Here is a 53,138-nt window from a genome sequence, read left to right as displayed (position 1 = left end):
GGCGGCACCGAGAGGATGACATGAGACGGCGCCGGCTTGTTCCCCTTCTCGGTGGGGCTGCGCTGGCGCCGCTCGTCGCGTCACCCGCACGGGCGGAGCCGCCCGGCGGCTGCGCTGTCCCGAGCGCGCGGGACGATGGCTGGCCGGTTGCCGCCGCGACGGAAGACAAGCTCGTCGATCGCGCCGCGCTGTGCCGGATGACCGATGGGCTCGCGACATCGCCGACGGCCAACGTGCATGCCGTCCTGGTGGCGCGCGGCGGCCGGCTGGTGTTCGAACGGTATCTCAGCGGTCCCGACGAGATCCACGACCGCCACATCCGCAACGTCGTGTTCGATGCCGACACGCAGCACGACCTGAAGTCGGTGTCGAAGAGCGTCGCCTCGCTCGTGGTCGGGATCGCGATCGATCGCGGGCTGATCGACAGCGTCAACCAGCCGGTGTTCAGCTTCTTCCCCGAACTGTCGGACCTGCGTACGCCCGAGAAGGACAGCCTGAAGCTCTCCCACGTCCTCACCATGTCGATGGGCCTGGCCTGGATCGAGGCGACGCCGAGCACCGGCAATGACGACAACGACGAGGCGCGCATGCATCGCGCGGCCGATCCGTGTCGCTACGTGCTCGGCCTGCCGATGACGGCGCCGCCCGGACAGGAGTTCTTCTACAACACCGGCGCGCTCGCGCTGCTGTCGGCGATCGTCCGCAAGGCGACCGGACAACCGCTCGACGAACTGGCGCGCACGGCCCTGTTCGAGCCGCTGGGCATCACCGGCGTCGAGTGGAAGCGCATCAAGGGCGATACCGATGCCGGCGGCGGCCTGCGCCTGCGCCCGCGCGACATGGCGAAGATCGGCCAGCTCGTGCTGGCCGGCGGTCGCTGGAACGGTCGCCAGCTCGTGCCGAAGGACTGGATCGATGCCTCGATCACGCCGTGGATGAAGGCCACCAGCGGCTTCTCCTACGGCTATCTGTGGTGGCTCGGTACCACCAGGATCGAGCGGCGCGACGTGCCGTGGATCGCCGCCCTCGGTCGTGGCGGCCAGTCGATCCGCATCGTCCCGTCGCTCGACCTCGTCGTCGCCGTGACCGCCGGCTACTACCAGGACTACAGCCCGCAGGCGTTCCAGCTGCAGTTCGGCATTTTCAGGGACGTGCTGAAGGCGACGCCGCCGGCGGGGTGACGCGCATGCATACCCGAAAAAGAGCCGATGCCATTTGGATGATGCAGATTGATTGATCCAGCTCAAGGCCCGTCGCAGACGGACGGCGCCTTCTGTTCCCGGATAGCCGAACCAAGGAGTTTGTTTCGATGGCGAACGATCAGCCCGCGGCCGCTACGGCCTCTCCCGCACCGTCTCCCGCCGCCTTTCCCACCCCCTTCATCGATCCGAACTGGATGAAGACGGCGTCGGCTTTCCCGACGAAGCTCTACGCCAGCATCGCACAGGAGATGCTCGGCATGGCCGCCCGTCATCTCCAGGCCCAGTCCGATTATATCGGCAAGCTTGCCACGTGCGGCGACCCCGCCGAATTCTTCGCCTGCACCACTGATTTCGTGAAGAAGTCGGGCGAGACCTGGGTCGACAACAATCGCCGCATCGCCACCGCGCTGCAGGCGCATGGGCCTGCCTCGACGCAGGCCTAAAGCGCGATGACTTTTGCTTCGGCCGTCGCCCTGACGCTCGTAGCATGGCAGCGCATGCGTCCGGGCGACGGCTTGATTCCATGAAAAGTCATCGCGCTGTAGGCTCCCGGTCCGCCTCGCTCCCGTCGCTGACAACGAGGGTCGACGTCGACAAGCGCCGAAGTCGATAGGGGTAAGCGTACGATGCATCATATCCTGGTCGCCACGGACGGCTCCGAGGGAGCCGGCCGGGCGATGGACGTTGCCGCGGAGATGACCAAGGCGATGTCCGGCACCCTGTCCATCCTCACCGTCGGCGGCAACGCCTCCGACGAGGAGATGCAGCAACTGCGCGCCGCCGAGGGAGATCTCTGGGGCGCCCTCGACCAGGCGTCGCGGCAGATCCTGAGACGCGCCGAGGAGCGCACGCGTCAGCTCGGCGTGTCGCCGACCAGGTCCCTCGTGGCCTGGGGCGATCCGGCGACGGCCATCATCGACGCGGTGCGCCGCGAGGCCGTCGACGCCATCGTGATCGGCCGCCGAGGCCGCGGGCAGTTGGCCGGCCTGCTGCTGGGCAGCGTTTCCCAGAAGATCGTGACCCTCGCCCCCTGCGTCGTGGTCGTCGTCCCGTAGCGAGCGACGGGAAGCGCTTCGTCCTCCAGCTACCGTCCCGCCGATCCCGCCACCACCGGCGGCGGCACAGGTTCGCCTGCAGCCGATGCCTCGGCGGCCTCGATGCGACGCTCGATGCGACGATGGAACCGCAACGTCGCGATCGCCGAGCCGGCCCAGGCGAGGGCGACCACGGCCCCGGCGACGGCGCCCATCTGCGAGCCGAGCAGAAGGTCCGAGCCCGTCTTCACCCAGCCGCTGACGGCGTCGGCGCCGCGATAGACGACGGTGTCGATGAAGTTCTTGGCCTTGTACTTGTCGTCCACCGGCACGCGCGTGAACAGCATCTCGCGTCCCGGACGCACCAGGGCATATTCGCCGACGCGCCGCACGACCATCACGACGACGAACAGGCCGAACAGCGACGACACGCTCAGCAGCACGAAGCCCAGGACCGTGACAAGCGGCAGCGCCAGCAGCAGGAAGCGCAGGCCGAACGCGGCGGCGATGCGGCCGGTCAGGAACAGCTGGATCAGCAGCGTCGCGCACTGCACCACCGCATCCATGCCGGAAAAGAAGCGCGTCTGTTCCGCCCGGTCGGCGAACCGCCCGGCGACGAACCGCGCCTGCTCGAAATAGAGGAAGGTGCTGACGCTCGCGAGCAGGATCACGAACAGCGCGATGCTGAGCAGGAAGGGCGAGCGCAGGACATGGATGGCGCCGGCGAGCGGGCTGCCGCCGATCATCGTGTCGCGCTCCGATCCGTCCGCCTGCCGCGCCGTTCCGCTCGTCCCGACGCGACCCGAGAGATGGTCGGCGCACACGGTCGCGGGGACGAGCATCGCCGCGGCCAAGGCGAGCAGGCCGGCATTGCCGATGCGGGTGGCGAGGAAGACGCCGATCAGCGGTCCGGCCAGGCCACCGAGGCTCGCCCCCGCCGCCATGAGCGAGAAGACCCGCCGCGCCTGGGCGTCGGTGAACACATCGACGAGCACGCTCCAGGCCAGCGAGATCGCGACCAGGTTGAAGACCGACAGCCAGACGAAGAAGAATCGCGCCAGCCATGCGGCCTCGCCATAAGCACGGACGCAGGCGGCGAAGGTGACGAGAGTCGCGCCGGAGATCCCCAGCACCCAGCGCACGATGTGGCGCCGCCTGATCCTCGAGACCAGCCAGCCGAAGGCGGGGCTCACCGCGAGCGTCGCCAGGAAGGTGGCGGTGAACAGCCATTGCAGGTTGTTGACGCCGCCGGCGATGCCCATCGTCTCGCGCACCGGACGCAGCGAGAAGTAGCAGGTGAAGAGCGTGAAGAGCATGAGGAAGCCCGCCAGCACGGCAGGGGCCTCGCCCGGCTCGATGCCCATCCAGCGGCGCAGGGCGGTTTGACGGAGCGACATGTTCGATTGCCTTCGGTGACGATCGCGCGAACGGAACCGCCGCGCCCTGTCGGCGCGACGGCACGAGGCTGGGGCGTTTCCCGCTTTCAGGAACCGGTGAGTTGCAGGCTGAGCGCGCGCAGACGGGCGCGGGCTTCCCTGTCGTAGGCCTGCGAGCTGGCATGGGCCGGCTGCAGGCCGTCGTAATAGAGGCCGGTGCGCTCGGCCATGTCGGGGCCGACGGCGAGATGAAGGATCGCGGCCGCGCCTTCGTCGACGCTGCTCCAGGGCGAGATGCCGGACTCGCGCACCATGGCCGTGTCCATGTAGGTGGCCGGATGCAGGCAATTGGCGGTGACGCCGGTCCCGGCCAGTTCCTGCGCCAGATCGAAGGTGAACATGATGAGGGCCAGCTTGCTCTGGCCATAGGCGCGCTGGCCGCCATAGCCGCGGGTCAGCATCACGTCGTCGAATTCGATCTGGTTCTGCCCCGACGAGGCGACATTGACGATGCGCGCCGGGCGGCTGGTGCGTAGCAGCGGCGCCAGGCGCCGCGTCAGCAGGAATGGCGCGAGATAGTTGACGGCGAACCGCATCTCGTAGCCGTCCTTGCTGGTCTGGCGGCCTTCGCCCGGCCGGCCGGTGCCGATGCCGGCATTGTTGATCAGCACATCGAGCCGCGGGCAATCGCGAGCCAGCGCCTCGGCGAGCCCGCGCACTTCGGCCAGCGCGGCGAAGTCGGCCGGATAGAAGCGGCCCTCGCCGCCGGCCGTGCGGATGGCGGCCAGCACCTCCTCCGCGCGCTCGCGATTGCGTCCATGGACCAGCACCGTGGTTCCGGGTCCCGCCAGCCGTTCGGCGACGCGCCGTCCGGCGCCGTTGGTCGAGCCCGTGACCAGGATGGTGCGTGATCCTCCCTCGCCCGCCGGCTTGTCGGCGGGCGCGGCCAGCGCCGCGAGCGGCGGCAGCACCGCGCCCGCGGCAAGGGCCGACATCGTCGTCAGGACATGGCGACGGACCGGTCGCCGCGGATCGTCAGTCTCGTCCATGTTCGCGTCTCCCGAACGGCATGACAGGGGCGGCCGGCATCGTCGCTAGGCGGCGAACCGTAGCCCGCCGTCGCACACGATGGTGTCGCCCGACATGAAGCCGTTGGTCACGACGAAGGCGATGGTGCGCGCGATGTCGTCGGCACTGCCGACGCGGCCGACCGGCGTCTTGCCGGCATAGTCGGCGAAGACCGATGCCTTGGCCTCGGCGGGAAGGAAATCCCACCACGGCGTGTCGATGACGCCGGGCGATACGCCGTTGACGCGCAGCGGCTTCAGTTCCGCCGCCAGGATCGGCACCAGCGCCGCAACGGCGGCATTGGCCGCTCCTATGCCGGCGGTTCCCGGCAAGGCGGCATGCGCCGTCACCGCCGAGACGAAGGTGATGCTGCCCGCCGTGACGAGGAACGGCAGTGCCACCTGCGCGGTGGCGAAATGCGCAAAGACCTTCTCCTCGAAGCCCTGGCGCATCTCGGCGAGATCGACCGAGGCGAACGGTCCCCCGCCCTTGGTGGAGCCGAGCGCGAGCACGAGGTGATTGAACCGCTTGATCTTGTCGAAGGCGCTCCTGGCGCTCACCGGATCGGCGGCGTCGAGGACCACCGCGTTGGCGCGGCCGCCAAGCGTGGCGCTTGCCTGGTCCAGGCGCTCCGCCGAGCGCCCGGCGATCGTCACCGTATGGCCGGCATCGAGCAGCGCGCGGGCGGTGGCGAGACCGATGCCCGAGGAACCGCCGACGACGACAGTGTGCTGATTGGTCATGAGTCTATCCTTTCACTTGCACTTGCGGGAACGACGAGGAGGGATCGAGGCCGGCGAGCGCGAGGCTGAGCGCGCGGAGACGGGCGCGGGCGGCGGCATCGTAGGCCTGGACATGGGCGCGGGCCGGCCGCAGCCCGTCGAAGTAGAGGCCGGTGCGGCCGTCGAGATCGGGCGACGCGGCGAGCTGGAGGATGGCGTCGGCGCCCTCCTCCACGCTGCTCATCGGCGTGATGCCATCGCCGCGCACCATGGCGGTATCCATGAAGGTCGCGGGATGGACGGCGTTGACGGTGACGCCCGTGCCGTCGAGCTCCTTCGCCAGGTCGATGGTGAACATGATCTGGGCGAGCTTGCTGCGGCGGTAGGCGCGATGGCCGTCGTAGCGACGCGCCAGCATGACATCGTCGAAGTCGAGCGGTTCCTGACCGATCGAGGCGACGTTGACGATCCGGCCCTTCGCCGCAACGACCAGCGGCAGGAGAAGATGCGTCAGCAGAAAACCCGAGAGATAGTTGACGGCGAAGCGCAGCTCGTGGCCATCGACGCTGAGTTCGCGCCTGTCGTCGCGGCCGAAGCCGACGCCGGCACTGTTGATCAGGATATCGAGACGGCGATGGTCGCGGGCCACGGCGGCGGCGAGCGCCCGCACCGCGTCGAGCGATGCGAGATCGGCGAGATGGATCGACGCCCTGCCGCCGGCCGCCGCGATCGCCGCGCGCAGACTTTCCGCCCGCGCCGCGTCGCGGCCATGGATCAGCACCTCGGCGCCCGCCGCGCCCAGCCTCTCGGCCACGCGACGCCCGACCCCGTCGGTCGCGCCGGTGACCAGAACGGTCTTGCCCTTCACAGTCATGCTGCCCTTGCTCCTCGGCTGGTGTGCCGTGTCGGGGCGGACCTTCGCAGGAGCCAAGAAGGGCAAACAGAACTGGCGTTATTCTGGTACCGGTAATGCTATGCTGAGCGCCATGGATACCCGCCTCGTCCTCGACGACACGCGCCGCCGCGACCTCGCGGCCTTCCTGCGCAGCCGGCGCGAACGGCTGACGCCCAAGTCCGTCGGGCTGGCGCCCGGAGCCCGTCGACGCACGCCCGGCCTGAGACGCGAGGAAGTCGCGCTGCTCGCCGGTGTCGGCTCCACCTGGTACACGTGGCTCGAACAGGGGCGCGACGTGCGCCCGTCGGCCGAGGTCCTGTCGGCGCTCGCCAAGGCGCTGCAGCTCGACCCGGCCGAGCAGCGCCACCTGTTTCTCCTCAGCGACCGGCCGGCGCCGGAGCTGCGCCGGTCCGGGCCGGAGATCGTGCCCGACTCCATCCTGCGCATGCTCGACAGCATGGGCGGCCAGCCGGCCTACGTGCTGGGCCGCCGCTGGGACATCCTGGCCTGGAACCGCGCCGCCGTTGCCGTGTTCGGCGACTACAGCCGACTCGGCGGCGATGCGCGCAACACCATGCACATGATCTTCGTCGATGCCGACCATCGCCGGAAGATCGTCGACTGGGACCTGCTGGCGCCAGCCTCGCTCGCCATGTTTCGCGCCGACAGCGTGCGCCATGCCGGCGATCCGGACTTCGAACGGCTGATCGCCCTCCTCACCGCGCACAGCGCCGAATTCCGCGCCTGGTGGCCGAGGCATGAGGTGCAGCGCCCGCTCGGCGGCGTGAAGCGCATCGACCATCCCAAGGCGGGACGCATGGTGTTCGAGTACACCAGCCTCGCCATCGCCGACCAGCCCGACATGAAGCTGGTCGTCTACACGCCGCTCGAGGACGAGCGCTCGATCCGCAAACTCGACCGCCTGCTCAAGGCCCTCGGCCCGGTCTGAGTGCCATCGGCGGCGACACGATCAGGCGGGCATCGCGCGAGCCCGCCTGCAGCGAACGGTCGACCGCCTCCTCCTTGGCGCCGCTGCGCTGCCGCGGCGATCCGGTTCACGGCCTCGTCCGGTGTTTCTGCCTCGCCTTGCGCGTCGGCTCCGCCACCGTCTTCTTCTCCGCGCCGACCCTGGCCCGAGCCTAAGTGCTTGCCGCCTTCGGGCGGGTGAAGTATGAGCGGCGCAGCATCAAGAGTTGGGCCGACGCCCAGCGCCAACCTGCTTCCCGAGCAAGGTGGCTCTCTCCTGACGGAGAGGATGTGGCCGGACCAGGCAACGAAACGGGTCAAGCCGCAAGCGAATCGTCGGGCCTCTCTGTAACAGGGAGCGCGTTGATGAATAGCGATGAGCGAGGCGCGGCGAGCCTCGAGACCGTCCTTCTGCATCTGGATCGCCGCCGCGATGCCGACGGCGCCGTGCACGCGCCGGTTCATCCCAGCGTGCCCTACGGTCATCCGGACACCGAGGCGCTGATCGCCGTGTTCCAGCAGAGCCGGCCGGGCTTCACCTATGCGCGGCAGACCAATCCGACCAATGCTGCCCTCGAAGCGAAGGTGTCGCTGCTGGAAGGCGCACGGGACAGCGTCGTCTTCGCCACCGGCATGGGCGCGATCTCCGCGACCTTCTTCTCCTTGCTCGCGCAGGGCTCGCACGTCGTTTGCAGCCGCCATGTGTTCGGCAACACGTCGAGCCTGCTCAGAAGCTTCGAGCGCTTCGGCGTCGCAGTCGACTTCGTCGACGCCACGTCCGCCGGCACCGTCGAAGCCGCGCTTCGACCGGCGACGCGGCTGGTCTTCGTCGAGACGATCGCCAACCCCGGCACCGAGGTCGCGGATCTGGAAGGGATCGGCGCACTGTGCCGCGAGCGGGGCGTGCTCTTCGTCGTCGACAACAGCCTGACGACGCCCGCGCTTGTCCAGCCGGGCCGGTTCGGAGCCGGCCTCGTCGTCAATTCCCTCACCAAGGGGTTCGGCGGTCACGGCGCCGCGATGGGCGGTGCCATCAGCGACACGGGCTGTCACGACTGGGCGCACGACCCCGGCGTCGATCCGCTTTACCGTACCGGCGATCCGGCGAAGTTCGGCCTGACCCAGATAAGGCGGAAGGGGGTGCGCGACTGCGGCGCGTCGCTGCGGGCGGAGGACGCCCATCGACTGGCGGTTGGCGCGGAGACCCTTCATCTGCGGGTCGAACGCGCCTCGGCCAACGCCCTCGCGCTTGCCCGCTGGCTGGAGCGGCGGCCGGAAGTCGCTTCCGTTCGCTACCCTGGCCTGGAAAGCCACCCCCAACACGAGCGGGCGAGACGCCTGTTCGGCAACAGGTTCGGTCAGCTCCTGAGTTTCAGCTTCAGGCCCGATCATGCGTTCGCGCCCCGCCTCGACCGCCTGCGGCAGGTCGTTCTGGCGACGCACCTGTGGGACGCGCGCACTCTGGCCATTCCGGTGGCGCACACCATCTTCGCCGAACTTGGCGAGGTCGGCCGCAAGGCGGCCGGCATCGACGACGGGCTGATCCGTCTCTCGATCGGCCTGGAAAATCCGGAGGATCTGATCGCCGACTTCGCTCAGGCGTTCGACGCCGCCGCGGAGGCACTGGCGTGATCGGACCGATGGCTCACCCGCCGGCGATCAGGCGTTCACCGATGCCGTCTCCGTCCGACTCGATGAAGGAGGCGCGGAGACATCCGACCGGCTCGACCGGAGCATCACCAGACCATCATGGTCATGGGCTCTTCTTGGCTCCGAGCAGGGTATCGATCGGGACAGCCGCGTCGCCTGTGTGCTCAGTGGCCGGCCGCTTCGCGTTGAAGGCGGTGAGCGTAATCTGGAGCGCGGGCGACTGCCTGACCGAGGTTACAACGCTGTAGGCGTAGGTCGTGGTGGTCGCGGTCGCGGATCGCGCTTCAACGACGGCCGTGAGGAAGCCGTCCGACTTCGCCTGCTCCAGACAGCGTCGCAGCAATTCCTGCCGAACAGCGGCCGCCTCGCTGGGCGGCAGCTTCGCGTCCCACATCGCGGTACAGGTATATTCGCCCTTGTAGGGCTGCTCGCGGCGCAGCGTATAGTGGCGCTCGATTTTGTACTGCGTCGAACAGCCTGCCACCGCCATCACCGTCGCGAGCAGCGCCAGGCGAAGAAGCGTCGGCTGTACGCGCTCGGGCCGCGCTCGCCGGTTGAACGTCACAAACGCCGGCACGTGCCGTGTGCGGGCCATGGTCCCCTCGTCTCGATTGGCGCCTCATCCTGAGCTCAACGGACAAACTGTCGCCACGCGATGACATCACAGGTACAACCGCCTCAAGCCCGGCGCGATAGTATGCAGACCGCAATGCAACCTCAAGGCGCGCCGTGTCGATGGATTGTCCGGGCTTCACGGCCCGACGACGAAGCAAGGCGCGTCGTTCCCTTCAAGCCAACTATTAATCGCAGCAAGACTGCTTGCCGAGCGGGCGCGCGGCCCGCGCACACGCCCAGATCATGGCGTGAGCAGAGTCACCCGTTGACGGCGATGTGGATGATCCGGATCAGGACCAGCCGCCGGCGTGGCCGAGGTGGGCGTGCAGGATGCCGCTCCTAGCACGATGGACAGCAATACCCCGGGTATCACCACAATATGGACTTCTATTCAGCTCGATCTCGTGAACTGACGCGAACGCCGTTCGCCGTCTCGCGAGATCTGCCGTCAATTTCACAAACTAGCAAAAGAAGTAAATTTTACACCCCTCTAAGGGCAGTACGTCGGATTTGACCTCGAAATCAATCAATCGTCTTTTTTAACGAGAAATCGGAGATAGAGATTTTTTAGACGCTTATGGACACGAAATTTACGAGTCTCATCTTTGAAAAAATTTAAACAGACAACGTGAAAAACCGGAGATCACCAACATTTCGCGAAGAAAGTCGCGCATCACCTAAAATGATATTAGTAAAATAAGTAAGCAATTTCAATGCATTAACAAATATTAGAAGAACATCATTTCGATGTTCGCGATATCTCTGCGCCGTCACGCGACACCCAAGACCAGTCGCCGATGGTGGAAAAAGTAAATTATTTGAAAGGAGATTGACTCGCCAAGCGGCATTCTGCATAGTCCTATGCGCCCACAGGCCGAGATTGGAGGTTGGGCATGCGCGAACAGCTTGAACCGGCGATTGCTGCGCTCCAGCAGCAGTTGATTGATCAGGAAAAGAAGGTCATCGAGACCAAAACCCTCATCAACCGTCTGTGTGAGGCTGCTGGGATTCCCCCTGCCTATGCCGATGTTGGTTCACCCACGGGTCCCAGCATCACGGCCATCCGCGGCGACACTTTCTACGGAAAGGTGATGACCACAGCTGCCCGCGAATACCTGCAGATGCGCAAAGCCGCCAATCTTGGGCCGACCACAGTCCGCGAGATCTACGAGAGCCTAAAGAAGGGCGGCTATCACTTCGAAACCGAGGATGCCAACAACGCAATGACAGGCATCCGGCAGGTGTTGCGTAAGAATTCTGGCATCTTCCATCGTCTGCCTAACGGCGAGTGGGGTTTGCTCGCTTGGTATGAACGCGTGAAGCAGCAGAAGCAGGCGAAGGCCGCCGCCGCTGATAGCGACGACGATCAGAAGGACTTCGAGGAGGGCTTTTCGGCGGAGTCCGACAAGAAGGACGCCGCATAACAGAAACGGCGGCCACCGGCCGCCGTTCCGTATCGAGTGTCCAAGGTGCCGACTTTGCACGGAGAGCACCGAGGGCAGAACCCCAACGAACACGAGTGCGCATCGGAGTGTGGCGATATGCAAATACGCTAAGAGGTAATTAGCAAGCACTTGCTATCCCGCTGGGTTCGCCGCAAGGCTGCCCAGCGTGGTTCCTTTTATCATCTGGTAAGTCGAGTAGCAAAGTCCAATGCCTCGAAGCAGTTGGGTGATAGAATGCGCGCCATGACGCTGGATGATCTCGAGGCGAGGATCGAACGCCGCAGAGCCGAGTTGGGCTTTGTTGGCGATAGCCATGTCATGCCCAATTCCGGCGCGAGCCGCACCGCCGAGAAGCGCGAACTGCTGCGTTTTCTGGCCGACGAGGCGGCGAAGCGACAAACGCCGCTCCCCTTCAAAGCCAACTACTGATCGTAGCGGCGTGCAGGCCGCGCAGGCTCGGATCACGGCGTAAGCAGCCTCACCCGCTGATGGCGAGGTGGATGATGCGGATCAGGACCAGGCCGCCGGCGAGGACGAGGTAGGCGCGCAGCACGGCCATCCAGAAGCGCGTCGCCGGGGTCAGGCGTGCGGGCGGCAGGGTGTCGAGCGCCGGCATGCGCCAGCTCGCCTGCAGCGAGCGGTCGACCGCCTCCTCGGCGCCGCTGCGCCGCCGCGAGATCACGAAGGCGAGCGCCGCCACCACGGCGAGCGCGCTGCCGCCGCCCAGGATGCCGAGGATGGCGCCGTCGCCGAGATCCGGGAACAGCACCGCCGCGGTCAGCACCACCGACAGCAGCACCAGCGCCGCCACCACGATGCTGGTGAACAGGTTGACCCAGCGGCCGTTGATCCACGGCCCCAGCACCGCGCGGTCGTTGCACAGCAGCAACAGGAACACGGTGGCGCTGGGCAGCAGCACGCCGGCCAGCGTCTGCACCGCGTTGGTCAGCAGGCCGAGCGGCGTGCCGGGCGTCAGCACCAGGATCGCCGCCAGGAAGATCAGCCCGACATAGACGACATAGAAGGCCTTGGCCTCGCTCGGCTTGCGATGCAGCGAGTGGTTGAGCGACAGCACGTCGCCGATGGCATAGGCGGTCGAGAGCGACACCGCGCTGGCGCCGATCACGCAGGCATCGAGCAGCGCGACGGCGAAGCACACGCCGGCGATGCGCCCGGCATGCTTCTCCAGCCCGGCCGCGACCGCGGCGGCGTCCTGGAAGGTGCCGAACTCGGGCCGGCCGGCGAAGGCCGCGGCGGCGAACGACATCATCGCCACCGCGCCCACGATCACGATCACGATGCCGAGCCACAGATCGACGCGGGCATAGCGCATGAAGCGCGGCGTCACGCGCTTGTCGATGACATAGCTCTGCTGGAAGAAGAGCTGCCACGGCGCCACCGTGGTGCCGACGATGGCGATCACCAGCAGCATCACGTCGCCGAGCTTGGCCCCGGCCGGGAAGGCCGGCGTCGCGAGGTCGTGCGCGATCTGCGCCACCGGCGGATGCGACCACAGCAGCACCGGGATCAGCAGGAAGCTGCCGAACACCAGCATCAGGGCGAAGCGCTCGAAGCGCTGGAAGCTGCCGGTGCTGGCGGCGCCGACGATCAGGGCGGCGGCAGCGACGATGCCGATCTCACGCGGCAGGCCGAGATATTCCAGCGCCAGGCTGATGCCGATGAACTCGGTGACGATGGTGAGGGCGTTGAGCAGGAACAGGTCGATGACGCTGAAGGCGCCCCAGAACTTGCCGAAGCGCTCGAGGATCAGCCGCGCATGGCCGACGCCCGTCACCGCGCCCAGTCGCAGCACCATCTCCTGGTTCACGTAGAGGACCGGGATCAGCAGCGGCAGCGTCCACAGCAGCGTGGTGCCGTAGTTCTGTCCGGCCTGCGTGTAGGTGCCGAAGGCGCCGGCGTCGTTGTCGCCCACCATGACGATGAGGCCCGGCCCCAGGATCGCCAGCAGCGTCATCAGCCGGGCGCGCCAGCCGTCGCGGGCGCCGACATCGTCGCGCCGGATCGTGCCCAGCGCGCCATGGATATCGCCGATATGGGCCTCGTCCAGGATGGCGCCGCGGGCATCCGCGGTGGTGTCGATGCTGGTCATGATCGCACGCCTACTCGCTCGGGTTACTGACTCGGACTGGGGAACTAGAAGCGGCCGTCGGTCGGCACGACGCTGACGGCCGGGTCGGGCTCCCAGCGGCAGACCAGCCGGCCATCGGCCTCGCGCTGCCAGCCGCACGCCAGACGCGGACCCTCGGCCGGCAGGCGATCGAGGCCCAGCAGGCGCGCGACATCACGGCGGGCGTCCTGTTGACGCCGGACATCCTGCTGGTGCCCAGCGTGGGGGCGAACCCCGTGTTGGAGAGCTTTTGCAGTCGCAGCCTGCCGTGCATCGGCCAGGCGGACATCCAGAAATGCGGCGGTCATCGCACGCCTCCTCTGTCAGATCGGTTGAGTCCGACCCGGGAGACGGCGGGACCGGGGGGCTAGCGGGTAGCGGCCCCCAGGATCCGAGTGTCCCGGGCTATGGGCCCGGCCGTCCTCGCCGTCACGACGTGACCGCGGTGAACCGACCGAGCGTTGCTAGATCGCGGGTTCATCGATTCCCTTGCAGATTGTTTCCGAGGCGGCCGGACCGTCGCATTCGACAACCGGGCCGCCAGGAGCCTATATACCCCCCTCCAGGATGGGATCAAGCCCGATGTCGCCGACCACGCAAGAAAAAGAGAAACGCAAGCTGCTGATGCGCGTGCGCCGCATCCGGGGCCAGCTCGATGCCGTCGAACGGCGCATCGAGGAGGAGGCGAGCTGCTCGGCGATCCTGCAACAGGCCACCGCCTGCCGCGGCGCGCTCGACGGCTTCATCGCCGAGGTGATCGAGGACCACATCCTCGAACATCTGGTCGATCCTCAAGCCAAGCAAGGCGACCCGCGCACGCAGGCGGCCGAAGAGCTGGTCGAGATCATCCATTCGTATCTGACGTGATCGGCCCGATCTGATTAGCCTGATCTGATCGGCCCGACCTGATGAGTCCGACATGATCAGCCCGATCTGATCGGCCGCTCGCTCCGGACGCTCGCTCCGACACGGTCGACTCGTGTCCAACAAGCAGCAGGAAGTGCTGCAACATCGCGGGCCGTCCGGCGCCTTTCTTCAGTTGCACGTCGCAAGCGAGAACAAGTAACGGCCAACAATTTCCGCCTGTGCTGCAATTACCACCGCGAGGCGATGTGTTCTGCTGGCGGCGCACACCAACGTCGCTAGTATGCGCGCCGCCATGTTCCGCCTGCGCCTCGAATTCCTGCCGGTGTTCTTCTTTTCCGCGGCCGCCGCGGTGCACTTCTTCGCGCCCTGTGGCCAGGCCCAGGATGGATGGTTGGAAGACGAGCGCACCGGCTGCCGCATCTGGACGCGCAACGTCGAGCCCGACGATTCGGTGATCTGGAACGGCGACTGCAAGGGTGGCCTGGCCGAGGGACGCGGCACCTACGAGTTCCGCTACAAGGGCGCGACGACCTGGAAGGGCGAGGCCGAGTTCAAGGCCGGCAAGCGCGAGGGACGCGGCCTGTCGGAGAGCGCCGACGGCGTGAAGATCGAGGGCGAGTACCAGGACGGCGTGCTGAACGGCCGCGTGATCGAGACCGACGGCAAGGCCGGCCGCTATGTCGGCACCTATCGCAACGGCGAGCGCAACGGCCTCGGCCGCTACACCTATGCCAACGGCGACCGCTACGACGGCATGTTCGCCAGCGGCCTGCCCAACGGCCGCGGCACCTTCTCGGGCCACAACGACGCGGGCGGCGTCGAGAATTACGACGGTGTGTGGCGCAACGGCTGCTACAACGACGGCAAGCGCCAGATCGCCGTGCTGGTGACGCCCAAGGACTGCGGCTTCGAGTAAGACCGCTGCCGCGAGACCGGCGCCCAAGGACTGAAGGCGATGCGTAAGGAAAAGGAGCGTGTTCGGGTTTATGTCTTTCGCGGTCCGGGTGGGGCCGCGTTCATGCTCGACACCGTCGTCACCGCAGCGCTCCTCGCTGCCGTCATGGCCGTATATGGTGGCGGCGGCATCAAGCAGACGGCAGGACTATCAGCCGCTTTCGGGGGCTGCGCCGTCTATCGGTGCGGGCTTCTGAAGGGCGGTGAGTATCATCTGGGGATATGGGGCCAACGCAAAGCCTCCAAGTTCCGCCAATCCTTCCGTAACGCCGGAATGGAAGTTGAAATCATCAAATCTCGGCCGCCGGGTCGATTGGTCTGGCGCCAGACGAAGTAGCACCGCCACATCACCCGCCGCGTGACCCTGCTTGCAGGGACTCCCAACAAAGTTCGATCTCCCGTCATCCCGAGCCCAGTCGAGGGATCTTTTCGAGCGGCGTTCGGTTCAACGGCGGCGGAAAAGAGATCGCTTGGCTATGCTCGCGATGACGAGGTTGCTGCGCTGGTGATGACGGCGTTGCTACGCCCACGGCGACAGCGCTGTTGCGCCCGCACTGACGTTCGACTCCCCTCCGTCATCCTGAGCGGAGCCGCCTGGAAGGCGGCGCAGTCGAGGATCTTTTTTTGAACCGGCGCGGATCAGCAGTCGCTGTCGCCCTTGGCCTCGTCCTGCGGGCGTTCGCCCGTGCGGGGGTCGACGAGATGGATGCCGCCGCAGACCGGGCAATCCTGGGGGACGAATCGCGTCGACGGATCGACCTGCTCGATCGAGCCCTGGATCATCAACCCCGTCGCCGGACAGCGAAAAAGGAAATTGTGCATGCTCGACCGTGCCGACCGCAGGACCGGCCGGCGTTGACTTGAATCAAATGTCCCCCGGCATCAAAGGTCGCAGGCCCCGCGATGCGAGCGCGGGCACGAGCGCACCTTTCAGAGTCGCGATGCCGCTTTCGGCGCTGTCGGTGCCGATCCCGGGCTGCTGTGCCCCAGGCGCGGCTCCGTCCCGGCCAGCAGCCGGCCGATGTTGGTACGATGACGTACAATCACATAGAGGCCGCCGGCGATCACCAGCAGGCGATAGGGCAGCGGCTGTGCAAGGCCGAACACGAGCGCGATCGCCGTCGCCGCCGCCAGCATCGAGGCGAGGGAAACGATGCGCGAGACCGCCAGCACGACGATGAAGGCCGCCGCCGCGCCCACACCGACCGGCCACGACATCGCCAGCAACACGCCGAGCCCCGTCGCGGCGGATTTGCCGCCAGTGAAGTTCAGCCAGATCGACCGGCTGTGGCCCACCACCACGGCAAGCCCGGCGAGGCAGACGGCCCACGCCGCGCCGGTCCGCGCATCGAGTCCCGGCGGCGGCGCGAGCGACGGCATCGCCTGTAGCCAGGCGTACAGCCAGCGGATGAAGACGATCGCCGCCACGCCTTTCAGCACATCGACCAGGAGCACCGCGGCCGCGGGCCATTTGCCGAGCGTCCGCAGCACGTTCGTCGCCCCGGTCGACCCGGACCCATGCGCGCGCAGATCGATGCCCTTCAGCAGCTTGCCGGCCAGATAGCCGGTGGGCGTGGCGCCGAGGAGATAGGCGATCGCCAATCCGATCCCGCCTGCGATCCAGAACATCGTCACGCCATCCCCTCGCTGCCGCTTCCGCCGTTCAGCCCGAGCGCCGCGGCGGATCGTCCGGATTGCCGTCCTTGGGCGCGGCCTCGAAGCTGTCGAGCCACTTGCGCGCCTGGTGCTGTTCGCGGAACACCTTGATCGGCCGCTTCATCGTCGCCTCGCGCACGAACAGCTGCGCCTTGCGATAGGCGCTGTCGGTGCCGACCACGATGGCGACCGGCCCGACCGGGCCTTCCGCCTCGCGCGCGCGGACGATGCTGGCGAGATTGCGGATGGCCTCGCTCGTGATCGGCATCTCCAGCGCCGTGACATCGAAGATCTTGCGATAGGGCCGCGCCCCGCTGGCATCGAGGCGGCCGAGATAGTCCAGCATCTCGCGCGGCAGCACGTCACCCTTGGCCACCGTGATCACCAGACGCAAGGGATGCGAAAAGGTCGAGTGAAGCGGCATGTCCCTTTCCCCGCCCTTTCAATGCAGGACGATCGGCACCGGGGCAAGCAGGAGTTGAGCCCGTCGGACCGGCTCGCCCAAGGAGATCCCTCGACCGCGCCGCCCTTCGGGCGCCTCCGCTCGGGACGATGGGAGAGTCCAAAGTCTCGTCATCGCGAGCGCAGCCGAGCGATCTCTTTTCCGTCGCCGTTCACGCCGCGATCGCGGTCGAGCCGGTCGACGGCGCGAACAGGCGCACGATGTCGGTCCGGCGCAGCACCAGGTCGCAATAGCGCACACCGGCATCGCCGGACGACGGGCCGCAAAGGATGGTGCTGGCGGCAGCGATCGTCGTCCCGTCGGCAGCGTCGAGATAAGCCGCGACATCGAAGTCGAAGCGGTCCCAGTGCGTCGTCGGCACCGGCTTGCGCGGCGAGACGGCGACGGCATCGCCGGGCCAGAGCGGCCGGCCGCGCACCGCCAGCACCTGCCGTCACCCCGAGCGAAGCCGAGGGGCCTGTCTTGGCAATGCTTCCGTCAGGGGCGATGTCCGGAAAACAGGTCCCTCGGCTACGCCTCGCTGCGCTCGCCTCCGCTCGGGATGACGATGAATTGCGTGGCTTGCGATTCAGGCGAGCGCGCCACTGCGCGCGGACACCTCCGCCCTGAAGTGGCGTATCAGATCATGAGCGCCACTGGAGTGGCGCGCTCCGATGAGGGAGTTCAGGGGCAGCGCTCAAAGGTGGATTCCTTGGCTGTGGCGGCGGATGGCGGGAACAGGCGCTCGATGTCGGTTCGGCGCAGTACCAGGTCGCAGTAGCGGACGCCGTTGTCGCCGGACGACGGGCCGCAAAGGATGGTGCTGGCGGCGCGGATCGTGGCGGCATCGGTGCCGACATAGGCGGAGCCATCGAAATCATGGCGATCCCAGTGCGTCGTCGGCACCGGCTTGCGCGGCGAGACGGCGACGGCATCGCCCGGCCAGAGCGGCCGGCCGCGCACCGCGAGTTCGCCGTCGCTGGCATACTGGCGCAAGTCGGCGAACACGGTCGCGGCCGCCGTCGCCGCATCGTCCTCGACGGCGAGGCCGCGACGGGCGGCGGCGAGACGCCAGGCCTGGTGCGGGTCGATCCAGAGATCGCGCGACGGCGGCACGGGCGTGCGATCGAGCCGGCCGCGCAGCTCGGCGATGACCGCCGCGCTCTCCGCCGCCAGCGCCGGCACCGCGGCCGCGAATTTCCAGGCATAGACGATCGGGAAGGCGAGGAACGGCGCTGCCGCCGCGGCGAGGCGTGACACCGCCGCCTTCTCGAGGCCGGCCTCGCCGAGGGCGAGATAGATCGCGCCGGCGACGACGAGCTGGATCGCGAGGAACACGCCCAGTCGCTCCCGCTCAAGGCCGACGGCCCTGGTCGTCTCGCGCCAGGCTCGGAGATGGACGCTCTCCCAATATCCCATGAGCTGCCGGTGTGATGTCTGCCTCGTGGATCGGATGGGTCTTGGATCGCTGGCCGACTCGCTGGCCGAAGGCGCTCATACGTCGCTGGTCTCCGTGCTGTCGCGCACGGGAACGGCGGCGATGAGTTGTTCGAGCGTCTGGTCCAGCGGCGCCTCGTTGCGCCACAGGCCGATATGCTTGCCCTGCAGCTCGACGCAGCGCAGGGCGGGGGCGAAGGCGCCGGCCTCCAGGGCAGCGAGGCGGATCTGCTCGAGATCGCGCATCACCTTGTCCGCCGTCAGCACCAGCGGCTGGGACTGGGACTGGAGTGGAGCCAGAGGCTCGGCGCTCATGCCGAGTTGCCCCGCCGCGTCCAGCCGGTCCACGGCATGCCCGGCGCGCGCAGGCGGCGACGGCTCGGATTCATGTCGCGATATTCGATCTCGATCACGCCGCGCGCGACCAGGCTTTGCAGGTAGGCCCGCAGGCGGCGGCGCGGCACGCCCGTCCATTCCATGATCTCGGCATTGGTCGGGCAGGGCTTGTCCTGATGCAGGGCGATCATCACCAGCACGTTGCCGGCGGCGGCGTCGAGGATCGGGCGCGGGGTCCGGGACATTCACGCCGCCCTCCCCGGGAGCAAGTCGCCCCCGCCTCGCTGCCCTTCGCCCGACTGGGTCGTCCGCCATTCGGCCAGCAGCGCCGCCGACACGCGCGACTGGCCGCTCTCCGGCCGCGGCCCCCAATCGCCGTCGAGCCAGAACCGGCCGGGACGATAGCCGCGCAGCCGCGCCCGCCACTGGCCGTCGGATTCGCGATCGACCGTGCCGGCACCGATCTCGCCCCTGCCCCTCGTGCCGACCAGCGTGCCGGCCAAGCCGCGGCCCGCCGTTTCTCGCGTCGCGTTGGCCCGCCCGATCCAGTTGCGCCAGTTCGGTCCCCAGCGATGCGCGGTGCGGCCGTTGGCGAGGGCGTGGTTGCGGAAGCGCTCGGTCTCGGCCGCCAGGGCCGCCGCATCCAGGTCGGGACGCGCCGTCGCCGCCCAGGCCAGATCCTCTTCGTCGGGTTTCCAGCCGTCAGGCAGAGCCTGCGCGCGCCCTCCGTCCCGCGCCCCTTCCCCTTCCAGTTCCCCTTCCCTTCCTTCCCGATTCCCTTCCCTTCCTCCCTGCGCGTCACTCGCGCGTTCTGACGCGTCACCAGCGCGTTCTGACGCGTCACTGGCGGGCGAGGACGCGTCGTCATCGGGTGACGGGAGCTTGGACGAAGCCTCGCGCGGATTGACGTGCTGATGACGCGAGAAGGTCGGGATATGCGCCAGCCCGTCGCCATAGAGCACGACCAGGCCGCGGCCCAGCAGTTCGGCCGACAGTGTCTCGATATCGCAGGCATCGTCGGGCAGGTAGCGACGCTTGAAGACGCGCGGCATCCACACCAGGCGGCCGGCGCGATCGGCCTCGCACCACAGGCCGACATAGAGCAGGCGTGCCAGCGGACTGAGCGCGCAGATATCGTCCGACGTGAAGAACTCGGGCTTGATGGTGCGGATGCGCGCCATGGAACCTCCTTCGACGAGAGTGGATCAGGGTTTGCGCAACAGGCGGCGTTCGCGCGCGGCGATCGCCTGCAGGCCGTCGGCATCGACCAGGCGGTTGCCGACGCGGAAGCCATCGACCTCGCGATGCACGCCGAAGCCGCGCTGGCGCAGGAAGGTCACGTCCGGCATCAGGGCGCCGTAGAGCTCGCGCTCGATGTCGGATACGGGATCGGCCCATCGCCGCGGCGACGGACGGATCGGGGTCTGGGGAAGCGGCCCGGAGGTGGGCCGGCGGCAGAAGGGACGCGCCGCCGGCCCGCTCCCGCCGGCCGGGACGGCCGAAACGCTGGCCGCCGCAGGAGTCTCCTTGAACATGATTGCGATCATTGCTGTATTCGCAACATACCGTCAAGGATATTCGTGCGTTATTAACAATTTTGCGAGTACCGCATTGCGGGCAAGCTGCATTTCTGCATCTCTCCCCCTCCGGGAGAGGCCAAGGGACGAAGGGATCGCGATCGATGGACCTGAAATGGATCGCCGAGATGCTCGAGCGGCCGGGCTTCAGCCAGGCCGGTCTGGCGCGCGCGCTCGGCAAGGATGCCGCTGCCGTGAACCGCATGCTGAAGGGCGACCGGCAGATCAAGGCGAACGAGGTGCCGGTCATCCTCGACTATCTGCAGGCCGCGCCGCCGCCGACCGACCGCGTCGCGACACTGGCCGCCCAGGCGGCCGGCCACCGGCCGGCGCCGCCGCAGCAGATCCAGCGCATCGCCGAGGGCGGCGGCCGGCCCGACGTGCCGGTGTGGGCCAGCGCCGAGGCGGGCCAGGACGGCGCCATGGTGCTGGTCAACGACCCGATCGACTATATCCGCCGCTCCGAGCGTATGCAGGGCGTGAAGAACCCGTTCGCCTTCTATGTCATCGGCACCAGCATGAGCCCGGCGATCGAGCACGGCGACCAGGTGGTGGTGAACCCGGCGGTGCCAGTGCGGCCCGGCGCCGACTGCGTCTTCATCCACGACGACGAGAACGGCAACATGCTGGCCCTGGTGAAGCGCCTGCTGCGCGTCTCCACCGACCACTGGCGCGTGCGGCAGTACAATCCGCCCAAGGATTTCGACCTGCCCAAGAAGAAGTGGGGCCGCGCGCTCCTGATCACCGAGAAGCGCTACGGCTGACGCAAGCGGGGTTCTCGCCTCGTTTTCCGCATTGACCTGATATTGCTAATATCGCAATATCCGGCGCATGATTTCCTTGCGCCGCCCTGCCCCTGCCGATTTCCTCGAACGACGGCGGGCGCGGGTGGATTGGGCCCGCTGGGGCCTCGTCGAGCCGCCCCCGGGATCGCCGAGATGGCTGGTCGAGACCTGCCGCGCCGAGCTGGAGTGGGTCGAGGCGGACTGGCGGCGATTGGGCGGCGATCCGTTCCGGCTGCAACCGCACCAACCGCATCCGGCGGAGGCGCTGCGCCTGCCGCACGAGCAGGCGGCGGCCCGCCTGCTGAACTGCCATCTCCATCTCGATGGCGCCCATCGGCAGATCGACGACGCGATCCGGCGGTTGCGCCTGCAGCGCCGCGCCGCCATCGACCGCCATCAGAGCAGCGCCTATCGCCAGGGCTGGAGGCGCATCGCGCTCGACACGGAGAAGGACCTGCGGCTGAGCCGGCGGCGATGGGCCCAGGCGTGGCGCGCCTTCCTCGCGGCCGGCGCGCTCTATGAAAGGTTGCGCGCAGCGATCGAAGCGCCGCGCGCCGCAGCACCATCTCTCTCGGCATCGCTCGATCGCGACCGCCGCGTCGCCTGAGCAACCTTCCCGATCGGCACAGTGTTGACCTCGCAGGCGCGCCGATGCGCCGAACCTCCTCTCCAAGAGGTCTGCGATGATCCCCGCTTCCCTTCTGGTCGCGGCAGCCGTCCTGTTCGGTCCGCCGACCCTGCCCCTCGCGCCGCACCCGCAACCGCAGCTTGCCCAGACCCAGCCGGCCCAGACCCAGCCGGCGATGCCCAGCAGCCCGATACCGAATCGGCCCGCGCCGCAAGCCGGCACCTCGAATTCACCGGGCGGCGCCGATCCGAGCGACACCAACAATGCCGGCATCAATGCGCCACCGCCGGCCAAGCCGGTCGATCGCGCGCTGAATGCCGATCCCCGCAACCCGAGCGGCGCCCCCGGACCTTCCACTGGCTTCGGAACAAGTCCGACCCGCTGAGCGTATTCATGGATGATGCACTGATCTTCATGAGGATGGCCATGAAGCCGGTCGCGGTCTTCGCTGCTGCCCTGCTGCTGGTGGGGCTGGCATCCGGGTGCCAGCGCTCCGACCGAGCCGCTGCACGGGCGACGCCGGAGCATCCGCAGAGTCCGGGCGCCGCCTCCACCGCCAATCTTCCGCCGACGCCGAACAACGCCGGCACCGGCAGCAATTCCAGCAACACGCCCTATGCCGTCTACGGCGGCCAGCTCCCGGACTGGAGCAATCCCCGTCCCAGCGGGATCCCGCCGGCCAGCGCGGCCGCCCGGGACTGAGGTCTCGTGGCGCCGGGCTCGTTACATCACGGGAGAGAACCAATGCGCTTCCACTTCGATCCCGGCCCGCTCCGGTCGAAGTCCGCCGACACACAAGGCCCCTACTGGATGGTGGCGCTCGGCCTGTGCCTGTTCGTGGCGGGCGTGCTGTTCGCCCTCTAGCGGCGAGATCCGGCAAGAGCAGTCGCCAACCGGCGTGAGAGCGCCACTGTTGTCGACGCGATGCGAACGACTGCCCGATAGAGGCCCAAGAGAGGGGCGCGCGGGCTCTCAAGCGTGGGGCTCTCAAATGGCCAAAGCCGAACCGAACTGCTCGGTGAAGCCTCTGGCACCAGCAGGCGTAATTGCGACGGCGCGCGTGTCGGGTAACCGTCGGACCCAACCCAGATCGAAGCAACGGCTTGTCAGAGCCGCACCGATCGCGCCGGCAAGATGCGGCTTCTGTTCGCTCCAATCGAGGCACGATCGGCAAAGCGGACGCTTCGACTGCCGCAAGGCGGGCAGGTCGACGCCAAAGTCGGACAGCAACTTTGCTCCATGCGACGTGACGAGGCCTCCTTCCGCCGACAACTCGATCAGCTTTTCGCGCGTAAGCGCCTCGGTCAGAGCGACACCTAGTTTTCCGGCGAGATGATCGTAACAGGTCCGGGCATGGCGCAATGCCTTCTCGCGTTCCGAAAGGACGCGAGCCCGCGACGGCTGCGATTCGGCAAACGCCATCATCGTTTCGAGCGCCTGCGCGACAAGTGTCGACGCCAGACGGAAATATCGGTTTCTGCCTTGCCTCTCCGCCGAGATCAGTCGTCCGTCCGCCAGTTTTGCCAAATGCCAGCTTGCGGTTTGTGGCGAAACGCCGGCGGCCAAGGCCAAGTCGGTTGCGCTGTGGCGGCGGCCGTCGAGAAGGGCGCAGAGCATCGTCGCGCGCGCCGGATCGCCAATGATGGTTCCGACTTCCGCCAGTCTGATCGGGCTGCTCATGGCAGAAACCTCGAGTTCTGGGTCGTTTCAGTCCACTGACAACACTTCGAGTTCGATAGAACTGATGCGGGTTGCGGCGATTTCCGGGATCGCCCATCTCACGCACGCAACGCGGCCATCGTCCGGTGCTCCGCATCCAGGAATACATGGCCTCGTCGCCCACTCAGTCACCTACCTGGTCAGTCACCTACCTGGTCAATCACCTAGGAGAGTCGCATGAACAAGGATCCCAATATGGTGCTCCCGGACGAACGCGCCCAGATGGAGCGTGTTTACAGGGCCTGGGACACAGCCATTGCCGCCGGCGACATTTCTTCGCTCGTGAACCTCTACGCTCCCGATGCGGAGATCGAAAGTCCCCTGATCTATGAATTCACGGCATCCAAGACCGGCGTGTTGCGAGGGCGCGAAGCATTTCGCGCGCTTTACCAAGAGGTCGCAAGACAGCAGTCGAACGTCATTCGGCCGAAGCACCATGACGACTATCTCGTGCGGGGACACCGGATCATCTGGGAGTACGCGCGCGTCACGCAGTCCGGTGATCAAAGCGAATTTGTGGAGTCCTGGGATTTCAACGACCGATATGAAATCCGGTGTCATCGCGTCTACTGGGGGTGGTCCCGCATAGCCAACCTTTCGCGCAAGGGATTCGGCGCCCGGCCCGAGCGCGGCGCATAAGCGCCTCATCGGGGCGACAAACGTGAAAAGACGCGCCGGCCTCGATCCATTTTGGGGTCGCATCGATCAGCGCCGTGGCGAGGAAGCAGACCCGCCTTTTCCTGCGCCACGGTTTTTTCTCTACACCTGAATCGTTCGGCATCTTGCAGGGGACTGCCGGCTGCGCCTCGTTCGCAGCGGCCTATCGGGCGAGCGCTCTTGACGGATGCACCGCTATTCCGATCGACCATCACGGCTGGACCTGCAGCAGCGTCGCTGGCAGGATGCGCGCACCTTCCCGGTCCGGGAAGGTTTTTCGTGATCGTGAGTCAGAGGCAAGCCCGCGCCATGCCAGCCATTGCCCCCGCCACTATCGACGGCCTGTCGCAACTGGCCGACATCGATGTGGACACCATCGTCAAATATGAAGGCCTGGGGCTGATGCCCAAGCCGCGGTTGCGCTCGGGTCGGCGCACCAGCACGCCCTATCACCAGGAGCATCTCGACCGGCTGAACTTCATCCGCCGTGCCCTCGCCCTCGGCTTTTCGCTCGAGGCGGTGGCCGACCTGCTCGGTGTGCGGGGCGGCATGCGCACCTGCGGCGACATCTATCTGATCGCCAACCGCCAGCTCGAGGAGATCCGCCAGCGCATCGCCCACCTGCAACAGATCGAACAGCAACTGGCGCCGCTGGTCGAGGCCTGCCCGCGCATCGGCGATGCCCGCGGCTGTCCGATCTGGCAGGCTCTGCAGGAGCATCCCAAACAGGCGTGAAGCCCGGCCCCTGAAATCGGACCCATGAGACCGAGCCCGTGAAACCGGGCCCCTGAAACCGAGCCCGTGAAACCCGGCGCCCGGGATCGGCGTTTGACAGGGGCAACCCAGAGCAAACGAGGTCCTGGTCATGGCCGAGATCCACGCCGTCTCCTTCTCCGATCTTCCCGCCGATGCTGGCCTCTCGCCGGCCGATGTGCGCGAACATCGCCGGTCGCTGTACCGCTTCGAACGTCTGGTGCTGTTCGGCGTGCTGCACATCGTCTCGATCCTGGCGGCCCTGGCACTGGCCTTCCCGGGCAACGCACCGGTGTTCGGCTTCCTGTTCGGAATCGTGGTCAATCTCGGCCTGATCGTCGCTGCGGCCCTCACCGCCAACGCCGAGAAGGCGTAGCCAGCGCCGCGACCTATTTTACATTGGCGGCGACGGCCTCGCATGACAGGGTGCCGCCGCGATGTTCGAGTTGTTTTTCGATAAGTGTCACCGGGTGCTGATGGCCAGGATCGCCGGCATCTTTGGTTCCGAGGAATTGAGCGGCCTGGATGCCGCGATCATCCGTTTCCTGTCCGGCCAGTCCGCTCCCGAGCGGATACGCGGCCTGTTGGATTTTCGCGCCCTCGAGGTGCTGGCCGTGCCCGAAAGCAAGATCGTCGAGCGGGCGCGCCGGCCGCCGATCCTGAGCGATCAGCGCGTGATGGTGGCGCCGCCCAGCATGGGCGAGCGCTTCGCCGTGGTGTTCCGCAGCCAGCAGCGGCTCGCCACCGGGAAGGAACCGATGGTCGTGCAGTCGTTCGACGAGGCGCTGGCCTTCCTGGGCGTGACGGCACCGCAATTCGACCCGGTCGCGCCGGCCTGAGTCGTCGCGCATCGCCAACTGCGCCGCATCCACTCACAGCGCGAACACCCGATCCGAACGACAGGTGCGCGGCCGGCAGCCGGTGCTAAGCTTCCATCGACTATCCGCGATGGAGGATCGCCATGGCTTCGACACTGTCTCTTCAGCCCCTAGAGGGCATCACCTTCGGCGCCGTGGCCACCGGCTTTCGCATCGCCGAGCTCGACGAGCCGACGTGGCAGGCGCTGCATGATGCCTGGCTCGACCATGCGCTGCTGATCTTCCCCGGCCAGTTCCTGACGCGCGACGAGCAGATCGCCTTCGCCCGCCGCTTCGGCCCGCTCGAATTCGAGATGGCCGCCATCAGCAACGTGAAGCCCGACGGCACGCTGCGGCTGGAGAAGGACAACGACGACATGATGAAGGTGTTGAAGGGCAACATGGGCTGGCATGCCGATTCGACCTACATGCCGGTGCAGGCCAAGGGCGCGGTGTTCAGCGCCGAAGTCGTGCCCACGATCGGCGGCGAGACCGGCTGGGCCGACATGCGCGCCGCCTACGAGGCGCTCGACGCGGCGACGCGGGAGAAGATCGACGGGCTCTCGGCCTTTCACTCGCTGCACTACAGCCAGTCCAAGCTCGGGCATCAGACCCAGAAATCGGATGGCCAGTACAACGGCTACGGCCTGCATGACGGGCCGGTGCCGCTCAGGCCGCTGGTCAAGACGCATCCCGAGACCGGCCGCAAGTCGCTGCTGATCGGCCGGCATGCGCACAACATTCCCGGCATGGACAAGGCCGAGTCCGAACGCTTCCTCGACGGCCTGATCGCCTTCGCCTGCCAGCCGCCGCGCGTCTATCACCACCACTGGGCGCCGGGCGACGTGGTGGTGTGGGACAATCGCTGCCTGCTGCACCAGGCGACGCCCTGGGACATGACCCAGCCCCGCGTCATGTGGCACAGCCGCATTGCCGGCGACCCGGCGAGCGAGGCCGGACTGGCGGCTTAGGTTTTGCTGCCCTCACGGGCGGACCTCCGACCCGCTCGTGACAGCGATGCATCGTCCACGATCATGGACATGGAACGATTGTCTACGATCGTAGACATATCCCCTTCGGTCCACGTTCGTAGACATCCACGCCTTGTCCACGATCGTGGACTCGCATAGTATCGCGCCGTCTCGAACCAAGGGCACGCGACTCATGGCCGTGAAGCAGGGGCGGACACGGACGACCAGAACCCTCGCCGACATCGTCAATCTGATCGCCTCGACCCGGCGGGCCCGCGGCCTCACCCAGGCCGAGCTCGCGAAGCAGGTCGGGGTAAGCCGCGCCTGGCTCGCGGCCGTCGAAGGCGGCAAGCCTCACATGGACTTCGCCCTGATCCTCCGGACCCTGGCGGCATTGGACATCCGCCTCACCGCGACGACCGGAGACAGGCCGAAGGCGCCCGCGCCCGGACGGTCGACTGCGGCAACGCGGGAAGACATCGACGGCATCATAGCCAAGGCCCTCGCGCGGCACCCATGACGGCCGATCGCCTCGTCGCAATCGCCGAAGACCAGATCATCGCCGAGATCGGGAGGACGACAAAGTCCGGCCGGTGGTCGCTGGCTTACACGCCGTCATGGCTCGACGAGCCGACAGCCTACCCGCTCTCCCTGTCGATGCCGCTCGACGCCGCCGACTATCCCCATTCGAAGGTCGAGCCGTGGTTCTGGGGGCTCCTGCCCGACAACGATCTCATCCTGAGTCGGTGGGCCAGCCGCTTCCACGTCTCTCCCCGCAATCCCTTCGCCCTGCTGGGTCACGTCGGGGAGGACTGCGCCGGAGCGATCCAGCTTGTCTCCCCCGAGAAGGTCGATGCGATCCTCGCCAGGCGCGGCGCCGTCCAATGGCTTAGCGAGGCCGATATTGCCGAGCGCCTGCGCACGCTCAAGACGGACCCGTCCGCGTGGCGCCGGAGCAGCGATACCGGCCAGTTCAGCCTGGCCGGCGCCCAACCAAAAACGGCGCTCATCCATCGCGGCGGCCGATGGGGCATACCGTCGGGCCGGACACCGACGACGCACATCCTGAAGCCCCCGAACGATGCCTTCGCCGGCCACGCGGAGAACGAACATGTCTGCCTGCAGCTTGCCGCTGCCCTCGGATTGCCGACAGCCGAATCGACCGTGATGCGGTTCGACGGCGAGATCGCCATCGTCGTCGAGCGATACGACCGCATACGAAGCGGCCGCGAGATTCGCCGCGTCCACCAGGAGGATCTCGGCCAGGCGCTCGGCTGTCCGCCCGCACGCAAGTACCAGAACCAGGGCGGGCCATCCGCAAAGGACATCATCGACTTTCTCAGAACGCACTCGGCAAGCCCGACCGACGACGTCTGGACCTTTGTCCAGGCTCTCGGCTTCAACTGGCTGATCGGCGGGACCGACGCCCATGCGAAGAACTATTCGATGCTGATCGGCGCAGAGGGATATGCCCGCCTCGCGCCGCTCTATGACGTCGCGACCGCGTTGCCCTACGACTTCGACAGGAAGAAGCTCAAGCTCGCCATGAGCATCGGTGGGGAATACCGGCTCGATGCGATCGGCTGGCGCAAGTGGGCCAAGTTCTGCGACCAGGTCCGCCTGCCCAAAGAAGAAGTGCACGCCCGCCTCACGAGTCTCGCCGATGCGCTTCGGGAGCATCTGCCTGCCGTCATTGAGGAAAGCGTCAGAGCGGGACTCGATCGCAAGGCACTCAGGACCATTTCCACCGCTCTGAAGCGCCGGGCCGACGAATGCGCCCGGGAACTGGCTTCCTAAGGCGTCGCGCGTTCGGGTATGAGCGGACCGGAGGTCCGCGGTCCCGGATGAGCTCTGGTCGGGTCACATCATGGTCTTGAAGACGCATCTGCGGATGCGTCTTGCCGGCCGTTGCCTGCATCGACAGTGTCATGGATGACGCGCTAAGGAGAGGGGATACCAACCGTGCAGGAGCTGTCATGAGCCCGTCCCTGTCGCGCCTCGGCACCATGCTGGCCGCGGTGCTTGTCCTCTTCACCGTTTCCTCCTGCGGCTACAACACCATCCCGACGCTGGAGGAACAGGCCAAGGCGAAGTGGGCCGACGTGCAGAACAACTACCAGCGCCGGGCCGACCTGATTCCCAACCTGGTCGCCACCGTGCAGGGCTACGCCAAGCAGGAGAAGGACGTGCTCACCTCGGTGGTTGAGGCGCGCGCGAAGGCGACGCAGATCACGGTCGACGCCTCGCAGCTCACCGACCCCGCCAAGCTGAAGCAGTTCCAGGACGCGCAGAACCAGCTGACCGGCGCGCTCGGCCGTCTGCTGGCGGTGAGCGAGAATTATCCCGACCTCAAGTCGAACCAGAACTTCCTCGCCCTGCAGTCCCAGCTCGAAGGCACCGAGAACCGCATCGCCGTGGCGCGGCGCGACTACATCGAGGCAGTGCGTGCCTACAACACCGAGCTCCGCACCTTCCCGGGCGTGCTGTGGGCGGCGATCTTCTTCCGCGACGCCAAGCCGATGGCGGAGTTCACCGCCGGCGAGGAGGCGCAGAAGCCGCCGGCCGTGAAGTTCTGATCGCATCGGCGTGGACCGAACCATGAGTCGCGCCGTCTCGGTGCCGTGCCTGCAGCGGCCTCCGGTCGTGCTGTCGCCGAGGGCGTCCCGCTCGCTGGTCGGTGCGCTCGCCGTGTCGGGGCTGGCCTGGCTGTGCCTGGTGGTGGTCGCCTTCGCCGCGAATTTCCCCGCCCTCACCGGCCGCATCGTCGACCAGGCCGGCATCATCCCGGCCGAGACGCAGGCAGCGCTCGACCCCAAGCTCGCCGATCTCGAGGCCAAGTCCGGCATCCAGCTCGTGGTGGCGACGGTGAAGTCGCTCGACGGCAAGGAGATCGAGCCCTACGCCAACAATCTGTTCCGCTTCTGGAAGCTCGGCGAGAAGGACAAGAACAACGGCGTGCTGCTGCTGGTGGCGCCCAACGAGCGCAAGGTGCGTATCGAGGTCGGCTACGGGCTCGAAGGCACGCTGACCGATGCCATCTCCAAGGTGATCATCGTCAATGCGATGGCGCCGCGCTTCAGGACTGGCGATTTCGGCGACGGTATCACGCGCGGCGTCGACGACATCATCACCGTGCTCACCACCGACTCCTCCGAGTGGCAGAAGAAGCCGTCGCTGCGGCTCGACAGCGCCGAGAAGCCGACCCTGCACACCTGGATCGTGTTCGGCATGGTGATCGTGGTGATCGTGCTGCTGATCGTCTCGCCCACCTTCCGGCTCTGGTTCTTCACCGCTTTGGCGTCGGGCGGGCATCGCCGCGGCTATGGGAGTGGCGGTTACGGCGGCGGCGGTTTCTCGGGCGGTGGCGGCGGCGGCTTCTCCGGCGGCGGTGGCTCGTCGGGCGGCGGCGGCGCCTCGGGAAGCTGGTGAGGGAGGCGGCCATGGACAGGTCGACGGATCTTTCGAGCGAAGACCGCGCGCGCATCTCGGCCGCCATCCACGCGGCCGAGCAGCGGACCTCGGGCGAGATCGTCTGCGTGCTGGCCGAGCGGTCGGTCGATGCGACCGGCCTGCCGATCCTGATCGCCGCCGTGATCGCGTTGCTGGCCCCGTGGCTGCTGGTCCATTTCACGATGCTGCCGGTGGCGCAGATCCTGCTGATCCAGGCGGCGCTGTTCGTCGTGCTGCTGCCGATCCTGTGCCTGCCGCGCCTGCGCGCCGCGTTGCTGCCGGCCCGCGTGCGCCGCGCCATCGCCCATCGGGTGGCGATGGAACAGTTCGCGCTGCGCGGCGTGTCGCGCACCAAGGACCGCACCGGCATCCTGGTGTTCGTGTCGCTGGCCGAGCGCTATGCCCGCATCATCGCCGACGAAGGCATCGCCGCGCGGGTGCCGCAGGCCGAGTGGCAGCGGGCGATCGACGCGCTGATCGGCCATATGCGCGACGGCCGCATCGCCGACGGCTTCATCGTCGCCATCGACCGCTGCGCCGACGTCCTCGCCACCCACTTCCCCCACACCGACGCCCCACGCGACGAACTCCCCGACCGCATCTACCTGATCTGACTCAAGGGAGGCCTCATAGGAGCGTCTCAGAGGAGCGCCTCATGGGAGCGCGCCACTCCAGTGGCGCTCATCTTCATGATGCGCCACTGGAGTGGCGCGCTCCCATAAGCCCGACGCGGCGGCCATCTACATCCTATACGAGCGGACGATCCGAACTGCCTCGCGTTCCTGTGAACTTGACCCCGCCTGCGGCCGGCCGCATCGTCGGCGGCACGAGCGCGCGGACGCTCGGCCGATACGCGTTCCAGCGTTTTCCAATCAAAAAATCGACCCCGGAGGAAGCCCCATGACCACGCGTCGTTCGTTCCTCAAGGCAACCAGCGCCGCCGCCACCGGCATCGTGTTCTGCGGCTGCGGCCTGCTGCAATCGGCGCACGCCCAGACGGGCGGCGGCGGCGGCCGCACGCTGCCGGTCTCTGTCGGCGGCAAGCGCGTGAAGACGATCGACGTCCATTCCCATTGCAACTTCAAGGACGTGATCCCGCTGCTGGGCGAAAAGGAAGCCAATGCGATCCTGGTGCCGCCGGTCAATGGCGCCAAGAACGCCTTCATCGATCCGGTCGAGGCGCGGCTGAAGGCAATGGATGCGCAGGCGGTCGACATGGAGGTGCTGTCGATCAATCCCTTCTGGTACGGCAAGGACCGCGACCTCGCCGCCAAGATCGTGAAGATCCAGAACGAGAAGCTGGCCGAGCTCTGTGCCGGCAAGCCCGATCGCTTCGCCGCCTTCGCCTCGCTCACCCTGCAGGCGCCAGATCTCGCCGTCACCGAGCTCGAAACCGCGGTGAAGAAGCAGGGCCTCAAGGGCGCCGCCATCGGCGGAGTCGTGAATGGCGTCGAATTCTCCGACCCCAAGTTCAACCCCGTCTGGGCCAAGGCTGAGGAACTCGGCGTGCCGCTCTTCATCCATCCGCAGGGCGTGCCCGAACTCGGCAAGCGCTTCGCCGGCAACGGTTGGCTCGCCAACACGATCGGCAATCCGCTCGAGACGACCATCGCGCTGTCGCACCTGATCTTCGAAGGCACCTTCGATCGCCATCCGCGGCTCAAGGTGATCGCGGCCCATGGCGGCGGCTATCTCGGCTCCTATGCCGACCGCTCCGACCATGCCTGCCTGGTCGGGCCGGCCGGCTGCAATCCCCAGATCAAGCTTGCCAAGAAGCCCAGCGAATATCTGAAGCAGATCTATTTCGATTCGCTGGTCTTCACGCCGGAGGCGATCCGCCATCTCGCCGCCCAGGTCGGCCCCGACCAGATCGTGCTGGGCAGCGACCATCCCTATATCTGGCAGGGCCATCCGGTGGACCACATCTTCGCCTGCGACTCCCTCACCGACGCCCAGAAAGCCGCCATCCTCGGCGAGACCGCGGCGACGCTGTTCAACGTCAAGGCGTGAGCGGGCGGCGCCGCCTGCGCCTCAGCGCATGACCTTCGGGTTGATCATGTCGTCGCGGTCGTAGGCGAACAGGCCGGGGCAGCCGGGCGGCGGGAGTTGCATGGCCTTGGTCAGGCCGCTCGGCCCCTGCAGGACGAGATCGAACTTGTCGGGATCGTCGAGCGACAGGCTGACATGGCATTGCAGGTCGTAGACGCCGACGGCGTAGCCCGTCACCTGGTAGGTGCGGCCGAGCAGTTCGGGCAGCGGGATGCCGGCGACGCGCAGGTCCGAATAGACCGCCTCGATCAACCGATCGTCGCGGGCGGCCAGCAGGGCGGCGAGCTGGCCGGCCAGCGGGCCCTTGAGCTTGAAGGCCTCGAGATGCTTCTGCACCTGCTCGAGCAGGTAGCGCTGGGCTTCGCGCGCCGACATCGAGCGAACCTGGCGGCTCGAACTCGCTCCGCCGATGCCGATCGCGTTGTTGCAGATGTTGGTGGCGAGAGTCTGCGGCGGATCGCGGGGCGGGCTGAGGCCGATCGGGCAGACCTTGAGATCGATGAAGGAGCCGGCCGTGTCGATATATTCCCACTGGTCCGACGGCCGGCCCAGCATGCGGGCGATGAAGCCGGGCTCGACATCCATGAAGGTGACGTAGCGCGCCAGCATGGAGGCGGCGCCGCGCGCCTCGCCGAAGCCCTTGGCGATGCCCTCGGGCGCGCTGGCCGCCTCCTGCGCCTCGCGCGACTTGGGATTGAGATAGAAGTTGTGGAAGCCGACCACGCCGCCGATCTCGACACTGCGGCCCAGCACGACGGTCGGCGGCACGTGGCTGATCGTGCCGCCGAGGAAAGCGAGCGCGCAGGCCGACAGGCAGGAGTCGCCCTTGCGCACCACCGTCGCCACGTCGAACTCGCGGAACAGATAGCCGACCTTGAAGCCCTCGACGAGATCGCCGCCGGAACTGCTGAGGGAGGCGGTGGTGAGTGGCCGGCCGGGCGTCACCACGGTCGATGCCTTGAGGCCGGTCAGCGTGCGGCGCAGGTTGTCGGCGTCGCCGGCCTCGAACGGGCCGGTGATGCGAAGCGTCTTCTCGACGATCGTGGCCTTGGGCACCAGGCCGGGCACCGTCCTGGTATCGACGGTGATCTCGACGGCTTCGGCGGGCGCCACGAGTGCCTGCCACAGCAGGCTCATGCACACGGCGAGTGGCGCAATTCTTCGGCCAGCACAACCGACGCTGGCGCGGGCCGGCCACCGTACCCGAAAGCGCGGCCCGGCTCGCATTGTATGGAAAGAAACTACCTCTTCGGACATTCAGGCCCGGCCGCACGACTACTCTAACTTAATCCCACACCGGCAGCGGTGTCGATTTGCTCCAGATCAAATCCGGTTCGCGTCGGTTTGACTAGAGTCCGTTACACTATGGAAACAATTACAAGGGGGAGGACGGCGTCACCGGAGGCCGAATGAAGACATGGTGACGAAATACAAGCCACTGTCGTCGACTCGCTATGGCGTGTGGTCATTCGCCGCCGCCGCGGCTGTATTCATTGGGCTCGGCGTCGCTGCCTTCCAGATGGCCGCCTCGAGCCCGTCGTCCCAGAACGCCAGCCTCTGGCTGCTTCCGCTTGCGCTGTCGGGAATCGTCTTCATCGCCTACGGGTTGCGCGTGCTGTGGACTCCACCGTCCCAGGCCGGCGACGACGCGCTGCCTCAGCTGCGCCGGCAGACCTATCTCCTGATCCTCGCCTTCTGCGCCTTCGTCGGCACGGCGGTTACCATCGGGGGGCTTTATCTAAGCGAGATGACCGAAACGCTGCACCGGCAGCGCATCGCCCAGCAGGCGGAGATCGCCGCCTTCAGGGCGCAGGTGGTCGAGAAATGGCTGTTCAACCGTTCCGCCGACGTCCAGCAGATGGCGACCTCGATCGAACGCGTGCAGCGGCGGACCGGCCAGATCGCTCCCGAAGAGGAGACGGTGGCGCAGGTCCTGTTCGCGGAGACCCTGGCCCGATCGCCGGAACGGCGGTCGGTGGCGCTGCTCGCGCCCGACGGCCGCATCCTTCTCCATGGCGGCGACGAGCCGGTGCTGCCGGAAGAAGTCGAGATCGCCGTGGCGGCGGCCCACGATCCGCAAATGACCATGCGAATCGTGCCGACCGGCGGTGAAGGCAGCACCCTCCCCTTGGGCATTTCCTTCATCCAGCCGATCCCGAATGGCGCCCCCGGGACCGCGCGCGCGGTCCTGGTCGTGCGCATCAATCCCGACCCCGGCCTGTTCCAGCAGCTCGACGCGTGGTCCGCCGACAATACCGGCTCCGAGGCGATGCTGGTGCGCCGCCAGGGCAACGACGTGCAATTTATAAAGGTGCCGCCCGGCCTCAAGGCAGCCAACGGCGCGCGCCTCTCCCTGAGCAATGCCAATCTGCCCGCCGCCCAGGCCATCCTGCGCGGTGAGGGCGTGTATGCCGGTGTCGACTATGCCGGCCGCCGCGTCCTGTCCGCCGCCCATCGCATCGCCGGCACGCACTGGTTCATCGTCGTCAAGACCGACGACAAGCAGTTCGAGGACCTGCTGCACCATTCGATCCGGTCGATCGGCATGTACATCGTTGCCTCGGTGGTCATGGCCGGGCTGATGCTGTTCGTGCTGTGGTCGACGCAGCGCGGCGACTACCTGGCATTGCGCGCCCGCCACATCGAGGAGCGGACCCGGCTGGTGAAGCACTTCGAGGACATGGTTCTGCAGGCGCACGACGTCGTCCTGCTGATCGACCCGCAAGGCCACATCGTCGAGGCCAACCAGGCGGCGATGGAGACCTATGGCTACAGTCTCGAGGAATTCCGCAAGCTGAGCGTCCGCGACCTGCGCACGCACAAGGCCCTGGCCGAGCTCGACATACAATGGAAGGCATCCGATACACCCGGCGGGGCCCGCTACGAGACCGAGCACAGGCGCAAGGACGGCAGCGCCTTTCCGGTCGAAGTCAGCGCCAATGTCATCGATATCGAGGGCCGGCGCTTCCGCCAGGAATATGTGCGCGACATCAGCGCCCGGCGCACCCTGGAGGCCGAAGGGCGGCGCCTGGTGCGGGTCCAGCGCTCCCTCCAGGCGGCCACCAGCCTGCTCCTGCGGGCGCGGACCGAGGAAGAACTGTATCGCGGCATGTGCGACGCGATCGTCGATATCGGCGGCTATCGCATGGCCGACGTGGCGCTGGCCAACCACGATGCCCAGAAGACCGTCACCTTCGCCGCCATTGCCGGCGCCGACGAGGGTTATCTCGCCACGGCCAATATCAGTTGGGGTGAAGGTCCGCGCGCCATGGGGCCGACGGGAACGGCGATGCGCACCGGCCAGGTCCAGGTCAACCAGAACGTCACCACCGATCCGACGATGGCGCCGTGGCGGGAAGAAGCCCTCAAGCACAATTTCCAGGCCAGCATCGGCCTGCCGCTGAAACTGGACGGACGGCCGTTCGGCGCGCTCACGATCTATTCCGAAGTGCCCTATGCCTTCGACGACACCGAGGTCACCTTCCTGAGGCAGCTCGCCGACGACATCGCGTTCGGTGTCGCCAGCCTGAGAGCCCGGGAAACTGCAGTCTCGCCCCAAATAGCCGGGTGATTCCGACGTCGAGGTCAAAACGCCTCGCGCTTCTCACGGATTTTTGTTAGTGCAAGCGGCGCGCAGCAAATTTGCTGCAGATCAATCTTTCAGCATCGGTTGCTGCTACCATCTTCTCGCAGTCGCGAACCGTATTCCTTGCCCCTCCTGCGCCAGACCCAACGATGATCGCCACCAAGATAAGAGCGCTGGCCTCCAGGATCAGTTTCTGGTTTTACGCCCTGGCGGTGACGCTGTTCCTGATGCTGGGCGTCTACACGTTCCGCGCCGCCGAGACGCTCACCAGCGTCGACACCTTCCTGTGGGCGCTGCCGTCGGGCGCGACCGGCCTGATCTTCGCGCTGTACGGGCTGCATGTCGTCTATAGCCGCTCGCGCCTGCAAGGCGACCCCGATGCGGTCGACCGTATCCGGCTGCGGCGCCAGTCGCGCCTGGTCCTGCTCGCTTTCCTGGCCTTCGCCGGCTCGGCGATCAGCGTGGGCGGCCTTTATCTGCGCGAGATCACCGAGACCATCCGCGACCAGCGCTTTGCACAGGCCTCGACGATCGCCGGGCTGAAGGCGCAACAGGTCGAGAAGTGGCTGTTCGAGCGCTCGGTCGAGGCCGAGACCGCGGCAGCGTCGATCGCCAGCCTGCAAGGTCAGGCCAGCGACAGCGATCGGGCGCAGATGACGGAGCTCCTGTTCGCCGAATGGCGGGCCCGCAACCCCGAACGGCGCAGCGCCTGGCTGCTGGCGCCTGACCGTCGCGTGCTGGCCTTTGCCGGTCGCGCCCCCGAGCCGGAGGAGATCGAGCCCACGCTCGCCGCCGTTCGGGAGTCCGGCGGCGCCATGCGCATCGTCGAGATGCCGGGTCGCAATCCCGCGACGCTGCGCCTCGCCTTCATCGTTCCGATTCTAGATCCGGCGACGAAGCAGATGCGCGCCGTCCTGTCGGTCCGCGTCGATCCGGCGCTCACCCTGTTCAAGCAACTCGACGAGACGTCGTCGGCAAGCCCGGGCGAAGCCGTCATGCTGGTGCGTCGGGAGGGCGACGACGCGGTGCTGGTCAAGGCGCCCCCCGAGGCGCCCGTCAAGGCCGGCCAGCATATCTCTCTCAAGGACAAGGACCGTCCCGCCGTCCAGGCCGTGCTGCAGGGCAATGGCGTGCGCGAAGGCGTCGATACCATCGGCACCCCGGTCTTCTCCGCCTCGCATGCCATCGAGGGCCTGCCCTGGTTCGTGGTCGTCCGGGCTCCGCGCGCGGAACTCTCCGAACCGGCCTGGCAGTCGATGAGCTCGATGGGCCTGCACATCGCCGGCTCGGTGGTGGTCGCCGGCCTGATGCTGTTCGTGCTGTGGGCGACGCAGCGTGCCGACATGGCCTCGCTGAAGGCACGCCATCTGGAGGAGCGGGCGGCGATCGCCAAGCATTTCGAGCAGATGGTCCAGGGCGCCCGCGACAGCGTGATTCTGGCCGATCCAGCCGGCCGCATCGTCGAGGTCAATCCGGCTGCGATGGCCGCCTATGGCTACAGCCCGGAGGAGATCAGGAAACTGACGGTCCGCGACCTGCGCGCCGACGCGGCTCGCAAGGATCTGGAAGCACAATGGAAGCTGTCCGACTCGGTGAAGGGCGCGGTCTACGAGACCACGCATCAGCGCAAGGACGGCAGCACCTTCCCGGTCGAGGTCAGCAACAATGCCGTCGTGGTGAACGACAGGACCTACCGCCAGGCCTATGTACGCGACATCACCCAACGCAAGGCATTGGAAACGGAACTCCATCGCATCGCCCGTGTCCAGGAGGCCCTGCAGGCCGCCAACAGCCTGCTGCTGCGCGCCAAGACCGAGGACGACCTCTATAGCGGCATGTGCGACGCCATCGTGAAGATCGGCGGCTATCGCATGGCCATTGTCGTCATGGCCAACGACGATGTCGCGCAGACCACGCGTGTCGCTGCCTTTGTCGGGCCCTATGGCGGACCGATGCAGCGGCGCGACGTCACCTGGGGCAGCGGCGAAGGATCTGAAGGCGTGGTCGGCACCGCCATCCGCACCGGCCGGGTCCAGGTCAATCAGAACATCGCGGTGAACACCCGCGTGGCCCGCTGGCGCGAGGAGATGCTGGGCGAAGGCGTTCAGTCCTATATCGGCCTGCCGCTGCACGTCGACGGCCGGGTAATCGGCGCCCTCACCATCTATTCCGAGATGCCCTACGCCTTCGACGCCGCCGAGCTGCGGTTCCTGACCCAGCTTGCCGACGACGTCTCCTACGGCGTGAGCGCCCTGCGCGCCCACAAGGTGTCTTCGGCCGCCCTGCCGTAGGCCCGCATCAATGGATCCTGTAGGCGCTGTGGCAGGCGACGCAGGTCGCGGTGACCTCCTGCAAGGCCGCGGTCACCTGTTGCAGCGAAGCCTTACTGCGCTCGACATCGGCGTCGGTGGCGACGAGAGCAAAGCGGCTGGCGGCGTGGTGCATGCCGGTGCCCATCTCCTGCATCGGCTGCGGCATGAACGGCGCCATGTGCGCCGCCCCGTGCAGCCCAAGCGAACTCATCCCCAGCCGCGCCTCGGCCAGTTCGGCCGCGGGCTTGTACTCCTCCTTGGCGACCAGCTTCAGCAATTCGTTCAGCGTCGCCAGATGGTCGCGCATGTTGCCGAGCATGTGGGCCTGCATCGGCTCGGGCAGTTTCACCAGCTCGCGATCGTCGCCGGCGGCAACCGTCGCCACGGCCATGGCCGCCAGGATCCCGAGGCGCAGCACGGAGCGAACGCAACGCAGTGGCGTTCCAATATAAGGGCGACAAATCGACTGGGAATACAGCGGCAACATGGCTCGTATATTGAAAGGTGCGCGGGCGGCTGTGAAGGCGGATGCCCGCGGCGACGACGTTCTGTCAGGAGGCACAAGTGGTCGGAGTGAAGAGTACCGTTGGATATAGCAGCACGGCCAAGGTGCTGCATTGGCTGGCCGCCTTGTGCGTGATCGCTGCCTGGCCGCTCGGCAATTTCATCGACGATTTTCCCAAGACGGTCGAACCCACCGCCATCTACGCGCACATGACCTTCGGCCTGACCGTGCTCGCCCTGGTCTTCATCCGCCTGGGCTGGCGCTACGGTCACCCGCCGCCGGAGCTGCTGCCGTCGCGCTACAGCCCGTGGGCCGAGCGGGCCGCCGTCGGCGCGCACTGGCTGCTCTATCTGCTGATGTTCGCCCTGCCGATCTCCGGCATCGTGTTCCAGTTCGCGCGCGGCAAGGCCGTGCCGGTGTTCGGCCTGTTCGACATCGCCTCGCCCTGGGCCCGCGATCGCGTCTTCGCGCATCAGGTCGGCGAGATCCATGAACTGCTGGCCAACACGCTGCTGATCCTGGCCGCCCTGCATGCCTTCGCGGCGCTCGCCCATCACTACATCCTGAAGGACGAGACCCTGCGCCGCATGCTGCCGGTCCAGCGCTAGCCCAACGATAAGAGGTCCCTCGACTCCGCCACCCTTCGGGCGGCTCCGCTCGGGATGACGACAGAAAGGTCAGGGGCGAACGCCTTCGTCCCGTCATCCCGAGCGCAGCCGAGGGACCTTTCTTGTGGCGATGCCGCTGAACCGGCGCAGCGGAAAATGGAAACTGCCTGGCGACTGCCTCGGCGCTCGAGGCAGCGAACGACGGCGTATCGCGAACGATCCTTCTGGCGGTCCGGGGTTCGTGCCATTGTCCCAGATCAATGGTCGTCGCGATCGTCTGTCCTATCAGGCGGTCCAGCGGCGGCTGGAGATCCGAGAGACCGATGAGCGCACCCCCTCCTTCCCCTGCCGGCGGCGAACCGCCTGCCCCGCCCGATCCGACACGGCGCGAACAGGCGCTGCCCAGCGAGAAGCCGAAGCATCCCGCCGACGATCCCGCCGCGGCCGAGGCGCTGCGCCGGCTGCTGGCCAGCCCGACCTATCGCGAGGCCGATCGCGATCTCGATTTCCTGCAGGAGGAGGATACGCGCGGCCTGCGCCTGCAGCTCGAATATCTCAAGGCCGACACGCTGCTGCGCGAGCAGAACGTCGCCAACACGATCGTCGTGTTCGGCAGCACGCGCATCGACGAGCATCGTGCCGCCGAGCGCCGGGTGGCGGAATGCGCCGAGCGGCTGGCCGCCGATCCCAATGACAAGGGCCTGCAGCGCCGGCATGCCATCGCCCTGCGCCTGCGCGACAAGAGCAAATACTATGAGGTCGCGCGCGAGCTCGGCCGCATCGTCGGCGGCTTCATCGACCGCACTTATGGCGGTCGCACCCTGATCATGACGGGCGGCGGCCCTGGCATCATGGAGGCGGCCAATCGCGGCGCCCACGATGTCGGCGCGCCCTCGATCGGCCTCAACATCTCCCTGCCGCGCGAGCAGTTCCCCAACCCCTACGTGACGCCCGAGTTCTGCCTCAAGTTCCGCTACTTCGCGCTGCGCAAGTTCCACTTCGCGCTGCGCGCCAAGGCGCTGATCGTGTTTCCCGGCGGCTTCGGCACCATGGACGAGCTGTTCGAGATCCTGGAACTGTCGCAGACGCGCAAGATGCCGCCGGTGCCGGTCGTGCTGGTGGGCGAGGAATATTGGCGGCGCGTCTTCAATGCCGACTTCCTGGTCGAGGAAGGCGTGATCGAGCCCGAGGACCGCGAGCTGTTCTGGTTCGCCGAATCGGCGCAGGAGATCTGGCGCGGCATCCTGAAATGGCACGAGATGAAGGGCGAGCCGCTGTGCCCGGATGTGGGGTGGACGACATGAAGCTCTCCTTTCACGGCGCCGACCGCACGGTCACCGGCTCCTGCCACCTGCTCGAGATCCAGGGCCGCCGGATCCTGGTCGATTGCGGCCTGTTCCAGGGCGGCCGCGAGCTGCGCGAGGACAATGCCGAGCCGTTCGGCTTCGATCCGGCCTCGATCGACTTCGTGCTGCTGACGCACGCCCATCTCGACCATTGCGGCCGCCTGCCGCTGCTGGTGAAGCGCGGCTTCCGCGGCGAGATCATCGCCACCGCCGCCACCTTCGAGCTGGCGCGGCTGGTGATGCTCGACGCGGCGCACCTGCAGGAAGAGGAAGCCGGCCATCGCAAGCACTCGACCGGCGGCCGCAGCGAGGAGCTCGATGGCGGGCCGCTCTATTCGATGCTGGAGGCGCTCGACGCGATCGGCCGCTTCGGTCGCGCCGTCGAATACGATACTGCCTTCGAGCTGGTGCGCGGCATCCGCGTCACCTTCCTCGATGCCGGCCATATCCTGGGTTCGGCCAGCGTGCTGATCAAAGCCGAGGAGAACGGGCATCAGCGCTCGATCCTGTTCTCCGGCGACATCGGCAATTCCGGCCGCCCGCTGCTGCGCTCGCCGCAACTGCCGGCGGCGGCCGAGATCGTGGTGATGGAATCGACCTACGGCAATCGCTGCCATCGCTCCTTCGCCGCGTCGGTCGACGAGTTCCACGAGGCGGTGGCGGCGACGCTGATGCGGCGCGGCAACGTGCTGATCCCGACCTTCGCCCTCGAGCGCGCCCAGGAGATCCTCTACTTCCTGCGCCAGGGCATCGAGCAGAACCGGCTGCCGCCGTCGCTGCCGGTGTTCCTCGATTCGCCGATGGCGATCTCGGCCACGGAGATCTTCCGCCGCCACCCCGAATGCTATTCGGAGACGCTGGCCCGTTCGTTCAAGGCCGGTCAGGACCCGTTCCTGATGAACGGCCTGCGCGTTGCGCGCGAGACGGCGGAGTCGATCGCCATCAACCGGATCACCGCCGGCGCGGTGATCATGGCCGGCTCGGGCATGTGCACGGGCGGCCGCATCCGCCACCACCTGCGTCACAATCTCGACCGCGAGGCGGCGAGCGTCGTCTTCGTCGGCTTCGCCTCGGCCGGCACGCTGGCGCGGCAGATCATCGACGGCGCCAAGCAGGTGCGCATCTTCGGCGAAACGGTGCCGGTGCGGGCCCATGTCCACACCATCAACGGCTTCTCCGCCCACGCCGACCAGCGCGAACTGATCGATTGGCACGATCGCATTCCCGGCAAGCAGGCGACCTTCGTGGTCCATGGCGAAGCCTCGGTGATGGCCGAGCTGGCGCCGCTTCTGCGGGTGCCGCGGGTCGAGATGCCGCAGCCGCACCAGCAGTTCGAGCTGTGACGATGCGGGCGGTGGGCCTGATCGCGGTGCTGATCTGCCTGTCGATGATCGCCGCCTGCAAGGACCTGCCCGGTGCCGACGGCCGCTACGCCACTCACGATCACGGCAACGACAACCGTCCCTGACGTGCAGGCGGCGCGATCTGTGATAGCCTCCGTCACTCCCGCGCTCGTCGGGAGCAACCTGGAGGGAACCATGACGATCAGCCGACGCCATCTCGCCGCCGCTGCTTTCCTGGCCTCGGGCGCCGCAACGCTTGGTGCAACCCCGACCTTCGCCCAGTCTTCACCGGACACCGCCGCCGTCGCCGAGGCGGTGATCGAGCTGACCAAGGCGATGCTGGCCGCCGACAAGTCCAAGCTCGAATCGCTGGTCGTCGATCAGCTGAGCTACGGCCATTCCAGTGGCGTGGTCCAGGACAAGGCGACCTTCGTCGACGTGATCGCCAGCAAGAAGACGATCTACAAGGCAATCAACCTTTCCAACCAGACGGTGGTCATCGCCGGCGCCAACGCCATCGTGCGCCACAACTGGATGGGCGAGAGCGGCAACGGCGACGGCAACTGGTCCGTTTCCAAGCTCGGCATCCTCCAGGTCTGGCAGAAGCAGGGCTCGAACTGGAAGCTGCTGGCGCGCCAGGCCTTCAAGGTCTGACGTCCTCCCGCCGCGCGATGGCGGCGAGCAGCTTTCGGAGACTGGCCCTTTGCGGCGCTTCAGTTGCCCGCGCGCGCGGCTTTCCACGCCAGGACGTCGAGCCGATCGGCACCAAAGAAGATCTCCCCGTTCCAGACGAAGGTCGGGGTTCCGAAGACACCGCGGCCATAGGCGTCGACGGTCTGCTGCGTCAGCATCTCGTGGACCTTCGGGTCTCGGGCCTGCTCCACCACTCGCGGATCGCCACCGGCACGCTCCACCATGTCAGTGAGAACAGCGGCGTCGGCGATGTCCTTCTTCTCGTGCCAAAGGCCATCGAAGACGCTGCTTCGGAACAGTTCTTCCGCCTTTCCCGACAACAAGGACGCGACACACAGCGCCGGGATCTGGTTTGGCTTCGACGGCCATTTCCATGACGGCTGATAGGGAGCGCCGTAGAACTCGGCCATCCGGCGAATGTCGGTCATCAGATAGGCCCGCTTGGGCGGTATGAGCGTATCGACATAGGAGGCCCAGGGCTCGCGTCCAGACTGCAGGTTCAGGATGACGTCAATGAAGATCGGTCGCCCCGTCCATTCAACATTGGCCGGAAAGCCAAGGCCGCCCTTCCGTATCCGCCAGTCGGCGAAGTAGGCGTAGGGTGATCTGAAATCGTAGTACGTCTCGATTCTGGCAGCCATTCTGAAGCTCTTTCGGTTTCCCAGGACTTGCGCTCCGGACGTGAGCATCATGATACAGTCTATGAGTTCCGCCTCCCGTCCGCATGCTGGCTATTCGAGTGCGGGACATATCCATGGGGATTGCTCAGTCGCCCGCACGAGGAAGGTGCATGTCCAATCCAAAAGGTCCGATCCTGTCATTTGCGAACGTGTCATCCTTCGAAGCTCATCTGTCCGCACACGAGGGAAGCGCGAGCGGCTTCTGGCTCAAGCTCGCGAAAGCCGGCGCGCCGCAAGCGACCATCACCAAGGCGCAGGCCGTCGAAGCCGCCTTGTGTCACGGATGGATCGACGGTCAGCTCGGGACGTTCGATGAACATTACTATCTGGTGAGAATGACGCCGCGGCGAGGGGCGAGCCGATGGTCCGCGATCAATCGCGATACGGCCGAGCGCCTTATCCGCGAAGCGCGCATGCAACCAGCCGGATTGCGCGAGGTCGAGAAAGCCAAGGCCGACGGTCGCTGGAGTGCGGCCTATCAATCCCAGGGCAAGGCCGAACCGCCGCCCGATTTCCTGGCCGCCCTGGCTGCAAACGCCGAGGCGAAGCGGGCGTTCGCGACGCTCGACCGTGCCAACAGATTCGCCTTCGTCTATCGCGTGAACGCTGCCAAGCGCCCCGAAACGCGGAACAGGCGAATTCGCGACTTCGTCGACATGCTCGCCCGCGGCGAAACCATTCACCCCGCCAAAGGCAAGCGGACTCCAAAGCGGGAATCCGAAGAATAGCAGCGGCCCGCTTCAAGCATTCCCGTTCTGCTCGAGCAACCGCGCCTCGGCCAGAGCCAGGATGAGACCAGCGTCCGCCTCGGGGTTATGTACGAAACCGAGCACCCTTGGGCCTATGCATCGCGACGCCTCTCAGCCGGCGAAGTCGAACTTGGTTATCGTGGATGACCTCCCTGCGCTCGCCGTCGGACAGGCCATCGCGCACCAGATTTTCCAGAACCAAAGCGGTCTTCGCGGGATGTTTTAGGGGCGCCGTAACGGTGAAGATCACGGCTTGCCCTTCCGGAATGACGTTCGCCAAGGCGGCCTTCAATCCGCCAACGAGGCGCAAAACCACCTTGTCGAACCGCAGGCGTAGGTGTGCGGCCCTGATCCGCTGAATGATCTCCTGCTCGATCATGTCAGCTTCGGTCATTGACGACTCTGCACCCTACGAATGTTTCCTCCCGACAGGATCATAGGCGGCGAAGCATCAGCTTCGGTCCCACAATACGTATGCCTCTTCTGCTAACCGTCGGAAGCGATGGCGGGCTCGCGACCCTCGGCCGAAGGCAGCCGTGTCTGGCGCCAGCCATAGAGGCCCATGCCGGCGATCATCGCCAGCACGAAGACGATGAGCTCGGTCGAGGGCGTGGCGAGATTCTCGATCGCCGGGCCGGGGCAGAGTCCGACCAGGCCCCAGCCGATGCCGAACAGGATCGAGCCCACCACCAGCGCTGCATCGATCTTGCCCTGGGTCGGCCAGTCGAAACGCTCGGCGAAGACCGGCGCCGGCTGGCGACGGGCGAAGGCAAAGCCCACGGCCGAGACGACCAGGGCGCCGCCCATTACGAAGGCCAGGGTCGGGTTCCAGTGTCCCAGCACGTCGAGGAAGCCCAGCACGATCGGCGGCTCGGTCATGCCGGAGATCAAGAGCCCGCAGCCGAACACCAGGCCGCAGAAGAAACTCGCGATGGCCCGCATGGCTCAGCCCCCCATGCCGTGACGCATGATCGCCACCACGATCATGGCGGCGGCCATGAACAGGCCGGTGGCGACGATCGAGCGCCGCGACAGGCGGGCGATGCCGCACACGCCGTGTCCCGAAGTGCAGCCGCCGCCCAGTCGCGACCCGAAGCCGACCAGCAGGCCGGAGACGACGATCAGGCCCCAGTTCGAGGGCATCGGCGGCGGTTCGAACGAGCCGCCCAGCACGCCGATGATGAGGGGCGCACCCACCAGTCCGGCGAGGAAGGCCAGCCGCCACGACCTCTCGCCGCGACTGCTCGACACGACGCCGGCCACGATGCCGCTGATTCCGGCGATGCGCCCGGTCAGCACCATCAGCATGACCGAGGCGAGGCCGATCAGGACACCGCCCAGAAGACCCGCCACCGGATCGAAAGCCGCCACCGATCTCTCCCTCGTTGATTTGGCGGATACTTGCCTCAACGCGCCGCCGTCGGCAATCGGCACCGACGAATGCCTGGAGTTCGGCACAGAGGCGCCGACCCGATCAGCCGGCCGATCTCGGCGAGCCGGAGGGGCCGGGATGCCGACCCGCCCGCTGCGGGATGATCACGATGCAGGCCACCATGAAGAGGGCGATCAGGAGCGAGGCGTAGAGGCGGCTCATGCCGAGCCCGCCACTGTCTACCGGCTTGTCGAGGAAGTCGCCGACGGTGGCACCGAGCGGCCGCGTCAGGATGAAGGCGCTCCAGAACAGCAGCGTCGCCGGCAGGCTGGTGACATAGTGGCAGACGACGATGATGGCCAGCGCGGCGGAGAAGACCAGTGCGCCGCCGCCATAGCCAAGCCCGCTATCCGCGCCCCAGTCGCCGAGCGCCGTGCCGAGCGTCTGGGAGAACAGGATGGTGATCCAGTAGAAGGCCTCGACGCGCGGCGAGACCACGGTGTCGACGGAGACCGAGCCCTCGACGCGGTACCACAGGCCGAGCGAGGCGAGCAGCAGCACCGCCAGGATGATCGACCCGCCAGGATAGCCGACGCCCAGCGAGCGGTCGGCGAAATCCGCCATCGTGGTGCCGGCGGTCGTGGTCGTCACGATCACGACCCAGTAGAGGAAGGGATGGAACGCCTTCGCCCTCACCTGCGCGGCGACGGCGACGAGGAAGAGGGCAATGAAGATGAGGCTGCTGAGCGCATAGCCGAGCCCCAGCGACATCGAGAGCTCGTCGCCGCCCGTCTCTCCCAGCGTCGTCGCCGCGATCTTGATGATCCAGAAGCCGAGCGTGACGGCCGGCACCTTCGACAGGACTTCATCGGAACGCTCGTCCATGCGCAGCCCTCCTCGTCGCCCGACAGGAAACGCGGCACGCCCCTGCCCGGCTCCGCGCGGTCAGCTCGCGTAGCCGGGGCTCTCGCGGTCGAGCATGCGGCGCAGCGCGACCCAAGGACGCTGCCCCTTGGTGCTGGCGGTGCGGTTGAACTGGCCGGCCGTGTGCTCGGCCACCTTGGCCGGCGGCAGCGTGATCTTCTGTCCGCCCTGGGTGGCGGCGATCTGGATGCGGCAGGCCTGCTCCATGTAATACATGTTGTAGAAGGCCTCGGCGACGGTGCGTCCGGTCGTCAGCAGGCCGTGATGCTTCAGGATCATCACGTCATTGCTGCCGAGATCGCGCACCAGCCGGTCACGCTCGTCGAGATCGAGCGCGATGCCCTCGTAGGCGTGGTACGAGACGTGGCCGTAGAATTCCATCGACATCTGGTTGAGCGGCAGCAATCCCTGCTCCTGCGCCGCCACGGCCATGCCGGCGACAGTGTGGGTGTGCATCACGCACATCGCATCGTCGCGGTTCATGTGCACCGCCGAGTGGATGGTGAAGCCGGCATTGTTGATCTTGGACTCCTCTTCCTCCTCGATCGCATGCCCCTCGGGATCGACCACCACCAGGCTGGAGGCGGTGATCTCGTCGAACAGCAGCCCGTAGGGATTGAGCAGGAAGCGATGCTCCTCGCCCGGCAGCCGCGCCGACAGATGCGTATAGATGAGATCGGTCATGCCGAAATGCGCGATCAGGCGATAGGCAGCGGCGAGATCGCACCGGATCGCCCATTCCTGCGGATCGATGTTATGGCCTTTCATGATGATCCTCCTTCCTTGGTTCGCCCCCCTCACCTGACCTCTCCCCCTCACGGGGGAGAGGATGGGTGAGGGGATTGCGCACGTCCTCGTAGATCAAATCGGGCTCGCGGATCAGATCGGGTCGCGCACCAGCGGGCCGGTCGAGCAGTGGATGCCGCCGCCGCCGAGATAGACCTTGTCATAGGGCACCAGCCGAATCGAGATGCCGGCATCATTGAGCTTGTCGAGCGTACGGTTGCTGACCTGGTCGGCGATCAGGATGCGGCCCGGCCGCACGGCGAGGCAGTTGATGGTCCAGATCGGATCGTCGGGGCAGACCTCGATGGTGCGGATCTTCAGCTCCTTCAGCTTCTCGAGGAAGGTGAAAGGAAGCTGGGTCGGATTGATGATCGCGGTATCGACATCGATCATCACGAAGTTGCCGTCGATATGCAGGCGATAGCCGGTGAGATGCACGCGCAGCAATTCGATGCCCTGCACCTTCAGCACCTCCTCGAGCTGGCGCGCGCCCTCCTCGTTGACGCGGCTGGAGATGCCGACCACCGCGACCTTGGGCGTGATGAAGGCGAAGCTGCCGCCTTCCAGGATGCCGGTGCCGTGGATGGTGCGCAGGATCGGCATGCCGATCTTGGCCAGCGTGCGCGTGACCGGCAGCTCCTCGCCGCGCCGCACCGGCGGGCCCATGCGGGTGACGATGGCGCCGCCATTCACCGCGATCACGGAGTCGCGCGTATAGATCGACTTCATCTTGCCCGGCGCGCATGCGTCGAGGAACACCACCTCGACCTGCTCCTCGCGCAGCGCCTCGACGAGGCCATCGTGCTGGGCCTGCATCGAGTCGAGATCGGGGATCGAATCGCCGCGCCAGTACCAGCCGGTCTCGGGATCGCCATAGGCGCCGATGTCGGGCAGCTTCTTGGCCGGATCGACCACCTTCAGCTCGTCGCCCGGCCGGTGCATCAGCACCTTGCGCAGATTGCCGACATCGCTGTTGCAGCCCCAGTTCTGCCCCCACACCTCGACCTGCTCGCTCTCCGTCTCGAAGGCCGGCTCCGGCCGCGAGGCGAAGGTCTTGATCAGCATGTTGTAGCGATATTCCGCCTCGGAGATGATTCCCATGTCCGTCCTCTTCCTCTCCATTCAAGCCTTCAGCCCGGTACCCTTCCCTCGTCCTCGAAAAGAAGCCTCACCCTGAGGAGGCGCGCAGCGCCGTCTCGAAGGGTGGGCAACATCGGGGACTGGTCCCACCCTTCGAGACGCATCGCTTCGCGATGCTCCTCAGGGTGAGGGTTTTGATTGCGATGCTCCTCAAGATGAGGGTTTTGATTTCTGTTCACCCCTTCCCCGTCGGGATGGTCCATTCCTCGCCGCGCACCGTGGTGACGTATTCGGGCCAGCGGTAATCGACCGGCGGCGCGAAGTCCCTGGGCAGCAGCGGCGCCACCCACTTCGAGCCGCCGATGCCGCCGCCGGTGCGCTCCCTGAACTCGGCCTGCGCACGGTCCAGCGCCGCCTTGTCGGTCATCAGGTCGATGATGGTGGCGCCGATCACCTTGCCCGCGGTCGACCACATCGGATCGATGCAGGCGGGCGTGCCCATCATCGCGTAGCGCGACCAGTCGGGATAGCGATAGCCGGGGTGTTTGTCCCTTGGGGGTGACGCGAGCGTCGGCCGGCTCACATAGAGCCGCACCGTCGGCGCGTGCCACGTGTATTCGACGTAGTCGTCGGCGGCGAGGTTCTTCTGCCATGGCGGCAGCTGGGCGCGGAACGACTTCTCCGCCTCCTGCGGCGGCGACAGGCGCTGGATCTCGGGCAGGAATGGATCGTCCATCGGCTCCAGCCCGAGGTTCTTCTGGATCTCGCGGCCGAAGGCACGCGCCTCGTCGCTCCATTTCGGCGGACCGACCAGCTCGAAGTTGCGGAAGGTGATCTCGGCCATCGCATGGTTGGGCAGGCCGGCGCGCGTCCGGGTGATCCAGGCGCTCTCGACCGTGCAATGGGTCATCGCCGCGCAATGCACGGCGTTGTTGTCGAGCACGGCGAAGACCTTCTCGCACATCTCGAGATCGGGGGCGCGCAGCGAATACTGGATCTGCGACACCACCGGCGCGATGTTGTCGGCCGCCGCCAGCCCCGCCACCGGGATGAACTCGTTCAGGCTCCACGAGCCCGTATGCGGCAGCATCGATTCCTTGAGGTACTTCGACGAGGTGTACATGAGGCACAGCGCGTCGATGGCGCCGGGCGCGCGCGCCGCCGAATGCAGGTGCGCCACCGTGGCCGCCGACTGCTGGCTCTGCCACGTCTCGGGCTCGTTGCATTCGAAGGTGTAGATGCGGCTCCAGTAGGGCGCCGAGTGCGTGTCCCAGAAGCAGCCGTTGGAAAGCGCCTGGAACGAATGCGGATGGAAGCTGATCGCCGCGTCGAGCCCGTCGTAATAGCCCTTGGCGGCATGCACGGGCTTGGAGCCGCACATCTTCTCGGCCGGCTCGCCCAGGAAGACCAGCGTGCCGGCGATGCCGTGCTTCTCCATCGCATGCTTGGCGGCGAGGAAGCCCGCCAGCGCGCCGATGCCGAGGCCGGAATGCGGATCGGTGTGGCCGGCGGCATACTTGCTCACGCCCTCGCGCGGCTTGCGATAGGGCACCGCCGCCTGGCTGCGGCCGGGAATGGCGTCGTACTCGGCATAGCCGCCGATGGTCGGGCCTTTACCGTTGGACCATCGGGCGCAGAAGGCCGTCGGCATCTCGCCCGAGCCTTCCTCGACCGTGAAGCCCTCGGCGCGCAGCCGCTCGACATACCACTTCGCCGACTTGTACTCGCGCCATGACGGCTCGTGATAGTTCCAGATCGTCATGTGGTCGGCGGACAGTTGCTTGAGATTGTTCTCGACCCAGCCGATCGCCGATTTCTTGCCGTCCATTTCTTCCTCTCATTCCTCCTCCCCCGCCCCCGGGGGAGGTGGCCCGCAGGGCCGGAGGGGTCAGAGGCAACCGTAACGCTGCGTCTGACCCCTCCGCCCGCTGACGCGGGCACCTCCCCATTTGAATGGGGAGGAACACCAACTACCCCTCCCGCCTGCGCCGCACCGTCATGTCGAGCAGCAGCAGCAGGACCGACAGCAGGATCAGGATCGACGCCACCGCCGCCATGGTCGGGTCGAGATGTTCGTTGATGCCGTCCCAGATGCGCCGCGGCAGGGTGAAGATGGCGCGACTGGCGATGAACAGCACGATGACCAGCTCGTCCCAGCTATGGATGAAGGCGAAGATGGCGCCCGACACCACGCCGGGCAGGATGGAGGGCAGCACGACGCGCCACAAGGTCTGGCGCATCGAGGCGCCGAGGCTGCGCGCCGCCTGTTCCAATCGCGCATCGAAACCCGCCAGCGAGGTCGAGACGGTGATCACGACATAGGGGATCGAGGTCACGGTATGGGCGAGGATGACGCCGGCATAGGTGTCGAGCAGGCGCAGGTCGACCCAGAAGCGATAGATGCCGATGGCATAGACGATGGTCGGCACCACGATCGGCACCAGCATCAGGCTGCGCACGATCTCGCTGGCCCGGCTCGACAGCCGCCAGCAGCCGATCGCGCACAGCGTGCCCAGCGTCACCGCCAGCGCCGCCGAGACGATGCCGATCACCACGCTCTGGCCGATGCTGCCCAGCCACTGCGGGCTGGTGAAGAGGTTGGCGTAGTGCTCGAACGAGATGCCGTGCTCGGGCAGCGACAGGAAGCGCCGGTCGGTGACGGAGATCGGGAAGATCACCAGGATCGGCAGCACCAGGAAGCAGATCACCGTCCAGCCGAGCGCGCGGACGGGACGGCCGGGTGCGAGCACGCCGTCCATCACTTGGCTCCGAACAGCGTGCGCAGGTCGACGATGCGGCCGAGTACGAACATCAGCAGGAAGATAGTGGCGATCAGCGTCGTGGCGATCATGGTGCCGACGCCCCAGCGCAGCGACTCCTGGATCTGCGTGTCGATGTATTCGGCGACCATGATGGTCTTGCCGCCGCCCAGGATCGCCGGCGTGATGAAGAAGCCGAGCGAGAAGATGAACACCAGCAGCCCGGCGCCGATCACCCCCGGCAGGCTGAGCGGCAGGAACACGCGCCCGAAGGTCTGCACGCGGCCGGCGCCCAGCCCGCGCGCCGCCGCCAGCACGCGCCCGTCGATGCCGCGCATGGCCGACCACAGCGGCAGGATGCCGAGCGGCAGCATATAGTGGACCATGCCGATGGTGACGCCGGTCTCGTTCCACATCAGCGCCAGCGGATGGTCGATGAGGCCGAGCGACATCAGCCCCTTGTTGAGCAGGCCCTCGCGCCGCAGCAGCGTCACCCAGGCGAAGGCACGCACCAGCACGGACATCCACAGCGGCAGCAGGACGCCCAGCAGCATCAGCCGCTGCGCCGCCGGCCGCGCATGCGTCAGCACGTAGGCGACGGCATAGGCCAGCACCAGCGTGATCGCCGTGGTGAAGACGCAGATGCGCAGCGTGGTGAGCAGCGTGCGCTGGATCGAGGCGCTGGTGAAGAGCAGCGCATAGTTGCCGAGACCGGGCGTGGGCTCGGTGACGCTGATCATCAGCACCCGCACCAGCGGCGCGAAGAACAGCACCGTCACCAGCAGCAGCGCCGGCGCAATCATCATCCACGAGAGGCGGCGGTCGCGGCTCATGGCTGTCCGATCGGGCTGGCGAACCCATCACCGTGTCGTCCCGAGCGTACGCGAGGGACCTCGACACTGTCGCGCCGACAGACGAGATCCTTCGCTGCGCTCAGGATGACACCGAGAGGGCTCAGGGTGACACGGGAAGGCGCCGATGCACCTGTCGTCGATGAGGGGCGGCGGCTGGTGGTCGTCATCCAGAGGACACGGCGGGCGGCGGTCATGGCTGGCCGATCGGGCTGGCACGCCAACCACCGTGTCGTCCCGAGCGCACGCGAGGGACCTCGATACTGTCGGGCCGCGGCGAGAGATCCTTCGCTGCGCTCAGGATGACACCGAGAGGGCTCAGGGTGATACGGGAAGGCGTCGATGCACCTGTCGTCGATGAGGGGCGGCGGCTGGTGGTCGTCATCCAGAGGACAGGGCGGGCGGCGGTCATGGCTGTCCGATCGGGCTGGCACGCCACCCCCCGTGTCGTCCCGAGCGCACGCGAAGGACCTCGATGCTGTCGGACCGACAGACGAGATCCTTCGCTTCGCTCAGGATGACACCGAGAGGGCTCAGGGTGATACGGGAAGGCGTCGATGCACCTGTCGCCGGTGAGGGGCGGCGGTTGGTGGTCATCATCCACGGGGCGCGGCAGTCGGCGGTCATGGCTGGCCGATCGGGCTGACACGCCAACCACCGTGTCGTCCCGAGCGTAAGCGAGGGACCTCGATACTGTCGGGTCGCGGCGAGAGATCCTTCGCTGCGCTCGGGATGACATCGAGAGGGCTCAGGGTGACACGGGATATGCTCAGGAAGTCATTGGAGCGCGCCACTCCAGTGGCGCTCATCCTCGTTGAGGCGGGAGACAAGACGCGCCGCACGAGCGGAGCTTCGCTCCGCTTGTGGCGTGGCGCGCTCCCAGCCGAGACCATGACTTACGACGCGATCATGTCGAGGAAGTCCTGGCGCGCCTTGGCGTAGTTCTTCTCGTACCAGTCGGCGTCGATCTTGGCCTGGACCTTGACGTTCTCCGGCGCGGCCGGATTGATCGCATTGAGCTCGGCCGGCACCAGGGGCGCGGCGGCCGGGTTGGCGGGGCCGTTGCCCATCGCCGCCAGCAGCTTCACCTGCCCTTCCGGCGCCTGTGCCGAGGCGATCCCGACCATCGCCTGCTTGCCGGCGGGATTGCCCTTGGGCACCACCCACAGGCCCGGCTGCAGCAGGCCGCCATCGAACGAGAAGGTGATCTTCTTGTTGGTGTCCTTCTGCAGCAGCACGCCGCGCGTATGCCACAGCCAGCCCATCACCACCTCGCCCTCGCGCAGCATGGTCTGGCTCTCGGCG

63 protein-coding genes and 1 riboswitch (1 of these 64 running past the window's edge) are annotated in these 53,138 nt (G+C 66.9%); of the genes, 33 read left to right on the top strand and 30 right to left on the bottom strand.

Going from position 1 to position 53,138, the window contains the following annotated elements; all coding sequences use genetic code 11:
- Positions 1-20 precede the first annotated feature (20 nt).
- The 3 genes from B5D62_RS25195 to B5D62_RS25185 all read left to right on the top strand — a co-directional run bounded on the left by B5D62_RS25195 (position 21) and on the right by B5D62_RS25185 (position 2,257).
- On the top strand, positions 21-1,181 hold the full coding sequence (locus tag B5D62_RS25195) for a serine hydrolase domain-containing protein (RefSeq protein ID WP_085936816.1): 1,161 nt from the start codon (positions 21-23) through the stop codon (positions 1,179-1,181).
- A 128-nt stretch (positions 1,182-1,309) separates the two neighbouring features.
- Entirely contained in the window at positions 1,310-1,645 is a 336-nt protein-coding gene (locus B5D62_RS25190) for a phasin family protein (RefSeq protein ID WP_085936815.1), read from the top strand.
- 183 nt (positions 1,646-1,828) lie between these two features.
- Positions 1,829-2,257 carry a universal stress protein gene (locus B5D62_RS25185; protein ID WP_085936814.1) on the top strand — a complete coding sequence of 143 codons (429 nt, stop codon included), beginning with the start codon at positions 1,829-1,831 and terminating at the stop codon, positions 2,255-2,257.
- Positions 2,258-2,286: 29 nt separating this feature from the next.
- Here the strand turns inward: B5D62_RS25185 and B5D62_RS25180 are convergent, their stop codons facing one another.
- The 4 genes from B5D62_RS25180 to B5D62_RS25165 all read right to left on the bottom strand — a co-directional run bounded on the left by B5D62_RS25180 (position 2,287) and on the right by B5D62_RS25165 (position 6,276).
- Positions 2,287-3,633: an NTP/NDP exchange transporter gene (locus tag B5D62_RS25180; protein ID WP_085936813.1), complete on the bottom strand. Its 1,347-nt coding sequence runs from the start codon at positions 3,631-3,633 to the stop codon at positions 2,287-2,289.
- An 86-nt stretch (positions 3,634-3,719) separates the two neighbouring features.
- A complete protein-coding gene (locus B5D62_RS25175) occupies positions 3,720-4,661 on the bottom strand; it encodes an SDR family NAD(P)-dependent oxidoreductase (protein ID WP_218191297.1) in 942 nt (313 codons plus the stop codon).
- A gap of 45 nt (positions 4,662-4,706) precedes the next feature.
- Positions 4,707-5,423: an SDR family oxidoreductase gene (locus B5D62_RS25170; RefSeq protein ID WP_085936812.1), complete on the bottom strand. Its 717-nt coding sequence runs from the start codon at positions 5,421-5,423 to the stop codon at positions 4,707-4,709.
- A 4-nt stretch (positions 5,424-5,427) separates the two neighbouring features.
- A complete protein-coding gene (locus tag B5D62_RS25165) occupies positions 5,428-6,276 on the bottom strand; it encodes an SDR family NAD(P)-dependent oxidoreductase (protein WP_085936811.1) in 849 nt (282 codons plus the stop codon).
- 100 nt (positions 6,277-6,376) lie between these two features.
- On the opposite strand from B5D62_RS25165, the gene B5D62_RS25160 reads away from it, so the two are divergent.
- Both B5D62_RS25160 and B5D62_RS25155 read left to right on the top strand, forming a co-directional pair.
- Positions 6,377-7,246, top strand: a complete 870-nt coding sequence (locus B5D62_RS25160; RefSeq protein ID WP_085936810.1) for a helix-turn-helix transcriptional regulator — start codon at positions 6,377-6,379, stop codon at positions 7,244-7,246.
- Positions 7,247-7,475: 229 nt separating this feature from the next.
- Positions 7,476-7,585: riboswitch (SAM-I-IV-variant riboswitch) on the top strand.
- Positions 7,586-7,629: 44 nt separating this feature from the next.
- Positions 7,630-8,895 (top strand): aminotransferase class I/II-fold pyridoxal phosphate-dependent enzyme, encoded by a 1,266-nt coding sequence (locus B5D62_RS25155; protein ID WP_085936809.1) that lies wholly within the window; start codon positions 7,630-7,632, stop codon positions 8,893-8,895.
- 121 nt (positions 8,896-9,016) lie between these two features.
- Here the strand turns inward: B5D62_RS25155 and B5D62_RS25150 are convergent, their stop codons facing one another.
- The gene (locus B5D62_RS25150) at positions 9,017-9,508 is read right to left on the bottom strand and encodes a hypothetical protein (protein WP_085936808.1); all 492 of its coding nucleotides are present in this window, start codon (positions 9,506-9,508) and stop codon (positions 9,017-9,019) included.
- A 913-nt stretch (positions 9,509-10,421) separates the two neighbouring features.
- Here B5D62_RS25150 and B5D62_RS25145 point away from each other — a divergent pair.
- Together B5D62_RS25145 and B5D62_RS25140 are read left to right on the top strand one after the other, a co-directional pair.
- Entirely contained in the window at positions 10,422-10,952 is a 531-nt protein-coding gene (locus B5D62_RS25145; RefSeq protein WP_085936807.1) for a hypothetical protein, read from the top strand.
- Positions 10,953-11,216: 264 nt separating this feature from the next.
- Entirely contained in the window at positions 11,217-11,402 is a 186-nt protein-coding gene (locus B5D62_RS25140; RefSeq protein ID WP_231714929.1) for a hypothetical protein, read from the top strand.
- A gap of 49 nt (positions 11,403-11,451) precedes the next feature.
- Here B5D62_RS25140 and B5D62_RS25135 read toward each other — a convergent pair whose 3' ends face one another.
- Both B5D62_RS25135 and B5D62_RS25130 read right to left on the bottom strand, forming a co-directional pair.
- Complete coding sequence (locus B5D62_RS25135) at positions 11,452-13,083, bottom strand: Nramp family divalent metal transporter (protein WP_085936805.1); 1,632 nt, start codon at positions 13,081-13,083, stop codon at positions 11,452-11,454.
- 44 nt (positions 13,084-13,127) lie between these two features.
- A complete protein-coding gene (locus B5D62_RS25130; RefSeq protein WP_085936804.1) occupies positions 13,128-13,409 on the bottom strand; it encodes a hypothetical protein in 282 nt (93 codons plus the stop codon).
- 274 nt (positions 13,410-13,683) lie between these two features.
- Between B5D62_RS25130 and B5D62_RS25125 the strand changes: the two genes are divergently transcribed.
- From B5D62_RS25125 to B5D62_RS25115, 3 genes are all read left to right on the top strand, one after another.
- Positions 13,684-13,968: a metal/formaldehyde-sensitive transcriptional repressor gene (locus B5D62_RS25125; RefSeq protein ID WP_085936803.1), complete on the top strand. Its 285-nt coding sequence runs from the start codon at positions 13,684-13,686 to the stop codon at positions 13,966-13,968.
- Positions 13,969-14,260: 292 nt separating this feature from the next.
- Positions 14,261-14,884 (top strand): MORN repeat-containing protein, encoded by a 624-nt coding sequence (locus B5D62_RS25120; protein WP_170921123.1) that lies wholly within the window; start codon positions 14,261-14,263, stop codon positions 14,882-14,884.
- 39 nt (positions 14,885-14,923) lie between these two features.
- The gene (locus B5D62_RS25115) at positions 14,924-15,259 is read left to right on the top strand and encodes a hypothetical protein (RefSeq protein WP_085936801.1); all 336 of its coding nucleotides are present in this window, start codon (positions 14,924-14,926) and stop codon (positions 15,257-15,259) included.
- Between the two features lie 302 nt (positions 15,260-15,561).
- Here B5D62_RS25115 and B5D62_RS33520 read toward each other — a convergent pair whose 3' ends face one another.
- The 9 genes from B5D62_RS33520 to B5D62_RS25075 form a co-directional block, all read right to left on the bottom strand.
- Positions 15,562-15,705 carry a hypothetical protein gene (locus B5D62_RS33520; RefSeq protein ID WP_170921122.1) on the bottom strand — a complete coding sequence of 48 codons (144 nt, stop codon included), beginning with the start codon at positions 15,703-15,705 and terminating at the stop codon, positions 15,562-15,564.
- Between the two features lie 147 nt (positions 15,706-15,852).
- On the bottom strand, positions 15,853-16,551 hold the full coding sequence (plsY, locus tag B5D62_RS25110; RefSeq protein ID WP_085936800.1) for a glycerol-3-phosphate 1-O-acyltransferase PlsY: 699 nt from the start codon (positions 16,549-16,551) through the stop codon (positions 15,853-15,855).
- A 34-nt stretch (positions 16,552-16,585) separates the two neighbouring features.
- Positions 16,586-17,002: a hypothetical protein gene (locus tag B5D62_RS25105; protein ID WP_085936799.1), complete on the bottom strand. Its 417-nt coding sequence runs from the start codon at positions 17,000-17,002 to the stop codon at positions 16,586-16,588.
- Positions 17,003-17,192: 190 nt separating this feature from the next.
- Entirely contained in the window at positions 17,193-17,468 is a 276-nt protein-coding gene (locus B5D62_RS25100) for a hypothetical protein (protein ID WP_085936798.1), read from the bottom strand.
- 236 nt (positions 17,469-17,704) lie between these two features.
- Positions 17,705-18,358 carry a hypothetical protein gene (locus tag B5D62_RS25095; protein WP_139374081.1) on the bottom strand — a complete coding sequence of 218 codons (654 nt, stop codon included), beginning with the start codon at positions 18,356-18,358 and terminating at the stop codon, positions 17,705-17,707.
- Between the two features lie 156 nt (positions 18,359-18,514).
- On the bottom strand, positions 18,515-18,772 hold the full coding sequence (locus tag B5D62_RS25090; RefSeq protein WP_085936796.1) for a hypothetical protein: 258 nt from the start codon (positions 18,770-18,772) through the stop codon (positions 18,515-18,517).
- Positions 18,769-19,038 (bottom strand): hypothetical protein, encoded by a 270-nt coding sequence (locus tag B5D62_RS25085; protein ID WP_085936795.1) that lies wholly within the window; start codon positions 19,036-19,038, stop codon positions 18,769-18,771. The genes B5D62_RS25090 and B5D62_RS25085 overlap by 4 nt, the downstream gene beginning before the upstream one ends.
- Positions 19,039-19,974, bottom strand: a complete 936-nt coding sequence (locus B5D62_RS25080; RefSeq protein WP_085936794.1) for a hypothetical protein — start codon at positions 19,972-19,974, stop codon at positions 19,039-19,041.
- Between the two features lie 24 nt (positions 19,975-19,998).
- On the bottom strand, positions 19,999-20,328 hold the full coding sequence (locus tag B5D62_RS25075) for a hypothetical protein (protein WP_139374080.1): 330 nt from the start codon (positions 20,326-20,328) through the stop codon (positions 19,999-20,001).
- A gap of 146 nt (positions 20,329-20,474) precedes the next feature.
- Here B5D62_RS25075 and B5D62_RS25070 point away from each other — a divergent pair, with 146 nt between their 5' ends.
- From B5D62_RS25070 to B5D62_RS25055, 4 genes are all read left to right on the top strand, one after another.
- On the top strand, positions 20,475-21,134 hold the full coding sequence (locus B5D62_RS25070; RefSeq protein WP_085936792.1) for a LexA family transcriptional regulator: 660 nt from the start codon (positions 20,475-20,477) through the stop codon (positions 21,132-21,134).
- A 67-nt stretch (positions 21,135-21,201) separates the two neighbouring features.
- A complete protein-coding gene (locus tag B5D62_RS25065) occupies positions 21,202-21,762 on the top strand; it encodes a hypothetical protein (RefSeq protein ID WP_139374079.1) in 561 nt (186 codons plus the stop codon).
- Positions 21,763-21,838: 76 nt separating this feature from the next.
- Positions 21,839-22,168, top strand: coding sequence for a hypothetical protein (locus B5D62_RS25060; protein WP_085936790.1), 330 nt, complete (start codon positions 21,839-21,841; stop codon positions 22,166-22,168).
- Between the two features lie 8 nt (positions 22,169-22,176).
- Positions 22,177-22,485 (top strand): hypothetical protein, encoded by a 309-nt coding sequence (locus tag B5D62_RS25055; protein WP_085936789.1) that lies wholly within the window; start codon positions 22,177-22,179, stop codon positions 22,483-22,485.
- A 285-nt stretch (positions 22,486-22,770) separates the two neighbouring features.
- Here the strand turns inward: B5D62_RS25055 and B5D62_RS25050 are convergent, their stop codons facing one another.
- On the bottom strand, positions 22,771-23,463 hold the full coding sequence (locus B5D62_RS25050) for an ArsR/SmtB family transcription factor (protein WP_085936788.1): 693 nt from the start codon (positions 23,461-23,463) through the stop codon (positions 22,771-22,773).
- A 216-nt stretch (positions 23,464-23,679) separates the two neighbouring features.
- Between B5D62_RS25050 and B5D62_RS25045 the strand changes: the two genes are divergently transcribed.
- The 11 genes from B5D62_RS25045 to B5D62_RS24995 all read left to right on the top strand — a co-directional run bounded on the left by B5D62_RS25045 (position 23,680) and on the right by B5D62_RS24995 (position 32,200).
- Positions 23,680-24,141 carry a nuclear transport factor 2 family protein gene (locus B5D62_RS25045; RefSeq protein WP_085936787.1) on the top strand — a complete coding sequence of 154 codons (462 nt, stop codon included), beginning with the start codon at positions 23,680-23,682 and terminating at the stop codon, positions 24,139-24,141.
- 327 nt (positions 24,142-24,468) lie between these two features.
- Positions 24,469-24,894, top strand: coding sequence for a MerR family DNA-binding protein (locus tag B5D62_RS25040; protein ID WP_139374078.1), 426 nt, complete (start codon positions 24,469-24,471; stop codon positions 24,892-24,894).
- 130 nt (positions 24,895-25,024) lie between these two features.
- The gene (locus B5D62_RS25035) at positions 25,025-25,288 is read left to right on the top strand and encodes a hypothetical protein (protein ID WP_085936785.1); all 264 of its coding nucleotides are present in this window, start codon (positions 25,025-25,027) and stop codon (positions 25,286-25,288) included.
- Between the two features lie 61 nt (positions 25,289-25,349).
- Positions 25,350-25,751, top strand: coding sequence for a hypothetical protein (locus B5D62_RS25030; protein WP_085936784.1), 402 nt, complete (start codon positions 25,350-25,352; stop codon positions 25,749-25,751).
- A 122-nt stretch (positions 25,752-25,873) separates the two neighbouring features.
- Positions 25,874-26,740: a TauD/TfdA dioxygenase family protein gene (locus B5D62_RS25025; RefSeq protein ID WP_085936783.1), complete on the top strand. Its 867-nt coding sequence runs from the start codon at positions 25,874-25,876 to the stop codon at positions 26,738-26,740.
- Between the two features lie 193 nt (positions 26,741-26,933).
- A complete protein-coding gene (locus tag B5D62_RS25020) occupies positions 26,934-27,260 on the top strand; it encodes a helix-turn-helix domain-containing protein (protein ID WP_085936782.1) in 327 nt (108 codons plus the stop codon).
- A complete protein-coding gene (locus B5D62_RS25015; protein ID WP_085936781.1) occupies positions 27,257-28,537 on the top strand; it encodes a type II toxin-antitoxin system HipA family toxin in 1,281 nt (426 codons plus the stop codon). Before B5D62_RS25020 ends, B5D62_RS25015 begins: the two co-directional genes overlap by 4 nt.
- A 179-nt stretch (positions 28,538-28,716) precedes the next feature.
- Positions 28,717-29,316, top strand: coding sequence for a LemA family protein (locus tag B5D62_RS25010; protein WP_085936780.1), 600 nt, complete (start codon positions 28,717-28,719; stop codon positions 29,314-29,316).
- A 22-nt stretch (positions 29,317-29,338) separates the two neighbouring features.
- Positions 29,339-30,169: a TPM domain-containing protein gene (locus B5D62_RS25005; RefSeq protein ID WP_085936779.1), complete on the top strand. Its 831-nt coding sequence runs from the start codon at positions 29,339-29,341 to the stop codon at positions 30,167-30,169.
- 11 nt (positions 30,170-30,180) lie between these two features.
- Positions 30,181-30,804: a TPM domain-containing protein gene (locus B5D62_RS25000; protein ID WP_085936778.1), complete on the top strand. Its 624-nt coding sequence runs from the start codon at positions 30,181-30,183 to the stop codon at positions 30,802-30,804.
- 286 nt (positions 30,805-31,090) lie between these two features.
- Entirely contained in the window at positions 31,091-32,200 is a 1,110-nt protein-coding gene (locus B5D62_RS24995; RefSeq protein ID WP_085936777.1) for an amidohydrolase family protein, read from the top strand.
- A 21-nt stretch (positions 32,201-32,221) separates the two neighbouring features.
- On the opposite strand, the gene B5D62_RS24990 is transcribed toward B5D62_RS24995, so the two are convergent.
- On the bottom strand, positions 32,222-33,376 hold the full coding sequence (locus B5D62_RS24990) for a hypothetical protein (protein WP_085936776.1): 1,155 nt from the start codon (positions 33,374-33,376) through the stop codon (positions 32,222-32,224).
- A gap of 280 nt (positions 33,377-33,656) precedes the next feature.
- Here B5D62_RS24990 and B5D62_RS24985 point away from each other — a divergent pair, with 280 nt between their 5' ends.
- Positions 33,657-35,810, top strand: a complete 2,154-nt coding sequence (locus B5D62_RS24985) for a GAF domain-containing protein (RefSeq protein WP_085936775.1) — start codon at positions 33,657-33,659, stop codon at positions 35,808-35,810.
- A 164-nt stretch (positions 35,811-35,974) separates the two neighbouring features.
- Complete coding sequence (locus tag B5D62_RS24980) at positions 35,975-38,116, top strand: PAS domain S-box protein (RefSeq protein WP_085936774.1); 2,142 nt, start codon at positions 35,975-35,977, stop codon at positions 38,114-38,116.
- 7 nt (positions 38,117-38,123) lie between these two features.
- Here B5D62_RS24980 and B5D62_RS24975 read toward each other — a convergent pair whose 3' ends face one another.
- Complete coding sequence (locus B5D62_RS24975) at positions 38,124-38,528, bottom strand: cytochrome c (RefSeq protein WP_218191295.1); 405 nt, start codon at positions 38,526-38,528, stop codon at positions 38,124-38,126.
- A 173-nt stretch (positions 38,529-38,701) separates the two neighbouring features.
- Here B5D62_RS24975 and B5D62_RS24970 point away from each other — a divergent pair, with 173 nt between their 5' ends.
- The 5 genes from B5D62_RS24970 (at position 38,702) to B5D62_RS24955 (ending at position 42,593) form a co-directional block, all read left to right on the top strand.
- Positions 38,702-39,250 carry a cytochrome b gene (locus B5D62_RS24970; RefSeq protein WP_218191294.1) on the top strand — a complete coding sequence of 183 codons (549 nt, stop codon included), beginning with the start codon at positions 38,702-38,704 and terminating at the stop codon, positions 39,248-39,250.
- Between the two features lie 323 nt (positions 39,251-39,573).
- Positions 39,574-40,554: an LOG family protein gene (locus B5D62_RS24965; protein WP_085936771.1), complete on the top strand. Its 981-nt coding sequence runs from the start codon at positions 39,574-39,576 to the stop codon at positions 40,552-40,554.
- On the top strand, positions 40,551-41,939 hold the full coding sequence (locus B5D62_RS24960; protein WP_085936770.1) for an MBL fold metallo-hydrolase RNA specificity domain-containing protein: 1,389 nt from the start codon (positions 40,551-40,553) through the stop codon (positions 41,937-41,939). Before B5D62_RS24965 ends, B5D62_RS24960 begins: the two co-directional genes overlap by 4 nt.
- A gap of 2 nt (positions 41,940-41,941) precedes the next feature.
- Complete coding sequence (locus B5D62_RS34215) at positions 41,942-42,064, top strand: hypothetical protein (protein WP_269435124.1); 123 nt, start codon at positions 41,942-41,944, stop codon at positions 42,062-42,064.
- 70 nt (positions 42,065-42,134) lie between these two features.
- Positions 42,135-42,593, top strand: a complete 459-nt coding sequence (locus B5D62_RS24955; RefSeq protein ID WP_085936769.1) for a nuclear transport factor 2 family protein — start codon at positions 42,135-42,137, stop codon at positions 42,591-42,593.
- 59 nt (positions 42,594-42,652) lie between these two features.
- Here B5D62_RS24955 and B5D62_RS24950 read toward each other — a convergent pair whose 3' ends face one another.
- Positions 42,653-43,273: a 2-hydroxychromene-2-carboxylate isomerase gene (locus B5D62_RS24950; RefSeq protein WP_170921121.1), complete on the bottom strand. Its 621-nt coding sequence runs from the start codon at positions 43,271-43,273 to the stop codon at positions 42,653-42,655.
- 149 nt (positions 43,274-43,422) lie between these two features.
- Between B5D62_RS24950 and B5D62_RS24945 the strand changes: the two genes are divergently transcribed.
- Positions 43,423-44,040 (top strand): YdeI/OmpD-associated family protein, encoded by a 618-nt coding sequence (locus B5D62_RS24945; protein WP_085936767.1) that lies wholly within the window; start codon positions 43,423-43,425, stop codon positions 44,038-44,040.
- A gap of 85 nt (positions 44,041-44,125) precedes the next feature.
- On the opposite strand, the gene B5D62_RS24940 is transcribed toward B5D62_RS24945, so the two are convergent.
- The 10 genes from B5D62_RS24940 to B5D62_RS24895 all read right to left on the bottom strand — a co-directional run.
- On the bottom strand, positions 44,126-44,455 hold the full coding sequence (locus tag B5D62_RS24940; RefSeq protein WP_085936766.1) for a hypothetical protein: 330 nt from the start codon (positions 44,453-44,455) through the stop codon (positions 44,126-44,128).
- Between the two features lie 92 nt (positions 44,456-44,547).
- Positions 44,548-45,003, bottom strand: a complete 456-nt coding sequence (locus B5D62_RS24935; RefSeq protein WP_085936765.1) for a YeeE/YedE family protein — start codon at positions 45,001-45,003, stop codon at positions 44,548-44,550.
- A 3-nt stretch (positions 45,004-45,006) separates the two neighbouring features.
- Positions 45,007-45,432: a YeeE/YedE family protein gene (locus B5D62_RS24930; protein WP_085936764.1), complete on the bottom strand. Its 426-nt coding sequence runs from the start codon at positions 45,430-45,432 to the stop codon at positions 45,007-45,009.
- A 103-nt stretch (positions 45,433-45,535) separates the two neighbouring features.
- A complete protein-coding gene (locus B5D62_RS24925; protein WP_085936763.1) occupies positions 45,536-46,318 on the bottom strand; it encodes a COG4705 family protein in 783 nt (260 codons plus the stop codon).
- Between the two features lie 60 nt (positions 46,319-46,378).
- Complete coding sequence (locus tag B5D62_RS24920) at positions 46,379-47,125, bottom strand: class II aldolase/adducin family protein (protein WP_085936762.1); 747 nt, start codon at positions 47,123-47,125, stop codon at positions 46,379-46,381.
- A gap of 111 nt (positions 47,126-47,236) precedes the next feature.
- Positions 47,237-48,244, bottom strand: a complete 1,008-nt coding sequence (locus tag B5D62_RS24915) for a dimethylarginine dimethylaminohydrolase family protein (RefSeq protein WP_085936761.1) — start codon at positions 48,242-48,244, stop codon at positions 47,237-47,239.
- Positions 48,245-48,458: 214 nt separating this feature from the next.
- A complete protein-coding gene (locus tag B5D62_RS24910; RefSeq protein WP_085936760.1) occupies positions 48,459-50,051 on the bottom strand; it encodes a zinc-binding metallopeptidase family protein in 1,593 nt (530 codons plus the stop codon).
- Between the two features lie 142 nt (positions 50,052-50,193).
- Positions 50,194-50,982, bottom strand: coding sequence for an ABC transporter permease (locus B5D62_RS24905; protein ID WP_085936759.1), 789 nt, complete (start codon positions 50,980-50,982; stop codon positions 50,194-50,196).
- Positions 50,982-51,815: an ABC transporter permease gene (locus tag B5D62_RS24900; RefSeq protein WP_085936758.1), complete on the bottom strand. Its 834-nt coding sequence runs from the start codon at positions 51,813-51,815 to the stop codon at positions 50,982-50,984. The genes B5D62_RS24905 and B5D62_RS24900 overlap by 1 nt, the downstream gene beginning before the upstream one ends.
- Before the next feature lie 914 nt (positions 51,816-52,729).
- On the bottom strand, positions 52,730-53,138 hold the end of the coding sequence (locus B5D62_RS24895; protein WP_085936757.1) for an ABC transporter substrate-binding protein. Its footprint extends 680 nt past the window's final position; the window shows 409 of its 1,089 coding nt (coding positions 681-1,089); its start codon lies off the right edge, out of view; it ends in the stop codon at positions 52,730-52,732.

The organism is Enhydrobacter aerosaccus (assembly GCF_900167455.1).
Classification (GTDB): domain Bacteria; phylum Pseudomonadota; class Alphaproteobacteria; order Reyranellales; family Reyranellaceae; genus Reyranella; species Reyranella aerosaccus.
The sequence above is the reverse complement of the archived record's forward strand: the minus strand, read 5'-3'. Positions and strand labels throughout refer to the sequence as shown.

Excerpts from the sequence above, each read along its gene's own strand:
- B5D62_RS25195 (WP_085936816.1), top strand. The coding sequence starts at position 21 with ATGAGACGGCGCCGGCTTGTTCCCCTTCTCGGTGGGGCTGCGCTGGCG.
- B5D62_RS25190 (WP_085936815.1), top strand. The coding sequence starts at position 1,310 with ATGGCGAACGATCAGCCCGCGGCCGCTACGGCCTCTCCCGCACCGTCT.
- B5D62_RS25185 (WP_085936814.1), top strand. The coding sequence starts at position 1,829 with ATGCATCATATCCTGGTCGCCACGGACGGCTCCGAGGGAGCCGGCCGG.
- B5D62_RS25180 (WP_085936813.1), bottom strand. The coding sequence starts at position 3,633 with ATGTCGCTCCGTCAAACCGCCCTGCGCCGCTGGATGGGCATCGAGCCG.
- B5D62_RS25175 (WP_218191297.1), bottom strand. The coding sequence starts at position 4,661 with ATGGACGAGACTGACGATCCGCGGCGACCGGTCCGTCGCCATGTCCTG.
- B5D62_RS25170 (WP_085936812.1), bottom strand. The coding sequence starts at position 5,423 with ATGACCAATCAGCACACTGTCGTCGTCGGCGGTTCCTCGGGCATCGGT.
- B5D62_RS25165 (WP_085936811.1), bottom strand. The coding sequence starts at position 6,276 with ATGACTGTGAAGGGCAAGACCGTTCTGGTCACCGGCGCGACCGACGGG.
- B5D62_RS25160 (WP_085936810.1), top strand. The coding sequence starts at position 6,377 with ATGCTGAGCGCCATGGATACCCGCCTCGTCCTCGACGACACGCGCCGC.
- B5D62_RS25155 (WP_085936809.1), top strand. The coding sequence starts at position 7,630 with ATGAATAGCGATGAGCGAGGCGCGGCGAGCCTCGAGACCGTCCTTCTG.
- B5D62_RS25150 (WP_085936808.1), bottom strand. The coding sequence starts at position 9,508 with ATGGCCCGCACACGGCACGTGCCGGCGTTTGTGACGTTCAACCGGCGA.
- B5D62_RS25145 (WP_085936807.1), top strand. The coding sequence starts at position 10,422 with ATGCGCGAACAGCTTGAACCGGCGATTGCTGCGCTCCAGCAGCAGTTG.
- B5D62_RS25140 (WP_231714929.1), top strand. The coding sequence starts at position 11,217 with ATGACGCTGGATGATCTCGAGGCGAGGATCGAACGCCGCAGAGCCGAG.
- B5D62_RS25135 (WP_085936805.1), bottom strand. The coding sequence starts at position 13,083 with ATGACCAGCATCGACACCACCGCGGATGCCCGCGGCGCCATCCTGGAC.
- B5D62_RS25130 (WP_085936804.1), bottom strand. The coding sequence starts at position 13,409 with ATGACCGCCGCATTTCTGGATGTCCGCCTGGCCGATGCACGGCAGGCT.
- B5D62_RS25125 (WP_085936803.1), top strand. The coding sequence starts at position 13,684 with ATGTCGCCGACCACGCAAGAAAAAGAGAAACGCAAGCTGCTGATGCGC.
- B5D62_RS25120 (WP_170921123.1), top strand. The coding sequence starts at position 14,261 with ATGTTCCGCCTGCGCCTCGAATTCCTGCCGGTGTTCTTCTTTTCCGCG.
- B5D62_RS25115 (WP_085936801.1), top strand. The coding sequence starts at position 14,924 with ATGCGTAAGGAAAAGGAGCGTGTTCGGGTTTATGTCTTTCGCGGTCCG.
- B5D62_RS33520 (WP_170921122.1), bottom strand. The coding sequence starts at position 15,705 with ATGATCCAGGGCTCGATCGAGCAGGTCGATCCGTCGACGCGATTCGTC.
- plsY (WP_085936800.1), bottom strand. The coding sequence starts at position 16,551 with ATGTTCTGGATCGCAGGCGGGATCGGATTGGCGATCGCCTATCTCCTC.
- B5D62_RS25105 (WP_085936799.1), bottom strand. The coding sequence starts at position 17,002 with ATGCCGCTTCACTCGACCTTTTCGCATCCCTTGCGTCTGGTGATCACG.
- B5D62_RS25090 (WP_085936796.1), bottom strand. The coding sequence starts at position 18,772 with ATGAGCGCCGAGCCTCTGGCTCCACTCCAGTCCCAGTCCCAGCCGCTG.
- B5D62_RS25085 (WP_085936795.1), bottom strand. The coding sequence starts at position 19,038 with ATGTCCCGGACCCCGCGCCCGATCCTCGACGCCGCCGCCGGCAACGTG.
- B5D62_RS25080 (WP_085936794.1), bottom strand. The coding sequence starts at position 19,974 with ATGGCGCGCATCCGCACCATCAAGCCCGAGTTCTTCACGTCGGACGAT.
- B5D62_RS25075 (WP_139374080.1), bottom strand. The coding sequence starts at position 20,328 with ATGTTCAAGGAGACTCCTGCGGCGGCCAGCGTTTCGGCCGTCCCGGCC.
- B5D62_RS25070 (WP_085936792.1), top strand. The coding sequence starts at position 20,475 with ATGGACCTGAAATGGATCGCCGAGATGCTCGAGCGGCCGGGCTTCAGC.
- B5D62_RS25065 (WP_139374079.1), top strand. The coding sequence starts at position 21,202 with ATGATTTCCTTGCGCCGCCCTGCCCCTGCCGATTTCCTCGAACGACGG.
- B5D62_RS25060 (WP_085936790.1), top strand. The coding sequence starts at position 21,839 with ATGATCCCCGCTTCCCTTCTGGTCGCGGCAGCCGTCCTGTTCGGTCCG.
- B5D62_RS25055 (WP_085936789.1), top strand. The coding sequence starts at position 22,177 with ATGGATGATGCACTGATCTTCATGAGGATGGCCATGAAGCCGGTCGCG.
- B5D62_RS25050 (WP_085936788.1), bottom strand. The coding sequence starts at position 23,463 with ATGAGCAGCCCGATCAGACTGGCGGAAGTCGGAACCATCATTGGCGAT.
- B5D62_RS25045 (WP_085936787.1), top strand. The coding sequence starts at position 23,680 with ATGAACAAGGATCCCAATATGGTGCTCCCGGACGAACGCGCCCAGATG.
- B5D62_RS25040 (WP_139374078.1), top strand. The coding sequence starts at position 24,469 with ATGCCAGCCATTGCCCCCGCCACTATCGACGGCCTGTCGCAACTGGCC.
- B5D62_RS25035 (WP_085936785.1), top strand. The coding sequence starts at position 25,025 with ATGGCCGAGATCCACGCCGTCTCCTTCTCCGATCTTCCCGCCGATGCT.
- B5D62_RS25030 (WP_085936784.1), top strand. The coding sequence starts at position 25,350 with ATGTTCGAGTTGTTTTTCGATAAGTGTCACCGGGTGCTGATGGCCAGG.
- B5D62_RS25025 (WP_085936783.1), top strand. The coding sequence starts at position 25,874 with ATGGCTTCGACACTGTCTCTTCAGCCCCTAGAGGGCATCACCTTCGGC.
- B5D62_RS25020 (WP_085936782.1), top strand. The coding sequence starts at position 26,934 with ATGGCCGTGAAGCAGGGGCGGACACGGACGACCAGAACCCTCGCCGAC.
- B5D62_RS25015 (WP_085936781.1), top strand. The coding sequence starts at position 27,257 with ATGACGGCCGATCGCCTCGTCGCAATCGCCGAAGACCAGATCATCGCC.
- B5D62_RS25010 (WP_085936780.1), top strand. The coding sequence starts at position 28,717 with ATGAGCCCGTCCCTGTCGCGCCTCGGCACCATGCTGGCCGCGGTGCTT.
- B5D62_RS25005 (WP_085936779.1), top strand. The coding sequence starts at position 29,339 with ATGAGTCGCGCCGTCTCGGTGCCGTGCCTGCAGCGGCCTCCGGTCGTG.
- B5D62_RS25000 (WP_085936778.1), top strand. The coding sequence starts at position 30,181 with ATGGACAGGTCGACGGATCTTTCGAGCGAAGACCGCGCGCGCATCTCG.
- B5D62_RS24995 (WP_085936777.1), top strand. The coding sequence starts at position 31,091 with ATGACCACGCGTCGTTCGTTCCTCAAGGCAACCAGCGCCGCCGCCACC.
- B5D62_RS24990 (WP_085936776.1), bottom strand. The coding sequence starts at position 33,376 with ATGAGCCTGCTGTGGCAGGCACTCGTGGCGCCCGCCGAAGCCGTCGAG.
- B5D62_RS24985 (WP_085936775.1), top strand. The coding sequence starts at position 33,657 with ATGGTGACGAAATACAAGCCACTGTCGTCGACTCGCTATGGCGTGTGG.
- B5D62_RS24980 (WP_085936774.1), top strand. The coding sequence starts at position 35,975 with ATGATCGCCACCAAGATAAGAGCGCTGGCCTCCAGGATCAGTTTCTGG.
- B5D62_RS24975 (WP_218191295.1), bottom strand. The coding sequence starts at position 38,528 with ATGGCCGTGGCGACGGTTGCCGCCGGCGACGATCGCGAGCTGGTGAAA.
- B5D62_RS24965 (WP_085936771.1), top strand. The coding sequence starts at position 39,574 with ATGAGCGCACCCCCTCCTTCCCCTGCCGGCGGCGAACCGCCTGCCCCG.
- B5D62_RS24960 (WP_085936770.1), top strand. The coding sequence starts at position 40,551 with ATGAAGCTCTCCTTTCACGGCGCCGACCGCACGGTCACCGGCTCCTGC.
- B5D62_RS34215 (WP_269435124.1), top strand. The coding sequence starts at position 41,942 with ATGCGGGCGGTGGGCCTGATCGCGGTGCTGATCTGCCTGTCGATGATC.
- B5D62_RS24955 (WP_085936769.1), top strand. The coding sequence starts at position 42,135 with ATGACGATCAGCCGACGCCATCTCGCCGCCGCTGCTTTCCTGGCCTCG.
- B5D62_RS24950 (WP_170921121.1), bottom strand. The coding sequence starts at position 43,273 with ATGGCTGCCAGAATCGAGACGTACTACGATTTCAGATCACCCTACGCC.
- B5D62_RS24945 (WP_085936767.1), top strand. The coding sequence starts at position 43,423 with ATGTCCAATCCAAAAGGTCCGATCCTGTCATTTGCGAACGTGTCATCC.
- B5D62_RS24940 (WP_085936766.1), bottom strand. The coding sequence starts at position 44,455 with ATGACCGAAGCTGACATGATCGAGCAGGAGATCATTCAGCGGATCAGG.
- B5D62_RS24935 (WP_085936765.1), bottom strand. The coding sequence starts at position 45,003 with ATGCGGGCCATCGCGAGTTTCTTCTGCGGCCTGGTGTTCGGCTGCGGG.
- B5D62_RS24925 (WP_085936763.1), bottom strand. The coding sequence starts at position 46,318 with ATGGACGAGCGTTCCGATGAAGTCCTGTCGAAGGTGCCGGCCGTCACG.
- B5D62_RS24920 (WP_085936762.1), bottom strand. The coding sequence starts at position 47,125 with ATGAAAGGCCATAACATCGATCCGCAGGAATGGGCGATCCGGTGCGAT.
- B5D62_RS24915 (WP_085936761.1), bottom strand. The coding sequence starts at position 48,244 with ATGGGAATCATCTCCGAGGCGGAATATCGCTACAACATGCTGATCAAG.
- B5D62_RS24910 (WP_085936760.1), bottom strand. The coding sequence starts at position 50,051 with ATGGACGGCAAGAAATCGGCGATCGGCTGGGTCGAGAACAATCTCAAG.
- B5D62_RS24905 (WP_085936759.1), bottom strand. The coding sequence starts at position 50,982 with ATGGACGGCGTGCTCGCACCCGGCCGTCCCGTCCGCGCGCTCGGCTGG.
- B5D62_RS24900 (WP_085936758.1), bottom strand. The coding sequence starts at position 51,815 with ATGAGCCGCGACCGCCGCCTCTCGTGGATGATGATTGCGCCGGCGCTG.